Annotated in this window: 35 protein-coding genes and 3 pseudogenes (2 of these 38 cut by a window edge); 17 read left to right on the top strand and 21 right to left on the bottom strand. The window is 61.2% G+C overall.

The features are described 5' to 3' along the window. The 3 genes in view from R1A29_RS11015 to R1A29_RS11005 are tightly spaced (each overlapping or abutting the next) and all read right to left on the bottom strand, a layout consistent with a single transcriptional unit that may run on beyond the window. Nucleotides 1–4076: the start of an amino acid adenylation domain-containing protein gene (locus R1A29_RS11015; RefSeq protein ID WP_438301466.1), read on the bottom strand. It extends 5020 nt beyond the left edge of the window; only the first 4076 of its 9096 coding nucleotides appear in the window; the start codon lies at nt 4074–4076; its stop codon lies beyond the left edge, outside the window. Beyond that, nucleotides 4073–8185 carry an amino acid adenylation domain-containing protein gene (locus R1A29_RS11010; protein ID WP_438301465.1) on the bottom strand — a complete coding sequence of 1371 codons (4113 nt, stop codon included), beginning with the start codon at nt 8183–8185 and terminating at the stop codon, nt 4073–4075. The genes R1A29_RS11015 and R1A29_RS11010 overlap by 4 nt, the downstream gene beginning before the upstream one ends. After that, the gene (locus tag R1A29_RS11005) at nt 8182–17181 is read right to left on the bottom strand and encodes an amino acid adenylation domain-containing protein (RefSeq protein ID WP_438301464.1); all 9000 of its coding nucleotides are present in this window, start codon (nt 17179–17181) and stop codon (nt 8182–8184) included. The genes R1A29_RS11010 and R1A29_RS11005 overlap by 4 nt, the downstream gene beginning before the upstream one ends. An 813-nt stretch (nt 17182–17994) precedes the next feature. Between R1A29_RS11005 and R1A29_RS11000 the strand changes: the two genes are divergently transcribed. From R1A29_RS11000 to R1A29_RS10990, 3 genes are all read left to right on the top strand, one after another. After that, nucleotides 17995–18420 (top strand): hypothetical protein, encoded by a 426-nt coding sequence (locus R1A29_RS11000; protein ID WP_438301463.1) that lies wholly within the window; start codon nt 17995–17997, stop codon nt 18418–18420. A gap of 22 nt (nt 18421–18442) precedes the next feature. Then, entirely contained in the window at nt 18443–18859 is a 417-nt protein-coding gene (locus R1A29_RS10995) for an organic hydroperoxide resistance protein (protein WP_438301462.1), read from the top strand. 152 nt (nt 18860–19011) lie between these two features. Next, on the top strand, nt 19012–20445 hold the full coding sequence (locus R1A29_RS10990; RefSeq protein ID WP_438301461.1) for a catalase: 1434 nt from the start codon (nt 19012–19014) through the stop codon (nt 20443–20445). Between the two features lie 70 nt (nt 20446–20515). Here the strand turns inward: R1A29_RS10990 and R1A29_RS10985 are convergent, their stop codons facing one another. Together R1A29_RS10985 and R1A29_RS10980 are read right to left on the bottom strand one after the other, a co-directional pair. Beyond that, nucleotides 20516–21265, bottom strand: coding sequence for a creatininase family protein (locus R1A29_RS10985; RefSeq protein WP_039771048.1), 750 nt, complete (start codon nt 21263–21265; stop codon nt 20516–20518). 134 nt (nt 21266–21399) lie between these two features. Then, nucleotides 21400–22215 carry an AraC family transcriptional regulator gene (locus R1A29_RS10980; protein ID WP_085708531.1) on the bottom strand — a complete coding sequence of 272 codons (816 nt, stop codon included), beginning with the start codon at nt 22213–22215 and terminating at the stop codon, nt 21400–21402. A gap of 134 nt (nt 22216–22349) precedes the next feature. Between R1A29_RS10980 and R1A29_RS10975 the strand changes: the two genes are divergently transcribed. Beyond that, a complete protein-coding gene (locus tag R1A29_RS10975; RefSeq protein WP_438301460.1) occupies nt 22350–23561 on the top strand; it encodes an MFS transporter in 1212 nt (403 codons plus the stop codon). A 46-nt stretch (nt 23562–23607) separates the two neighbouring features. Here R1A29_RS10975 and R1A29_RS10970 read toward each other — a convergent pair whose 3' ends face one another. The 4 genes and pseudogenes from R1A29_RS10970 to R1A29_RS10955 form a co-directional block, all read right to left on the bottom strand. After that, the gene (locus R1A29_RS10970; RefSeq protein ID WP_438301459.1) at nt 23608–24384 is read right to left on the bottom strand and encodes an alpha/beta fold hydrolase; all 777 of its coding nucleotides are present in this window, start codon (nt 24382–24384) and stop codon (nt 23608–23610) included. Nucleotides 24385–24408: 24 nt separating this feature from the next. After that, complete coding sequence (locus tag R1A29_RS10965; protein WP_438301458.1) at nt 24409–24918, bottom strand: cytochrome P460 family protein; 510 nt, start codon at nt 24916–24918, stop codon at nt 24409–24411. A gap of 24 nt (nt 24919–24942) precedes the next feature. Continuing rightward, a pseudogene (locus R1A29_RS10960) lies at nt 24943–25985 on the bottom strand (alpha/beta fold hydrolase). 99 nt (nt 25986–26084) lie between these two features. Further along, complete coding sequence (locus tag R1A29_RS10955) at nt 26085–27431, bottom strand: epoxide hydrolase family protein (RefSeq protein WP_438301457.1); 1347 nt, start codon at nt 27429–27431, stop codon at nt 26085–26087. 216 nt (nt 27432–27647) lie between these two features. Here R1A29_RS10955 and R1A29_RS10950 point away from each other — a divergent pair, with 216 nt between their 5' ends. After that, nucleotides 27648–28877, top strand: a complete 1230-nt coding sequence (locus R1A29_RS10950) for an MFS transporter (RefSeq protein WP_438301456.1) — start codon at nt 27648–27650, stop codon at nt 28875–28877. Here the strand turns inward: R1A29_RS10950 and R1A29_RS10945 are convergent. Further along, nucleotides 28864–29829: a quinone oxidoreductase family protein gene (locus tag R1A29_RS10945; protein WP_438301455.1), complete on the bottom strand. Its 966-nt coding sequence runs from the start codon at nt 29827–29829 to the stop codon at nt 28864–28866. The two genes, R1A29_RS10950 and R1A29_RS10945, sit on opposite strands and share 14 nt — an antisense overlap. 332 nt (nt 29830–30161) lie before the next feature. Here R1A29_RS10945 and R1A29_RS10940 point away from each other — a divergent pair. The 3 genes and pseudogenes from R1A29_RS10940 (at nt 30162) to R1A29_RS10930 (ending at nt 32822) form a co-directional block, all read left to right on the top strand. Further along, nucleotides 30162–31759, top strand: a pseudogene (locus R1A29_RS10940) (PAS domain-containing sensor histidine kinase). Continuing rightward, nucleotides 31759–32130 carry a response regulator gene (locus R1A29_RS10935; protein WP_438301454.1) on the top strand — a complete coding sequence of 124 codons (372 nt, stop codon included), beginning with the start codon at nt 31759–31761 and terminating at the stop codon, nt 32128–32130. The pseudogene R1A29_RS10940 and the gene R1A29_RS10935 overlap by 1 nt, the downstream one beginning before the upstream one ends. Nucleotides 32131–32207: 77 nt before the next feature. Further along, the gene (locus R1A29_RS10930) at nt 32208–32822 is read left to right on the top strand and encodes a response regulator transcription factor (protein ID WP_248743609.1); all 615 of its coding nucleotides are present in this window, start codon (nt 32208–32210) and stop codon (nt 32820–32822) included. Here R1A29_RS10930 and R1A29_RS10925 read toward each other — a convergent pair. Together R1A29_RS10925 and R1A29_RS10920 are read right to left on the bottom strand one after the other, a co-directional pair. Next, nucleotides 32809–35691 carry an ATP-binding protein gene (locus tag R1A29_RS10925; RefSeq protein ID WP_438301453.1) on the bottom strand — a complete coding sequence of 961 codons (2883 nt, stop codon included), beginning with the start codon at nt 35689–35691 and terminating at the stop codon, nt 32809–32811. The two genes, R1A29_RS10930 and R1A29_RS10925, sit on opposite strands and share 14 nt — an antisense overlap. A 189-nt stretch (nt 35692–35880) precedes the next feature. Further along, the gene (locus R1A29_RS10920; RefSeq protein ID WP_438301452.1) at nt 35881–36675 is read right to left on the bottom strand and encodes an SDR family NAD(P)-dependent oxidoreductase; all 795 of its coding nucleotides are present in this window, start codon (nt 36673–36675) and stop codon (nt 35881–35883) included. A 106-nt stretch (nt 36676–36781) separates the two neighbouring features. Between R1A29_RS10920 and R1A29_RS10915 the strand changes: the two genes are divergently transcribed. Continuing rightward, complete coding sequence (locus tag R1A29_RS10915; protein WP_438301451.1) at nt 36782–37738, top strand: GlxA family transcriptional regulator; 957 nt, start codon at nt 36782–36784, stop codon at nt 37736–37738. Nucleotides 37739–37870: 132 nt separating this feature from the next. Here R1A29_RS10915 and R1A29_RS10910 read toward each other — a convergent pair whose 3' ends face one another. Next, on the bottom strand, nt 37871–38233 hold the full coding sequence (locus R1A29_RS10910; protein ID WP_102621811.1) for a DUF6124 family protein: 363 nt from the start codon (nt 38231–38233) through the stop codon (nt 37871–37873). A gap of 788 nt (nt 38234–39021) precedes the next feature. Between R1A29_RS10910 and R1A29_RS10905 the strand changes: the two genes are divergently transcribed. From R1A29_RS10905 to R1A29_RS10895, 3 genes are all read left to right on the top strand, one after another. After that, nucleotides 39022–41103 carry an ATP-dependent nuclease gene (locus tag R1A29_RS10905; RefSeq protein ID WP_438301450.1) on the top strand — a complete coding sequence of 694 codons (2082 nt, stop codon included), beginning with the start codon at nt 39022–39024 and terminating at the stop codon, nt 41101–41103. Continuing rightward, nucleotides 41100–42833: a UvrD-helicase domain-containing protein gene (locus R1A29_RS10900; RefSeq protein ID WP_438301449.1), complete on the top strand. Its 1734-nt coding sequence runs from the start codon at nt 41100–41102 to the stop codon at nt 42831–42833. Before R1A29_RS10905 ends, R1A29_RS10900 begins: the two co-directional genes overlap by 4 nt. Before the next feature lie 276 nt (nt 42834–43109). Then, nucleotides 43110–43805 (top strand): hypothetical protein, encoded by a 696-nt coding sequence (locus R1A29_RS10895; RefSeq protein WP_438301448.1) that lies wholly within the window; start codon nt 43110–43112, stop codon nt 43803–43805. A 755-nt stretch (nt 43806–44560) separates the two neighbouring features. Here R1A29_RS10895 and R1A29_RS10890 read toward each other — a convergent pair. Together R1A29_RS10890 and tspO are read right to left on the bottom strand one after the other, a co-directional pair. After that, entirely contained in the window at nt 44561–45529 is a 969-nt protein-coding gene (locus tag R1A29_RS10890) for an alpha/beta hydrolase (protein ID WP_438301447.1), read from the bottom strand. Nucleotides 45530–45539: 10 nt separating this feature from the next. Beyond that, complete coding sequence (gene tspO, locus R1A29_RS10885) at nt 45540–45983, bottom strand: tryptophan-rich sensory protein TspO (RefSeq protein WP_119426627.1); 444 nt, start codon at nt 45981–45983, stop codon at nt 45540–45542. Nucleotides 45984–46172: 189 nt separating this feature from the next. Here tspO and R1A29_RS10880 point away from each other — a divergent pair, with 189 nt between their 5' ends. Together R1A29_RS10880 and R1A29_RS10875 are read left to right on the top strand one after the other, a co-directional pair. Next, nucleotides 46173–47006, top strand: a complete 834-nt coding sequence (locus tag R1A29_RS10880; protein ID WP_438301446.1) for an oxidoreductase — start codon at nt 46173–46175, stop codon at nt 47004–47006. A gap of 21 nt (nt 47007–47027) precedes the next feature. Continuing rightward, nucleotides 47028–47966, top strand: coding sequence for an AraC family transcriptional regulator N-terminal domain-containing protein (locus R1A29_RS10875; RefSeq protein WP_438301445.1), 939 nt, complete (start codon nt 47028–47030; stop codon nt 47964–47966). Here R1A29_RS10875 and R1A29_RS10870 read toward each other — a convergent pair. Genes R1A29_RS10870 through R1A29_RS10860 form a run of 3 tightly spaced genes read right to left on the bottom strand, consistent with a single transcriptional unit; the run spans nt 47963 to nt 51300 of the window. After that, nucleotides 47963–49972 carry an FUSC family protein gene (locus R1A29_RS10870; protein WP_438301444.1) on the bottom strand — a complete coding sequence of 670 codons (2010 nt, stop codon included), beginning with the start codon at nt 49970–49972 and terminating at the stop codon, nt 47963–47965. The two genes, R1A29_RS10875 and R1A29_RS10870, sit on opposite strands and share 4 nt — an antisense overlap. Beyond that, the gene (gene mdtN / locus R1A29_RS10865) at nt 49969–51021 is read right to left on the bottom strand and encodes a multidrug transporter subunit MdtN (RefSeq protein WP_248739016.1); all 1053 of its coding nucleotides are present in this window, start codon (nt 51019–51021) and stop codon (nt 49969–49971) included. The genes R1A29_RS10870 and mdtN overlap by 4 nt, the downstream gene beginning before the upstream one ends. Nucleotides 51022–51030: 9 nt before the next feature. Beyond that, nucleotides 51031–51300 (bottom strand): YtcA family lipoprotein, encoded by a 270-nt coding sequence (locus R1A29_RS10860; RefSeq protein WP_438301443.1) that lies wholly within the window; start codon nt 51298–51300, stop codon nt 51031–51033. A gap of 247 nt (nt 51301–51547) precedes the next feature. On the opposite strand from R1A29_RS10860, the gene R1A29_RS10855 reads away from it, so the two are divergent. Continuing rightward, a complete protein-coding gene (locus R1A29_RS10855) occupies nt 51548–52804 on the top strand; it encodes a PucR family transcriptional regulator (RefSeq protein ID WP_438301442.1) in 1257 nt (418 codons plus the stop codon). Nucleotides 52805–52808: 4 nt separating this feature from the next. Here R1A29_RS10855 and R1A29_RS10850 read toward each other — a convergent pair whose 3' ends face one another. Beyond that, complete coding sequence (locus tag R1A29_RS10850; protein ID WP_438301441.1) at nt 52809–53393, bottom strand: TetR/AcrR family transcriptional regulator; 585 nt, start codon at nt 53391–53393, stop codon at nt 52809–52811. A 211-nt stretch (nt 53394–53604) separates the two neighbouring features. On the opposite strand from R1A29_RS10850, the gene R1A29_RS10845 reads away from it, so the two are divergent. Then, the gene (locus tag R1A29_RS10845; protein ID WP_085708558.1) at nt 53605–54282 is read left to right on the top strand and encodes a type 1 glutamine amidotransferase domain-containing protein; all 678 of its coding nucleotides are present in this window, start codon (nt 53605–53607) and stop codon (nt 54280–54282) included. 106 nt (nt 54283–54388) lie between these two features. Then, the gene (locus R1A29_RS10840) at nt 54389–55513 is read left to right on the top strand and encodes an alkene reductase (RefSeq protein ID WP_438301440.1); all 1125 of its coding nucleotides are present in this window, start codon (nt 54389–54391) and stop codon (nt 55511–55513) included. A gap of 64 nt (nt 55514–55577) precedes the next feature. Here R1A29_RS10840 and R1A29_RS10835 read toward each other — a convergent pair. Together R1A29_RS10835 and R1A29_RS10830 are read right to left on the bottom strand one after the other, a co-directional pair. Continuing rightward, nucleotides 55578–57123, bottom strand: a pseudogene (locus tag R1A29_RS10835) (class I SAM-dependent methyltransferase). Nucleotides 57124–57225: 102 nt separating this feature from the next. Further along, nucleotides 57226–57671, bottom strand: the 3' end of a protein-coding gene (locus R1A29_RS10830; RefSeq protein WP_438301439.1) for a threonine dehydratase. It continues 511 nt past the right edge of the window; the window shows 446 of its 957 coding nt (coding positions 512–957); its start codon lies off the right edge, out of view — the gene reads right to left on this strand; its stop codon occupies nt 57226–57228.

The following is a 57671-nucleotide window of genomic DNA, read 5'->3' as shown; positions in this document are numbered from 1 at the left end:
GCAGGCAATCGCAAGCCACTGACCACATGGGTTTCGGTCGGGCCATAGTGATTGAACAACGAAGCCTGCGGCATACCGCCGAACCAGTTGCGCAGCGCATCGGTACAGAGCAATTGCTCCCCGGCGGTGATCACTTCGCGCAATGCCGACGGGTAGATTCCCCGAGCCACAGCGGTTTGCGCCAGATGCTGCAACGCCACGTACGGCAGGAACAACCGCTCGATCCGCGCCCCGACCATGTAATCCAGCAACGCCTCGGCATCCTGACGCCAGCGCGGCGTGATCAGGTGATAGCAGCCGCCCCCGCACAGGGTGCTGAAAATCTCCTGAAAGGACACATCGAACGACAGCATGGAGAACTGCAGGGTTACCGCTTTCGCCGGCAACTGCCCTTCCGTGCGCTGCCATTGCAGCAGGTTGCACAGGGTGCGTTCCGACACTTGCACACCTTTGGGCGTGCCGGTCGAGCCGGAGGTGAACAGCGTGTACAGCGGTCGCTCACCCGCGTGGCGTGGGCGCTCGAACGCTTCGGCACCGACGTGCAAATCAACCCGGTGCACGGCGAATCGTCCGGCATTCAGATCATCGAGCGCGGCCGCCGTCGTGTCGCTGAACAGCACACAATGAGGTTTTGCCTGTTCCAATACCTGACGCTGGATCGCCACCGGATAAGCGGGATCCAGCGGCACGGCGGTCAGGTTGAGTTTGGCCAGGGCCAGCAGGGCGACGATGTGCTCGACCGAGGCATCGAGGAACAGCACCACATGCAGCGGCGCATTCCCAGTCGGCAACGGATGGCGCTCAACCAAGTCAGCAGCCAGAGCGTCAGCCAGCCCATTCAGCTCGCCATAAGTGAGGCGGCGCTGACCTTGAACCAACGCAACCGCATCCGGCGTGCAATGCACCTGATGCTCGAACCAGTCCGCCAGGGTGTTGAACGGCAACTCACCCTTCGGACCTTCACTGGCCGAGGCCAGACCCTGTCGATAAGGCCCCAGCAGACTGTCGAGCGTCGCCGCCGGGCTGTCCAGCAACAGGTCCAGACCACGGCGGAACAACGCATTCACCGTGCTCATCTGTCCGGCATCGAAATAGCTGCACTGATATTCCCACCAGCACTCCAGCTGCGAGCCGCTGCCCACCATCAACAAGGTCAGCGGGCACTTGGCGTGCAGGTGTTCGTTGAACTCAAGGGTCGCGCGCAGGCTGGAGTCAGCCAGCGCCGCGTAATCCGTGTTTTCCAGCACGAACATGAAATCGAACAGCGCAGTATTCGACGACAGCCGCAGGTCTTCGACCAGATCCGCCAGCGCCACATCTTGCAGCGCCAGCACCTCGCGCACGGTGGCGGTCTGTTGATGCAGCTGTTCGCTCAGGGTCACTGTGTGGTTTACGGCGGTGGGAATCAGCACGGTGTTGGCGAACATGCCGACGCTGTCCTCGAACTCAGCCAGGGGCCGGTTGGCCACTGGACTGGCGATCCGGGGTCGCTCGCATCCGGTCAGGGCGTAAAGACTCCAGGCGAAGACACTGAACAGCACTTCGAAACGGGTCAGTCGCTGTTGCGTGCAAAAGCGTTCGAGGGCGGCGCTGCGCACCGCGCCCAGGGGTTCGCGGTACAACCTCGCGTCCGGGCTGACCGGGCGCATCGGCATCAACGCGGGCGATGGCTCTTCCCGATGACGATGCAGCTCGGCCAGGGCTCGCCGCTGGTCACGGTAATGCGGATCGACGCTCCACTGCCGCTGCCACTGGCCAAACTCCAGCGTCGTCAGATGGGCTGCCGATTCAGTACTTTCGCGACCTTGCACAGCGTCGGCATAGAGCTGCTTCAGGTCGTCGAACAGCAGGTTCACCGACCAGCCATCGACGATGATGTGATGCAGATTCAGCAGCAGCCGGCAGTTGCCATCGGCGAACGGCAACAGCCACGCCTGAAACAGGTTCGGCGTACTCAGGTCGAACGGCGTGGCGAACACCAGTTCCGCGAAGGCCTGCCAGTTGTCTTCTGTAAAGTGCCCGACGGCAAATGTGCGACAGGCCGAACCTTGCTCGGCAATCACCTGATCAAGACCATCGCCCCCCGATGCGAATGCCGTGCGCAATCCGGGATGGCGCTTCACCAGACGGTCCACGGCCTCGCCCAGTGCCGCGACCTCGACACCGGCCACCAGATGCAGGATCAGCGGCACGCTGTAAGCGGTCGAGGTCGGCGTACGTTGCTGCAACAGGCACAAACGACGCTGTTCGGCGGTGGCGGGCAAGCGTGCGGCGCGACTGATCCCGGGCGCAGGTGGATAGATCGAATCGCCACGCTCTCCCAGCAGTTGTCCGGCCACTAATGAGAAAGACTCGTTGAGCAACGTGTCGAGGGGGATCTCGCGCTGCCAACGGTTACGAATTGCCGAGCGCAAACGCATGGCCTTGAGCGAATCGCCGCCGCTGCCCAGCCAGTCGTCCTGCGCACTCAGGCCCGGTTGGCCGAGCAGCGAACGGGCCTGATTCAGCAACCAGTCCAGCGTCGGCGAAGCATTGTCGTTTTCCATCGCCGCCGTGACTGGATGCCACGGATTCAGCGGCTGCCCCAGCAAGCTGTCGCGATCAATCTTGCCATTGGCCGTCAGCGGCAAGCGCTCAAGCAAGAACAACTGATGCGGCCGCATATACGGCGCCAGTTGCGCCCGCAGATGGGCTTCGAAGGCGTGATAGTCCAGCTCCCCGCGGGGAACGATGAACGCCAGCAACTGATGATCTTCCGCCGCCTGACGCCGGGTGCAGACATACACCTGCGCCACGCCCGGATGCTCCAGGATCCGTTGCTCCACCTCCCCCGGCTCGATGCGAAAACCACGAATTTTCACCTGACGGTCGACCCGCCCCAGACACTCGATCAAACCATCGGCATTGCAGCGCACCAGATCACCGGTGCGGTAATGGACGTGCGCGCCACCGTCGAGGTCGGGCAACCGCACAAACTGGCGAGCCGTTTCTTCGGGCCGGTTGCGGTAGCCACGGGCGACGCCGCTGCCACTCAGATACAACTCACCCACCTCTCCCGCCGGCACCGGCCGCTGCTGTTCATCCAGCACCTGTACGCCGGTATCCGGCAACGCTCGGCCAATGGGCGCCAGGTCACCGGTAAAGTCGCGGCTGATCGGCCAGCACAGGGCAAACGTGGTGCATTCGGTGGGGCCATAGACGTTATGAATCCGGCACTGGCTTTCAGGATTGGCTCGATACCATGCACGAACCGCCGCAGCACTGATCTGCTCTCCGCCGATCAACACCTGACGAGCGCTGGCAAAGCACGACGGCCATTCGGCAATCAAGGTATTGAACAACGACACCGTCATGAACAGGTTGTCGACCTGCGTCCGCTCCAGCACCTCGGCCAGCCGTCGGGCATCCAGCACGTCTTCGTCGGCGATCATCACGCAGCAACCGCCGTTGAGCAGCGGCGCCCACAGCTCGAAACTGCACGCGTCGAACGCCGGGTTGGACAGGCAGGCAAACCGGTCGGCCGGGCGAATCTCGATATAGCCGTCGGTGTGCGCCAGGCGAAGCAGACCGCGTTCGCCGACTTCCACGGCTTTCGGAATGCCGGTGGTGCCCGAGGTGTAGAACAGGAACATCACCTCGGCGAACTCTGCGGTCAGCGCTTGTGGCGGAGTGTCCGGCTGATCAAGCAAGGCCTCGACACTGGATTGCCACAATGAAAGCGACCACTGAGGTTCTTCGTTCAGGGTAATCAGCCCCACGCACGCCGCATCCGCCAGCATCAACTCCCGACGCTTGAGCGGACTGGCACGGTCCAGCGGCACAACCACGGCGCCGATCTTCAACGCGCCGAGAATCGCCGCCAGCCATTGCCAGCAACGTGGCATGCACAACGCCAGCGACTGGCCGGGCCCGACCCCGCGAGCCTGCAACCCTCGGGCGATGCGCTCGCTGGCGCTGGCCAGTTCGGCGTAAGTCAGGGTTACCGAGCCGTCGATGACGGCCGCAGCTTGCGGATTGCGCCGCACTTGCCCGGCAAAACGCGTGAGCAATGTCAGGTCATTGGACGCACTCATCATTTCGCCTCCTGCGCGGCGAAGCGTTGCAGCTCCTGCCGGATGATCTGCGAGACCCGATGGATTTCCGCGCTTTCGAGCATGTCCCAGTGCCCGCCGCTGACCAGTTTCGCCAGATAGCCGCTACCGGAGCGGCGACGCCAGAAGCCGCGCAGTTCATGCAACTGATGGCGGCTGAAATCTTCCCGCGCCTGGATCAGCACCACACGCCCGGCGCGCGGCGCACATTCATAGGCGGCCATGGCCAGCCGGTTGTGGTTGTAGATGTGGAAATAGCGCTCGACCTGGGCATCTTCAATGCCGGGGTACATGCCGTTGAAACGCACCAGTTTGTCGCGGAACTCGGCCATGTCCACGGTGCCGATCTGCTCGCGGAAACCCGGATCATCGCTTCCCTGGGTGTCGAGCAGCACCACGGTCACCTGACGATGCCCGGCCGCCGTCAGCAACCGAGCCATTTCATAAGCCACCAGACCACCGAACGACAGCCCCGTGAGAATTAACGGTTGATTGGTCAGCGGTTCGATCAGGCGCAAGTAAGCTTCGGCCATCGCCTCGACCGTCGGCTCGGTGCTCTCGCCCTGATTCAGCCCCGGCGATTGCACACCGTAGACGCCAGCCTCGTCCGGCAACACCTTGGCCAGCGACAAGTAGCAGAACGCCGTGCCGCCCGCCGGGTGAATGCACACCACATTGCTCTGCCCCGCGCCGCGCCGGAACTCAATCAGATTGCCCTGCGCCACCGCCGTGTTCGCCCCGACCCGCAGCCAGCCGCCCAGCGCTTCGATGGTCGGGTAACTGAGCACCACGCGCACCGGCATTTCAACCGCGAACACCTGGCTGATTTCATGGGCCATTTTGATCGCGGCGATGGAGGTGCCGCCGACGTTGAAGAAGTTGTCGCGGATGCCGATCTGCGGCACCAGCAGCAGGCGTTTCCAGATCTGGTACAGCGTCAGTTCGATGTGATCGCGCGGGCTGCTCAGGTTGACCTGACGATTGACCATTTCCTCGTCCGCCATTCCTGTCAGCGCGGCACGGTCGACCTTGCCATTGGCGGTCAGGGGCAAGGCGTCGAGCCACAGATAACTGCCGGGGACGACCGCTCGGGGCAGCGTCATTGCCAGATGGGCCTGCACCGCCGCTTCATCCATCGACTCGGCGACCACGCAACACGCCACCAGTCGCTGATCCTGCGCCGCCTCGCCGACCATCAGCACCACAGCGCTGCGGATGCCGGGAAACGCTTCGAGCCGGGTTTCGATCTCGCCCAGTTCCAGACGCACGCCGCGCAACTTGACCTGGAAGTCGTTGCGCCCGAGAAACTCCAGTTGGCCGTCCGGGCGATAACGCGCCAGATCGCCACTGCGATAGAGGCGATCCCCTGCCACGAACGGATTATCGATAAAGCGCTCGGCACTGAGCTGCGCCAGCCCCAGATAACCTCGAGCGACGCCGACGCCGCCAATGTGCAATTGGCCAGTAACACCCACCGGCACCGGCTCGTCGCGGTCATCGAGTACGTAAAAACGGTTGTTGGAAATCGGCCGGCCGATCGGCAGTTGCCGGGCCGGGACTTCGGCGCCGGGCTCAAGGGTCCAGATGCTGTTGATCACCGTGGTTTCGGTCGGGCCGTAGACGTTGTGCAGCCGCGCATGGGGCAGGCGCTCCTTCAAACGCCGGGCCAGGGCGGGCGGCAGTTCACCGCCGCCGCTGAACACATCGGTCAGCGAAGCACACAGGCTGACCTCTTCGACTTCCAGAAACAGCTGCAACATCGCCGGCACGAACACCAGCGCCGTGACCCGCTGCTCGCGAACTTCGCGCGCCAGATACGCTGGTTCGTAATGTCCGCCGGGCTTCGCAATGATCAGACGCCCGCCAGTTGCCAACGGCCAGAACGTCTCCCAGGCCGAGGCATCGAAACCGAACGGGATCTTGTGCAGCATCGCTCCCGCTTCACCGCAGACCTGCAAGCACCACAGCAGCAGATTGCTCAGGCCACGGTGCGCGACCATCGCGCCCTTGGGCAACCCGGTGGTGCCCGAGGTGTAGATCACGTAGGCGAGATGGTCAGGGGTGACGCCGACATGGCGTGGATCGAGATTATCCGCCGGCAACGACGCCCAGCTCGCGGCATCTTTTTCGAGGTCGAGAATCGGCGCTTCCCAGGTCGAACCTTGTACAGCCTGACGCAAAATCCCGTGCGCCGAGCCGAGGGTCAACAGCACCGCCGGCGTGCTGTCGCCGAGCATGTGGCTCAGGCGTCCCAACGGATAATCCGGATCCAGCGGCACATAGGCGCCACCGGCCTTGAGCACCGCCAGCAGCGCCACCGGCAACTCCAGCGAACGTTCTATGCATACCGCCACGCGCACGTCCGGGCCGACGCCCAGCGTGCGCAAGTGCCGCGCCAGTCGGTTGGCCCGGGCATTGAGTTCGGCGTAGCTCAGGGATTCGCCCTCGAACACCACTGCGCAAGCCTGAGGATTGCTCGCGGCCTGAGCCTCGACCAACTGATGCACGCATTGCGCCGGTTGCGTCAGCGGCGCGGTGCGGTTGAAGTCAACCAGCACCCGCTGACGCTCAGCCTCGTTCATCAACGGCATTGCATTGATCGGTTGCTTGGCGTCGGCGGCGATCTGCTCAAGTAGATGACGGTAATGCCCGCTCAGGCGTTCGATAGTCGAGACGTCGTAGAGGTCGGTGTTGTATTCCACCAGCAAGTCCAGCCGCCCTTCCCGCTCGACCCATTCAAACGCCAGGTCAAATTTGGCCGTGGCGCTGCTGGTGCCATATGGCGTCAATTCCAGATCGGGCATCCGTACGCCGCTGCCGGGGGTGTTCTGCAGCACCAGCATCACCTGGAACAGCGGCGAATGCCCCGGATCGCGCTGCGGGTTGACGGCCTCGACCACGCGGTCGAACGGCACGTCCTGATGAGCGTGGACGTCGAGCATCTGGCCACGCACGTCGCGCAGCAGTTCGGCGAAGGTCTGCTGCGGATTCAGGCGCTGACACAGCACCAGCGTGTTGACGAAGTGACCGATCAGCGGCTCGACTTCCGGGCGATTGCGGTTGGCGAACGGCGTGCCGATGCATAGATCCTGCTGACCGCTGTGGCGCCACAACAGCACTGCCAGCGCCCCCAGCAATACGTTGAACAGCGTGCCCTGGGTCTGCCGGGCCAGCGCCGTGAGTTCGCGCAACGTGCCGCCATCGACGGTGGAGCTGAAAGTGGCTCCGACATAACGCTGCACCAACGGTCGCGGCCGATCGGCCGGCAGGGTCGACAGCAGCGGCGCGTCGGCCAGGGTGCGACGCCAGTAATCGAGCTGCGCCTCCAGCGCCGCACCGCCCACCCTCTGGTGCTGCCAGCAGGCGTAGTCGGCGTATTGCACCGGCAACGGCGCAAGCGTCGAGGTTTCGCCACGCCGATAATCGCCGTACAGGGTCGCGACTTCCTGCAGGATCACGCCCATCGACCAGCCGTCGGCGATGATGTGATGCACGCTGTACAGCCACAGGTATTCGTCTTCAGCCACGCGCAGTAACGACGCCCGCAGCAACGGCCCGGTGGCCAGATCGAACGGCGCCCGTGCGTCCTGTTCGACGGCAAATCGCACTTGCTGCTCACGCTCTGCGGCCGGCAACTGGTGCAGATCCGTCACCGACAACGACAGCGGCATCGACGGGTGCACCACCTGACGCGGCTCGCCATCCACACTGCAAAACGTCGTGCGCAGGACTTCGTGACGGGCAACCAGTTCGTTCAGTGCCCGCTCCAGCAGCGCCACGTCCAGCCGCCCCTTCAGCGTCACCGCCGTGGGCACGTTGTAGAACGGGTTGCCGGGTTCCAGTTGATCGAGAAACCACAGCTGCCGTTGCGAGAACGACAACGGCCAGGACGCGTGTGCGCCGGCACGGCGGGGAATCACTGCGTCATCGCCGCCACCCAGCAACGCAATCAGTTCCTGTTTGTGAAGCTTGAGCGCCGCTGTCAGTTCTTCAGTGAGAAAACCGCGCGGCGCCTTGCAGCGCAGCCTGTCACCGTCCACCTCGAGCACCACGCCATAGCGAGCGAACAACGCCAGCAATTGATCGGCATTCATACTTCGAACTCCTCCATGTCTTCGTCGTCCAGGCTTGCGGTCACAGGCTCGATGGCAAATGCCTCGACCGGCGCGCGGTGTTGTTCATCGGCCGTGCGCAGCCCGCCGATCATCGAGTAGATCAACTCGTGGCTTGGCCCGAGATCGAACAGCGCCGTCAATTGCTGTTCCTCGACCGAGCCGATGCCGCACAGGCCCAGGCCCTGTTCGACGGCGGTCATGCTCAGCAACTGGGCCATTGCGCCGCTTTCGATATGGCAGAAGTCACGGCTGCGCTCGCCATACAGCGGGCGGATCGCAGCCATGTCGGCGATGAAAAACAGCGAGAACGCGGCGTTCTCGTACACCGGGCGATTGACGAAATAGTCGTAGGTGTCCGGGTCGAGCAGTCCGCTCTGGAGCGCCATCAAGCGATGCTGGCGAGGATCGTAGTAATACGCGCCGCCGGGCACGCCGATCACGCGATCCGGCTTGATGTAGAGATACGCCTGAATCGGGTACAACCCGCCCGCCGACGGGAACTGATATTTCACCTCACCGTCGAGTTGCCCCTGGGCCAGTGCCGCCAATACATGCGCAAAGGCTTGAGTCGCAATCGGCTGCTCGCCGAACTGGCGCACCGAGCGGTAGTCACTCAAACGCCGGGCGAACGCCGGGTCTTGCGGCAAGTCCAGTGCCACCTCGGGCAAGGCTTGAGCGAAGGCACGGCGACCGCGTTGCTCAGCCTTGAACTGTGCCCGTTGCTGCGGATCTTCGATGATGTCCTGCGGGGTCTCCGGCGTCTGCTGGATGTTGCCGATCAACTCCTGGCGCGCCCGGTTCTGGCGGTACATGCCGAGCAGATGCAGCAACGTCGGCTGGGCCAGCAGTTGCGCCACGTGCGGTCGGAACTGCAAGGCGCCGGACAAGGCGTTGCTGATCCTGACGATATCGATCGAGGTAGCGCCGAGGTTCAGCAGGTTGGCATTGGCAGCGATGGATTCGCGCTTGAGCACGCCCTGCACGATTTCCACCAGCCGCTGTTCCTGCGGGCCCTCGACTTCCAGCGTCGGGCCTTGTTCCTCGATTTGCTCAGGTTCCGGCAGGCGTTTCTTGTCGACCTTGCCGTTGGACGACAACGGCCAGGCTTCGACGAAGGTGAACGACGACGGAATCATGTACGCCGGCAGCTTGTCCGTCAGGTAGTCGGTGAAATCACTGGCCTGCAACGCCGGATCGGCCTTGAGCACATAACCCGCCAGACGCTTCTCGCCCAGCGTGCTGCCAAGAATCCGCACCACCGCGCTCTGCACGCCGGGATGGCGATTGAGCGCGGCTTCGATCTCGCCCAGCTCGATGCGATAGCCCTGGACCTTGACCTGATTGTCTTCGCGACCGAGGAACTCGATATTGCCGTCCGGCAGCAAACGGCCCAGGTCACCAGTGCGATAGAGCCGTTCGCCGGTCAGTGGATGGTTGAAGAAACTGCCGGCACTGAGTTTTTCATCGCGCCAGTAACCTTTCGCAAGACCGATGCCGCCGATGTACAGCTGACCCGCAACCCAGGTCGGGCGCACTTGCAGGGCTTCGTCCAGCACGTAGAAGCGCTGATGGTCGAGAGCCTTGCCATAGGGAATGCTGCGCCAGTCCGGATCGACGTGAGTCACCGGATAATAGATCGACCAGATCGACGCTTCGGTGGCGCCGCCGAGGCTGATCAGTTGCAGCTTCGGCTGCAACGCCCAGGCCCGCTCGGGCAGGGTCAGGGGAATCCAGTCGCCCGACAACATCGCCACCCGCAGGCTGGCAGGCAACGCGCCGCCCTCGCCCTCCACGTACTCGACCAGCATGCCGAGCAGCGCCGGCACCGAATTCCACAGGCTGACCTGATGACGCTTGATCAATGCAAGCCAGTGCGCCGGATCAAGGGTCAGTTGCGGGTCGAGGATGACCACCGCCGCGCCCACCGCCAGCGTGCCAAAGAAGTCATAGACCGACAGATCGAAACTCAGCGAGGAAATCGCCAATACGCGGTCGTTCGGGCCGACGGCAAAACGGCGGTTGATGTCGAGCAAGGTGTTGACCGCACCGCGATGGTCGATCACTACGCCTTTCGGCTGGCCGGTGGAGCCGGAGGTGTAGATCACGTAAGCGAGGTCGTTTTCGTTCACCTGCACCGGTTGCAGTGGCAATGCGTCGTTTGAGACTGCATCGGTCACGGCAATGGGCGTGACTTGCGCCGGCCATTCGACTTTGTCGAGCAGCGCCGGTTGGGTCAGGGCCAGGCTCGCCTCGGCCCGCTCCAGAATATGCCGCAGCCGTTCCGCCGGCTGGGTTGGCTCGATGGGCAGATAAGCGCCGCCGGCATACAGAATCGCCAGGGTCGCCACCACTTGCTCCCAGCCGCGCTCCATCACCACCGCGACCAACCGGTTCGGCAGCACACCCTGCGCTTGCAGGCGGGCGCCGAGTTGCCGGGCCTCAAAGCGAAGCTGGGCGTAAGTCAGCTGCCGCGCGCCGATCACCGCCAGTGCATCCGGTGTGGCGAGGGCCTGACGTTCGAACAGTTCGTGCATCAACGGCAGCGTTTGCTGAATGTCGACCGGTGCCGGCAACTGCGCCTGCGGCAGCAGTTGTGGCGTGTTGGCGCCCCAGGCCGCCGGCTCGCAGAGGCTGTCGAGCAACGCGTTATAGGCGACGAACATCTGCTCGATCATGCCTTGCGGGAACAGTTCGTCGATGCTGTCCCAGTTGAACAGCAGGCGTCCTTCCAGCTCCAGCAAGGTGTGGTCGAGCCACACCTGCGGGGTCTGGGTGATGCTGTGCATGTGTTTGGCATTCAACGCATCGGCCAGGTTGAATTCGGCCAGTTCCGGCGCCGCTTCCGACAGCGTGCTGTTGAACACGATCGGCATCGCCGTCTGCTGCACGCCCCGGGCCTGGGACAACTCACGCAGCACCCGCACACCGCTGACCACCGAATGGTCGATGTCACGCCAAAGCTGCGCCTGCACGGCGCGGGCCTTGTCGGTAAAGTTCTGCGCCCCGTCGATGCCGACTTCCAGCAGCACCAGCGAGGTGAAGTCGCCAATGATTTCGTCGACATCCGGGTGCAGCGGCATACGGTTGAACAGCGGCAGGCTCAGGGTGAAACGCGGGGTGCGACTCCACAGCGCGAGCACTTCGCTGAATGCGGTCAGCAGCATCACTGACGGTGTCACCGCAAACTGTTTGGCCACGGTTTTGAGTTGCGCCCACTGCGCCGCCGACATGTCGCGGTCACGGCGAGTGAAGTGCGGGTTGGCGATGCTTTCGGGTTGGCGCACCAGCGGCAGGTCTGGCGCCGGGGCCAGAGTAGTCACCCGCTCGCGCCAGTAGCCCAGCGCCTGCTCGTAGCGGCGCCCGTTGCGCAGTTGCTGTTCGGCCAATACGTAGTCGCGGAAAGTCAGGCCCGGTTCCGCCAGTTCCAGGGTCGGATCGACGTAGAACGCCATCAATTCCCGGGCGAGAATCTGCGTGCTCGCGGCATCGACGATCAGCGCGTCGAGGCTGATGTGCAGATGGGTAATGCCATCATCGAGCAGCGACAGGCTGAACTCGAACAGCGGCCAGCGACTGGCGTCCAGCACCTGATGGGACTGGCGCTCGCGGGTCGCTTCCAGCGTGCGCTGCGCCTCTTCGGCGGGCAATCCGCGCAGATCGCTGCGGGGCATGCGATAGGTCGGCACCTGCGCCAGCACCTGTTGCGTGCCGTCGCTGAGGAAAATCACGCGCAGCATGTCGTGGCGCAGGATCATGCGGTTCAACGCTTGTTCGAAACGCTCGGCGTCGAACTCGGGAATGCGCAGTTCTTCGTAACCATGGGCGCTGACGCCGCCGAGGCTGACCGTGGCCTCGCGACCGAACCAGTAGGCCTGCTGGATATCGGTCAGCGGGAAGGGTTCATGCCGATTGCCGCGATCCGACTCGATCTGGATGAAAGCCGGCTCGATACTTTGATCATCAGACGAAACCTGCGCCGCCAGATCCCTCAGCACCGGGGTCTGGAATAGGCTGCTCAGGGACAATTGCGCGCCCATGCGCTGGTTGATCGCGTAGATCATCCGCGTCGCCAGCAGCGAATGGCCGCCGAGGTCGAAGAAGTTGTCGTGGATGCCGACCCGCTCGCACTTGAGTACCTCGGTCCAGATCTCGGCCATTTGCCGTTCGATGTCGTTGCGCGGCGCCTCGTAAGTCTCCCCGGCGCTGCGTTCCGGCGCCGGCAGCGCCTGTCGGTCGAGCTTGCCGTTGCGGGTCAGCGGCAATTGCGAAAGCCGGACCCAGGCACTCGGGATCATGTGTTCGGGCAACTGGCGTTGCAGTTCGGCACGCAGGGATTCACTGGTCGCGGAGCCGACCACATACGCCACCAGACGCTTGTCCCCGGCCACGTCTTCACGCAGCAACACGGCAGCTTCCTGCACGCCGGGTTGCTGGTGCAACAGGCTGTCGATCTCGCCGAGTTCGATGCGGAAGCCGCGCAGTTTCACCTGTTGGTCGATGCGTCCCAGATACTGCACGTTGCCGTCGGCCTGGAACTTCGCGAGGTCGCCGCTGCGGTACATCCGCGCGCCCGGCTCGTCGCTGAACGGGTCCGGCAGGAAGCGTTCGGCGGTCAGGTCCGGGCGATTGAGGTAGCCCCGAGCCAGGCAGGCGCCAGCGATGTACAACTCGCCCGCCACGCCGAGCGGCACCGGATTCAGATGCTCGTCCAGCACATAGAGCCGCGCATTGGCGATGGGGCGGCCAATGGGCGGCGCGTCCGGCCAGGAGTCGGCGTCGTTGCAGTCAAGGCTGAACTGGCTGACCACGTGGGTTTCGGTCGGTCCGTACTGGTTGTGCAACTGCGCGCCGCCCAGTCCACGGACAAAACCGCGCAGCTCGTCGTTGATTTGCAGGGCTTCACCGGCGGTGATGATTTCGCAACCGCCGGCCGGGATCGGGGCATCGGCCTCGGTCAGGCCGGCGAGTTGCTGCAACACGGCGAATGGCAGGAAGGCGCGCTGCACGCCTTCGGCCACCAGGGTCGGGCGCAATGCGGCGAGGTCCTTGCGGCTGTCTTCGGTCATCAGCAGCAGGCTGCCACCCTGGCAGAGGGTGCTGCAGATTTCCTGGAAGGATACGTCGAAGTTCAGCGAGGCGAATTGCAGCACGCGCTGCGGTGATGTGGCTTGATCGAGTTGCCAGTTAATCAGGTTGTCCAGCGCACTACGGTTGTGGGCGACGCCTTTAGGTCGCCCGGTTGAGCCGGAGGTGTAGAGCACGTAGCCGAGGTTTTCCGGACTCACATTGACTTGCGGATCATCCTTCGGGTGCTGTGCCCACTGCGATGCGTCAGTGTCCAGGCAGCAGATCTGCGCCTCGTTGGCCGGCAGCCCGGCCATCAGGCTCGATTGCGTCAGCAACATGGTCGGCGCGGCGTCGCTGAACATGAATGCCAGCCGCTCGCTCGGATAAGCCGGATCGAACGGCACGTACGCCGCGCCGGCCTTGAGGATTGCCAGCAGGCCAATGACCATTTTCGGTGAGCGTTCCAGGCACAGGCCGACGCGATGTTCGGGGCCGACGCCTTGCTCGATCAGGTAATGCGCGAGCCGGTTGGCCGCTCGATTCAGTTCGCCGTAACTCAGTTGCTCACGGTCGGCGAGCAGCGCCACGGCTTCGGGTATTTGCCGGGCAAGGCTTTCGAAACGCGTCACGCAACCGGGCAGCGACGCGGTGTCCCGCGCGGGGCGGTTCCAGTCGTGAACGATCTGCTGGTGTTGTTCAGTGCTCAGCAGTTTGATCCCGGCCAGCGACTGCTCACGGTCCTCGACCATCTGCGTCAGCACCCGGCGCAGGTACTCGCCGAACTGCTCGACGGTGCCGCGTTCGAACAGGCCCGAGGCGTATTCCAGACCGCCGACGATCTGCCCGTCGCGCTCATGGAGCGCCAGTTGCAGATCGAACTTGGCCACGTGATGACTGCTCTCGACCGGCGTGACGTCGAGCCCGGTCAGCAGCAGATCGGAATCCTGATCCTGCTCCCAGGCGAACAGCACCTGGAACAGCGGACTGTGGGCCAGACTGCGCGGCGGGTTGAGCAACTCCACCACTTGCTCGAACGGCAGGTCCTGATGTTCCTGAGCCCCCAGCGCGACCCGCCGCGCCTGTTGCAGCCATTGCGCCACCGACGGCGAGCCCGATCGGGTCATGCGCAGGGCCAGGGTGTTGACGAAGAAGCCGATCAACCCTTCCAGTTCCTGCTGCGGACGGTTGGCCGATGGCACGCCGATCACCACATCGTCCTGTCCCGACAGGCGCGACAACAGCAGCGAAAAACCGGCCAGCAAAGTCATGAACAGCGTGGTGCCTTGCTGCATGCCCAGGGCTTTCAGGCGCGTGGTCAAGGCTTCGTCGAAGACCAGCGGGACAAAGCCGCCGAGGTAGTCCTGCACGGGTGGACGCTTGTGATCCGTCGGCAACTCCAGCAGCACCGGCGCGCCGGTAAGGGTTTCGCGCCAATAGCGGTTTTGCTGTTCCAGCACTTCACCGGTCAGCCATTGCTTCTGCCACACGGCGTAATCCACGTACTGCACGGGCAATGCCGGTAGCGGATCGTCGCGATCCTGCAACGCCGCTTCGTAGAGTTGCCCCAGCTCACGAGTGAGCACGCCCATCGACCAGCCATCGGAGATGATGTGGTGCTGGGTCAGCAGCAACACATGGTCGTCCGCCGCCAGTCGCACCAGACTTACGCGCATCAGGGGGCCACGGCTCAGGTCTAACGGCCGGGCGCCCTCCTCGTCGATCAATCGGGTGAGACGCTCTTGAGCATCGGGCCCTTGCAGATCGGTTACGGTCAGTCGAAGGCTGTGCGCGGGCGGTGAAACCTGCTGCCGCCCTTCCCCTTCAACGGCAATGAAAGTGGTACGCAGCGCAGCATGGCGCGCCACCAGTTGATTGAAGCTGCGTTCGAGCGCCGGCACATCCAGCAAACCACGCAAACGCAGGTTCAGCGGCATGTGATACGCCGCGTTGCCGCCCTCCATTTGCGCCAGAAACCACAGGCGTTGCTGGGCAGACGACAACGTTTGCGCGCCCGAGCGTTCAAGGGCCGTAATCGCCGGACGAGCCGCCACCTGACTGGCTTGCAGCCGCTCGGCGAAAAGTTTCAGAACGGGTGCGGCGAACAGCGTCGAAGGCGCAACTTCCAGCCCCAGCGTATGGCGAACCTGCGCCAGCACACGCATCACCAACAGCGAGTGACCACCGAGAGCAAAGAACTGATCTTCACGCCCCACTCGCTCGACGCCGAGCACCTCGGCCCAGATTGCGGCGAGCGCGGTTTCCATCGAACCCTGTGGCGCCTGATATTCCTGCTGATCGAATGCCTCGACGTCCGGCGCAGGCAAACCGGGCCGATCAACCTTGCCGTTGGCGGTCAGCGGCAGCGCGTCGAGGCGCACGAATGCGGTCGGCACCATGTAGTCCGGCAGGCTGATTTGCAGCTGCTCACGCAGAGAACGCGGACTCAGTGTTGTGCCCGGTTTTTCGCAGTAATAAGCGACCAGTCGAGGCTCACCGAGGCGGTCCTGACGCAGCAACACCACGCTTTCACGCACGCCTGCGATGTCCGCCAGCCGGGTTTCGATTTCCCCCAGTTCCAGGCGCAGGCCGCGCAACTTGGCCTGGGAATCGTTGCGACCGAGGAACTCCAGTTGGCCGTCGGCCAGATAACGCGCCAGATCTCCGGTGCGGTACAAGCGTTCACCCGCCACGAACGGGTTGTCGATGAAACGCTCGGCAGTGAGTTGCGGCAGGTTCAGATACCCCCGCGCCACGCCGACGCCACCGATGTACAACTCGCCCGCGACACCCTCGGCAACGGGCGCGCCTTGTTCGTCGAGCAGGTAAATCCGGGAGTTGGGCAATGCCCGGCCGATGGGCAACACCGCGTCGACCTGACTGTTTTCGGTGAATTCGAAACAGGTGCTGTCGATGCTCGCTTCGGTCACGCCATAGGCCTGGACGATCTGCACCCGCTCACCGCAGAGCCTGCGCAATTGTCGGGCGCTGTGAGCAGTCCAGATGTCCGAGCCGCAGACCACGGTGCGCAGGAACGACAAGTCATGGCCGGTCTCTTCGACCCAGGCCAGCAAAGGGTTGAGCAGCGCCGGCACGAAGTCGGCAAAGCCGATCTGCGCATCGCGCATCAAGCGATACAGGGCCGGCGGGTCCATCAAGGTGTCGCGGGGGCACAGCACCAGTGTGCCGCCAAACCCCAGCGCACGAATCAGATCGGCGCTGAACACGTCGAAGGAAAAACCGGCCATTTGCAGGTGATTGAGCGGCTCACCCAAGGCATAAAGTTGCGCCCAGGCAGCGCTCACCGCGATCAGCCCGCGATGCTCGACCATCACGCCTTTCGGGGTGCCGGTCGAGCCGGATGTGTAGATCACGTAGGCCAGGTGTCGGGGTGTAAGGCCTGTCGCATGAGGATCGGGATTGTCCGGTGACTGTGAAGCCCAATGCTTTGAATCGCCCAGATCGAGCACCGTGGTCGATTGTTCGAGCGCAGTCATCAGGACATGCCGCGCCTGACCGTGGGTCAGCACCACCGCTGGCGCGCTGTCGGCCAGCATGTGCGCCAGCCGCGCCTGCGGATACGCCGGGTCCAGCGGCACATAAGCGCCACCGGCCTTGAGCACCGCGAGCACGCCGACCAGCATCTCCAGCGAACGCTCAAGGCAAATCCCGACCCGCACGTCCGGTCCGACGCCAAGGCTGCGCAGATGATGGGCCAGGCGGTTGGCGCGGATATTGAGATCGCGGTAGCTGAGCGCCTCTGCTTGCCAACGGACGGCAATGGCCTCGGGGTTGCGCAGCACCTGCGCTTCGAACAGACCGTGCACACACAGATCGGTGTCGAACGGAATCGAGGATGAAACGTCGGGCTGCGCGGGATTCGTCCCACGCAAGGAAGTGTTGTCGAGCATCGGAGGCTACCGTCCATGACTGCATTATTTTTGTGATCAGGCAGAGACAGCACGCGCCCCGCCAGTCAGGCCCCGGCATCAAGTACCGGTTCGGTCATTCGAATTCAGGAAGATGGCGCGGCACGCGCATGCAGACTCGCGTCGCACGCAGGCACACAGGAAACCGGGAGGAGAAAGGCTGGCGAAGAACACCGCGGCGCGGTCCGCGCAGGCAGCTGGGGAGATGACAGAATCGTTGACGACGCCCGTCGCCCTGCTCATTGCATCGTCGATTGCAAACCGCGTGATCAATTGAAACCTCGACTTCCATTTGAGGGTCAACGACGAGGAACAACCTGCGCGGTGGGTGACAGCGCCAGGGTGGTCCCGATCGGCTGCGACTGCCGGGTCTGTGGACACACGGCAATCTTCTGGCGCCGGGTTTGTGACCCGAAGCGCCGGCGGATAATAACCACGTTTTTTGCTGGAGAGGCAAACAAAATGTAGGAAACTTGCGAAATAAATATCGGGTGTTTCCTACGCCATCGGAATGATGGCCAAGCGACCGGGTTGTCATAAATGCGCCAGCGCAAACCTGGCCGTCCTTCAGGCATCCGCCGCCTTAAAACCACGCAAAGACCCGGGCCTGACAGCCAGCCAGTCGTCACTTCAAACACAGCCTTCAAGCATCGCTAACAAGCGCTAACAACGCATAACTGGCAGTCGATCATGTCCCGGGGGCAGGATTGAAGCTCACCGCTGAGCGTCAGGCAACCTGCAGACATCATGGGTTGTCGCGGTCGGTCGAACGATGGTTTTGCGAGGGATCCGATCATGGCTGAAGGTTATCGCCAACATTGCCTGTGCGAGGCTGACCGACTCGGCAACGACGAACTGTATGCCTTGGTCACGGGCGCCGTCAGGCATGACAGGGCTGAATCCCAGCAACTGTTCGCGACGGTGACACCGTTGCTCATCGCCTATTTCGAAGGCCAGGTGCAGGCCGGAAGGATCAGTCGCGAGGACACCGGCCGCCTCGTCCAGCAAGCCTTCAAGACCCTTTATCTCGAGCAGGCCCGGCATGACCCCGGCTTTCCGTTTCGGGCATGGCTCATCGAGATTGCACGATCAACGTTGCTCGACAACCTGAGCCATCGGGGCATCACAGCGCCGGACCACCCCGGGCCGCTAGCGGGTGCGTCTGCCGCGGAACGTCACGACACCCCACGCTCAGCCTGCATCGATCTTTCGACGCAGTGAAAATCTTCACCAGAGAATGCCCATGATCAACATCGAAAAAACGCTCTACACCGCACAGACCTGCACCACAGGAGGCCGTGAGGGGACCGCACGCAGTCACGATGGTCGACTTGATCTCAGGCTCTCTCCTCCCGGCGCACCGGGGACGGGAACCAATCCCGAGCAGTTGTTCGCGGTGTGCTGGTCGGCTTGTTTTCTCGGTTCCCTGCGCCACGCCTGCAATGCGCGCAGAATCGGTTTCCCGGCAAACGCCGGGGTGGAAGCTCAAGTCGACCTCATGCACGCAGAGCACGGGTTCTTCCTGCAGGCCCGTCTGGCCGTGTCGCTGCCGGAAATCGAGCCGGAAGTGGCGCTCCAGCTGATCGAAGCGGCGCACCAGAATTGCCCCTACTCCAAAGCCACGCGCAGCAACATCAACGTCAGCATCACCCTCGCCTGATCCCTCATCTGCCGCTCCCGAACCGGCCAGCCGCCGACACGCCAGACACGCCTGCCCTGCCCGGTGGCCATGCAGCGACACCATGGTGCAATAGAGGGCTCCCAAGGCTTTTGATGTGATGGCGGCAAACCGACAAAAGCCAGGAGTAGCGCATGAAAAAGCTGACGACCGCCGCCGGCGCACCAGTGGTGGACAACAACAACTCGCAGACCGCCGGCCCGCGAGGCCCGGTGCTGTTGCAAGACGTATGGCTGCTGGAAAAGCTGGCGCATTTCGATCGTGAGGTCATTCCCGAACGGCGCATGCACGCCAAGGGTTCGGGGGCGTTCGGCACCTTCACCGTCACCCGTGACATCAGCCGCTATACCAAGGCCAGACTGTTTTCGAGCGTGGGCAAGACCACCGATATCTTCGTCCGGTTTTCCACCGTGGCCGGCGAGCGTGGCGCCGCCGATGCCGAACGTGACATTCGTGGATTTGCCATCAAGTTCTATACCGAGCAAGGCAACTGGGATCTGGTGGGCAACAACACGCCGGTGTTCTTTTTGCGCGATCCGCTGAAATTCCCCGACCTCAACCATGCGGTCAAACGCGACCCGCGCACCAACATGCGCAGCGCCCGCAACAACTGGGATTTCTGGACGCTGCTGCCCGAGGCGCTGCATCAGGTGACGATCGTCATGAGTGAGCGCGGGTTGCCGCGCACCTACCGCCACATGCATGGTTTCGGCAGCCATACGTTCAGTTTCATCAGCCCAGAAAACGAGCGATTCTGGGTGAAATTCACCTGGAAGACCGGGCAAGGCATCGAGAACCTGACCGATCAGCAAGCCGCGACACTGATCGGCGATGATCGCGAAAGTGCCCAGCGCGACCTGTACACCAGCATCGAGGAAGGCCGCTTCCCGCAATGGAAGCTCTACGTGCAAGTGATGCCGGAGCTGGACGCCGAGACGTACCCGATCAATCCCTTCGACCTGACCAAGGTCTGGCCCCACAAGGATTACCCGTTGATCGAAGTCGGTGTACTTGAACTCAACCGCAACCCCGACAACTACTTCGCCGACGTCGAACAGGCAGCCTTCAACCCGGCCAACGTCGTGCCCGGCATCAGTTTCTCACCGGACAAGATGCTCCAGGCCCGTCTGTTCTCCTACGGCGATGCACAGCGCTATCGCGTGGGCGTCAATCATCATCAGATCCCGGTGAACGCCCCACGCTGCCCGGTCAACAGCTATCACCGGGACGGCCAGATGCGCACCGATGCGAACGCGGGCAGCACCCTCGGCTACGAACCCAACAGCCATGGCCAATGGGCCGAACAACCGGATTTCAGCGAGCCACCGCTGGCCCTCAAAGGCAGCGCCGGGCACTGGGATCACCGGGAGGACGACGACTGTTTTTCGCAACCCGGCGCGCTGTTCCGGGCCATGACCATGGCCCAGAAACAGGCCCTGTTCGATAACACCGCGCGCTCGATTCATGGCGCCAGCGCTGAGTCGAAACAACGACACATCGACCACTGCACCCGGGCAGATCCGGCGTATGGCGCAGGGGTTGCGCACGCCATTGAGGCACTGGGCTAATCTGCAAAGACGCTGGCAGGGAGCCGAAACAACAACGCCCGGATCATCCGGGCGTTGTTGTTTGTACGGGTCAGTCAGGCAATGATTCGCGACTGAAGGCCTGCACCTCCTGCACCAGACCGCGCGCGGCCATTTCCACCAGTTGCCGGCCCTTTTCCGGCGAAGCCTGGGCCGGGTCCGAGCCCATGCGGCCATCGGGGTGACGGGCACGGAAGTCCGCGGCTTCGCGGATCGGGCCCCAGTTGGCGATCTGCGGCGAGTAATCGGCCGACTTGATGGAATCGGGATAGGCCCACTGGGTCACGGCGATTTCCGAAGGCGTTGCATGAATGCCGTGGCCGGTCGGGAACTGGTCACGGGCCAGCTCATTCACGCCTTCCAGATCCCACCAGTTGCACAACTTCAGGGCGAACCCGGCCTTGCGCCGGGCAAAACTCGCCTCGGCGTACAGCTCCGAAAACGCCGCTTCGATCGAGGCGATGTTGCCGCCGTGGCCATTGAGGAAAAAGATCTTTTCAAAGCCGTGGGCGGCCAGCGAACGGGTCCAGTCCGCGATGGCGGCGATGAAGGTCGAGGGCCTGAGCGAAATGGTGCCGGGGAAACCGAGGTGATGCTGCGCCATGCCGATGTTGAAGGTCGGGGCAATCAGGATGTCGGCGTTCTTCTGCGCTTCATGGGCGATGATCTCCGGGCACATCCAGTCGGTGCCCAGCAGGCCGGTCGGCCCGTGCTGTTCGTTGGAGCCGATCGGGATGACGATGGTGCGGCTGCGTTCGAGGAATTGGGCGATTTCGGACCAGGTCGATAGGTATAAAAGCATCAGGATTCTCACTCTTCGAAGGTTCCTCGCGGAACGAGGGTTGGCGTTCAATGCACCTGCAACAGCAGCGTCATTGATAACACCCGCCTCCCTTCGGCGACAGAATACGAAGGTATCGGAATTGGCAGAGCGCCCTAATCGCGAACAAGAAATTCGCGGGGCGATTCGCCCATGACCCGTCTGAACATTGCGCTGAAGGCACTCTGGCTGGCATAGCCCAGGTCCCGGGCAATCACCCCGACGGACTGCCCCTTGTCGAGCCGGTCGATGGCGGTCGCCAGCCGCACCTGCTGCAGCCAGTGGCGGAAATTCAGGCCGGTTTCATTGACGAACAAGCGAATCAGCGTGCGCGAACTGGCGCCAACCCGGTCTGCCCAATAGCCGATCGAATGGTCTTGTCCGGGATCCTGCAGAATCGCCTCGCACACCGTGACCAATCGCCTGTCGACCGGCCACGGCACTTCGATCGGCAACGTCCGCGCCGCCTGCAGTTCACTGAGTATCAACGCCACGATGTGCGCGTTGCGCCCTTCCTGCGGGTATTCGATCGGCTGGTCGGCCAGGGCCAGAATCAGCTCGCGCAGCAGTCCGGGGATCTCCAGCACTTTGCAGTGATCGCCCAGCCCGGCGCAGACCTGCGGCTCGATGTAGATCGAGCGCATCCTGACCGCGCTCAGCATCAACTGATCATGGATCACCCCGGGTGGAATCCATAATGCCCGCTTCGGCGGCAGGATCCACAACCCGCGTTCGGTGGCCACCCGCATCACGCCGTTCGAGGCATACAGCAACTGCCCGTGCCGATGCACGTGCGGTTCGTTGTATTCGCCGGTGGCCTGATCGCGCACCAGCACGGTCATCACCCGCGGCACATCCTGATAGTCGGGATAACGTTCGCTGCGCGGCGCGGACTCACGCCTGGCGACGACCTTGCGCACCTCTTGTTTCATCGCGTGGAGCCTCCTGAAATCAGCCCTTGATCGTCGTAAGGCCAGGATTGTCACTTTGACGACAAATCCTGGCATTTGCCATGGCCGGCCCATTGTTAGCCTTGCGCTCATTGTTGATCAATGAGGCTTTCCCCATGGCAATCACCCGCAATCTCTCCAGCAGCCAGCAGGCCATTACGGCGGTGATCGGCCTGCTGATCCTGTCCATCGCCCTGCGTCCCCCGATCATTTCGGTGGGGCCGATCCTGCTGTTGATCCAGCAGCATTTTCAGTTGAGCTACACCCAGGCCGCGCTGCTGACCTCGATCCCCGACGTCTGCATGGGCGTGTTCGCGCTGGTGGTTCCGAGCCTGGCCAGACGCTTCGGGATCGATCGCAGTGTGGTTGTCGCACTGACGTTGTTGGGTGCCTCGACCTTGCTGCGGGCGCTCTCGCCGAATGCATTTTTCCTGCTCGGCAGTACGTTCTTCGCCAGCGTCGGCATTGCAGTCGCCGGTGCAATGACCGGTGCGTGGATCAAGACTCACTTTGCACAACGACCGGCACTGTTCATGGGCATCTATGCCGGCGGACTGAGCCTGGGCGCGACCCTCGCGGCAGTGCTCAGCGCGCCGCTTGCCGAGCTGGCGCAGGACTGGCGGGTCAGCGCCGGGTTCTGGAGCGTGCTGTGCCTCACCGCCATCGCCAGTTGGGTGTGGATGGCGCGGCGTTTTGCGACATCGGCGCCGGTGGTGAAGTCGTCGCACCAGAGCAAGCGCCTGCCGTGGGGCAATCCCCAGGCGTGGTTGATCGCGTTGAATTTCGGTGCCGGTCAATTCGTGGTCTACGCCCTCTTCGCCTGGATGGCGCCTGCGTCGGTGGAAGCGGCTACGTCGAGTGTGTCTCCGGGCATCCTGCTGGGGATTTTTACGGCGGTGTTCGCCGTTGCCAGCGTGGGTGCGGGGCTGATTCCAGGCAAGGCCCACGACCGGCGCGGCCTGCTCGGACTGTCGGCGTTGCTGGCCCTGCTGGGGCTTGGCGGCATGGCGTTCCTGCCGGCGTACTGGCCGATGCTTTATGTGGTGCTCGCAGCCATCGGACTGGGCATGGGTTTCACCGTGGCCATGACCTTGCCGCTGGATCACGCCAGCACCAGCGAACAGGCCGGATTGTGGACGGTGTTCATGCTGTTCATCGGTTACCTGATCGCCGCGCTCGGGCCGTTGCTGTTCGGTGCCCTGCGCGAATACACCGGACACTATGGCCCGGCGTACACCTTGCTGTTCGCGGTTCTGCTGTTGATGCTCGGCATCACCCCGCTGCTGAGAGTGGCACCGGCAGCATCGCCACAGGTATCTGCTGCCTGAGCGGGAAGTGAAAGACCTGCGACGCGCCTCGGCACGTCGCAGGGTTTCAGTTGGCCGCAGCGGCTTTCTCAATCAAGCGGGCCACCGGTGCCGGGTTCGACACCATCACCACATGAGAGCCGCCCTTGACCACCTCGACCGCCTTGGCATCCGCACGTTTGGCCATGAACGCCATCGCTTGGGGCGGGATGTTCCTGTCCTTGTCGCCGTAGATGTACCACGACGGAATGTGCTTCCAGGCAGGCGTTCCGGCCTGCTCGTTCAGCGCCGCTTCGGTGACCGGGCGTTGGGTTGCGGCCATCAGCGCCGCTTGTGCAGCCGGGACATCGGCGGCGAACTGATCGGGAAACTTGCTCTGCTGGATGTACAAGTCCTTGCCGCCATCGGCCAGTGCGACGGGTGCCGCCAGTGTCGGGCCGAGGGTGCTGCCGGGAAACTTGCCGGCGAGTCCGGCAACGGTTTCGCCGGCCTCGGGCGCAAAGGCGCTGACATACACCAGCGCTTTGACATTGGCATGATCGTTGGCCGCCTCACTGATGACGTTGCCGCCATAGGAGTGACCGACCAGCACCACTGGCGTCTGGATGCTGCTCAGCAACGCCGATACCGCCGCGCCATCGCTCTTGACGCCGCGCAGCGGGTTGGCGGCGGCGATCACCGTGTAGCCATCCTTCTCGAGAATTTTCGCCACGCCATTCCAGCTCGACGCGTCGGCAAAGGCGCCGTGCACGAGTACCACGGTCGGTTTGGCGGATTGGGCGAAGGCACTCACGCCCAGGCACAGGCCGGCAGCGAGGGTCAACGCAGTCAATGTTCTTTTCATGTAACAACTCCTTGTGTGACGGGATCAGGGGGCGTATCGGGTGAAGACGAAGTCATGGTTCTGCACCCGCGCCTGATGGCAGGCGAAACAGGTCTGGTGCTGGGCTTCATCGGCGGGTTTGCCGTTGATGAAGCGGCCGAATCCCCAGCCACCGGTCGAGGCGTATTTGCGCGAGTCCTTGACCATCACCTGAACGGTGGTGGCCGCCCCCGGAATCGAGGCGGGTTCGAACTCCGGGGACTGCACGTGTTTCCACGCCAGCTTGACCAGCACCGTGCCATCGGGAAACGGCAGCGTCTTGCTCTGGTAAGCCTTGATCGCCCGGTCATTGCCCAGCACCGCCCGCAGTTCATCCAGCGGCGCGGCTTCCTGGGCCGGGGCAATCAGCGCCCACTGGCGATAGTTTTTCGGCAGCTTCACGCCGTAGATCGGCGAGGCATCGCCGTCATCGGCCTCGCCCAACGCGACACCGGTGGCGGCCAGCGCGGCGAGTGCAATGGCCGACGGCAACACGGCCCAATGGTTGAGTTTCATCGTCGGATCCCCTCAGGCCGGCTATCAGAGATGATCGGCATCGATCACCGCCTGAGCGAACGCCTGCGGCGCCTCTTGCGGCAGGTTGTGGCCGATGCCACCGCTGATCAGCCGGTATTCGTACTTGCCGGTGAAGCGTTTGGCGTAGGCCTCGGCCGGTGGATGCGGCGCGCCATTGGCGTCGCCTTCAAGGTGATGGTCGGCACGCCGATCGAGGGGAATGCCGCCAGTTTTTTCTCCAGCGGATCGTATTGCGCTTCCCCTTTGATCAGGCCCAGACGCCAGCGGTAGTTGAAGATCGACACGGCGACGTGATCCGGGTTCTGCAACGCGGCGGCGCTGCGGTCGTAGGTCGCATCGTCAAAGTTCCACTTCGGCGACGCCAGTTGCCAGATCAGTTTCGCGAAGTCATGGGTGTTTTTCTCGTAACCCAGACGCCCGCGCTCGGTCGCAAAATAGAACTGATACCACCACTGCAACTCGGCAGCCGGCGGCAACGGGGTCTTGCCGGCGTCCTGGCTGCCGATCAGGTAACCACTCACCGCCACCAGCGCTTTCACCCGTTCCGGCCAGAGCGCGGCGACGATATCGGCGGTGCGAGCACCCCAGTCGTAGCCGCCGAGCACGGCCTGCTTGATGTTCAAGGCGTCCATGAAATCGATCAGATCCTTCGCCAGCGCCGAGGGCTGGCCGTTGCGCACGGTTTTGGCCGACAGAAAGCGCGTATCGCCATAACCGCGCGCATAGGGAATCAGTACCCGATAGCCTTTCTGCGCCAGTGCCGGGGCCACGTCGGTGTAGCTGTGAATGTCGTAGGGCCAGCCGTGCAGCAGGATCACCACCGGCCCGTCGGCGGGGCCGGCTTCCGCGTACGACACGTCCAACAGTCCGGCCTTGACGTGTTTCAGCGCGCCGAAAGAAACGTTGCTGCCGGCGGTGATCGCGTCGATCTTGCCGCCGGGTACTTCGGCGGCGCTGGCGTAGACCGAGGCGATGCCCAGTGCAAGCGCCAGCATCGAAACGGCGAGCACGCGCCGGGATTGAGTTACAGCGTTATGGTCAGTCATGCCGAGTCTCCCTCGAGAACCGCCGGGCGGCGGTTCCGGGCTTTGGTTGAAGGGCTTGCGTTGAAGGGCTTAGCGTTAAAGGAATTGCCGATTGAAGGGCTAGCGCGCGGCCTGAGCCGCAGTTTTCTGCGCAGCCGCGCGCAGTGGCCGGAAGGCTTCGCGCAGTTCTTCGCTGAACAATTGCGGTTGCTCCCATGCCGCGAAGTGACCGCCCTTGCTGACCTCGCTGAAGTAGGCCAATGACGGATAGGCACGTTGCGACCAGACCTTGGGGGCACGGTAGATTTCGTGGGGGAACACGGTGATCGCCACCGGCACTTTGATGTCCGCAGTCTTTTGCGCGGCGGCACTGAAGTTATTGTTGTTGTTCTCCCAGTAGAAACGGGAGGACGAGGCGCCGCTGTCGGTCAGCCAGTACAGGCTGATGTCGTCGAGCATTTCATCGCGGCTCAGCACCTTCTCGGGCTGACCGTCGCTGTCGGTCCAGGCGGCGAATTTTTCATACATCCACGCCGCCGTGCCGGCAGGCGAATCCGCCAGCAGATAACCGATGGTCTGTGGCCGGGTCACCATCATTGCGCCATAGGCCGCGTTGCGCCCGAAGAACTTGCTGAGCGAGTTGAACGCCGTCAGTTCCGGGCCGCTCAGCCCTGCCGGAGCGAGGTCTCCGCCATTGATCGGCTTGACCAGTTCCGGTGGCACCGTGGCTGGCATGTTCAAGTGAATGCCCAGCAAACCGGGCGGTGCCAGACGACCCAGTGCATCAGAGATCACCGAACCGTGGTCGCCCCCCTGAGACACGTAGTGGGTGTAACCCAGGCGTTTCATCAGCACATCCCAGGCCTTCGCCACCCGATCCGGACCCCAGCCGAGTTCGGTCGGCTTGCCGGAAAAACCGTGACCGGGAATCGACGGAATCACCACGTCGAACGAGTCCTCCACCTTGCCGCCATAGGCCACGGGATCGGTCAGCGGGCCGATGGTCTTGAGGAACTCGAATTGAGAACCCGGCCAGCCATGGGTGAGGATCAGCGGCATCGCGTTGGGGTTGCGCGAGCGCACGTGGATGAACTGAATGTCGACGCCATCGATCGTGGTCACGAACTCCGGCAAGGCGTTGAGTTTCGCCTCTGCCTTGCGCCAGTCATAACCGCTGCCCCAGTACTTCACCAGGGCCTCGACCTGCGCCAGTTGCACACCCTGGGACACGTCGTTGACCGTTTCCTTGTCGGGCCAACGAGTGTCGGCAATGCGTTTGCGCAGATCAGTCAATTTCGCTTCATCCACATGAACGTGGTACGGGCGAATGGCTTGCGACTGATCGGTTGTCGGGCTGGTGGCCCAGGCGCCGCTGCTGCCTGCCAGCACGGCAAGGCCCAGGGCCCCTCTTCTGATGGCTGACGCCAGGCAATGGCGCCATGTGGAACCGCACGTAACCGCAACCATGTTGGATCTCCTTGTAGTCATTATTCGAAAGGCATCGCCAATCGGATCAGACCACCCCGCCACCCTCGCAGCGATTACACGATGGTGTCGGTCGATACCTTGGTATGACGCGCAAAATCGCACTCGAATTCAGCAGCGGTTAACGGGCAAAATGCGGCGGGGATACGGCTCGGCGAGCCGGCCCATTCGAATGACCTGGCAGAACAAGGATTGCGGATGCGTGGGGAAACAGCGCTCGAACGCCCGTGCGGCACGTCATCGACCACTTCGCAGTGGTGGGTGATCGGGCTGTGCATGTTGTTCAACGTGATCGACGGTCTGGACGTGATGGCCATGGCCTTCACCGCCAGCCGGGTGTCAGCGGAGTGGACGTTGAACGGCGCGCAAACGGGCCTGTTGTTGAGCGCCAGCCTGGTCGGGATGGCGCTCGGTTCGCTGCTGGCCGCGCCCAGGGCCGACCGCTTCGGGCGCAGGCCTTTGTTGCTCGCCGGCCTGATGCTCGGCGGACTGAGCATGTTGCTGTCGTTCTGGAGCCAGGATCATCACGTATTGATGCTTTTGCGATTGCTGACCGGCATCGGCACGGGGGCGGTGCTGGTGGGGGCGAACGTGCTGACGTTCGAGCACGCCAGCGCGCAGCGGCGCAACCTGGCCATCGCGTTGCAATCCCTCGCCTTCGCCATGGGTGCCAGCCTGGGCGGGGTGCTGGCGCACGTATTGAATGATTTCATGGGCTGGCGGTATGTCTTTCTCGCGGGTGGCTGTATCACGCTGGCGGCGGCGTTGGCGGGCGTCTTCTGGCTGCGAGAGTCACCGTCATTTCTGGCACTTGAACGCCGTGGGCCTGCCACGACAACGTCGCCAGACAATGCCCGCCGACCGTTTTCGCCCGGTCAGTGGCAACAGACCACGTCGCTGGCGCTGGCACTCTTTCTGTTGATGTTCTGCTTTTACTTCGTGATGAGCTGGACCCCGAGTCTTCTGGTTCTTAACGGTTTTACCGATCGGCAAGGCGCCCGGATCGGCGTTCTGTTGGCGTCGGGGGGCATGCTCGGCGCCCTGTTGCTGGGACTGGCGGCCAATCGGTATGGCTGCCGGCGATTGTCGTCGGGTTTCCTGCTGCTCAACGCTGCCCTGCTGCCACTGATGGTGCCGGCCTCGCACGTGCCCGGTCTGGCCGCGCTCGTGGCCGTCACGCTTGGCCTGATGCTCAACGGTGCGGTCGCCGCCCTGTATGTCCTGGCCCCTCAGGCGTTCTGCACATCAGTCCGTACGACCGGCGTCGGCGTGGTGCTGGCGATGGGGCGCCTGGGGGCGATCATTTCGCCGATAGTCGCCGGTTTTCTGCTGGATGCCCGATGGACCGCGCAAGAGCTGTTCACGTTCTTCGCCGGCAGCCAGATGTTGGCAGCGCTGCTGATCTGGCGTGGCACTAAGGAACAATGATCAGCTTGCCCGTCGTATTGCGCGACTCGATATCGCGATGGGCCTGCTGCGCGCCGTCCAGTGAATAACGCTGGCCGATGAAGGTTTTCAGTTTGCCGGTGCTGAACCACGCGAACAGTTGCCGGGACTTTTCCAGCAGGAGCTCGCGGTTACGCACGTAGTGCATGACCGAGGGATACGTCAGCTTGATACTGCGCGGCACGCTGAAGATATCGATCGGCGGGATCGGATTCATGAACGGTCCGTACAAGGCCAGAGTGCCGAAATGGTCCAGCAGGTTCAACGATTCGGCGAAGCCCTCCGCGCCCGTCCCGTCGTACACCACATTCGCTCGCTGCCCTTCCGTCAGGCGCATGACCTGTCCGGCAATGTTGTGCGCGCGCCCGATCACTACGTAGTCAGCCCCGGCCGCGAGCACCGCCTCCACCTTGTCGGCATGAGACACCCGGCCAATGACCTTGCCGCCCCGCAGCTTGATCAACTGAGTCAACATCAGCCCCACGCCCCCCGCCGCCGCGTGCACGAATGCCACATCGCCCGGCTGGATCGCGTGCACCTTGTCCACCAGATTGCTGGCAGTCAGGCCCTGCATCATCAGGCTGGCGGCGGTGGCGAAGTCGATCTCGTCCGGCAATGGCACCAACTGGCTGACCGGGGCGATCACCTGTTCGGCGTAGCTGCCCGGCACGTAATGCCAGGCCACGCGGTCACCGACACCGAACTCCGTCACCTGCGGGCCGGTGGCCAGGACGATGCCGGCACCCTCCGCCCCCGGTGTCAGCGGCAGCTCCCAGGCAGCGCCGAGGCCGCGACGGACACCGGTGTCCATGAAATTGACGCCCGCCGCCATGACCTTGACCAGGACTTGTCCGGGTTCCGGTTCAGCCAGTTGAATGTCTTGCACCGTCAAGACTTCGGGCCCGCCAAAGGCCTGGATCACGACTGCTTTCATTTGTGTTCTGCCCTGCCACAGGGACGACCTGTCCTGCTGCCGAATGGGTGGCAGGAGCGCGGACGTCACGTTGTCTTCATTCAATCGTCGGAAGACGTTGAAACCAGCGCCAAGGGTGGCCGGGTGGTGTATCCGCGCAGTTTCGCGAACAGGCTCATTTGCATGCTTGTGTGGCTTGAGCGGCCGTAGATACAGTGGCTTACAAAAGCCCCGGGCGGTCTGTGATGCGCATCGCAATACGTGACGGCGGCCGATATTCGCGGCAAGCGACACCAAAGTATGATGGGCGAGTGCCATCAGAAGGCGCATCTTTGTTCAACGGTGACTGCACAATGAGAATCGACATGGCGAACGAGCGGGAGCGCGTCATCGAAGACGGTCCGGGCCACGTCAATGACGGGGCCCTGCCAATGTCCGAGGCCGACTCGATCATCGACAGCATTCCGGCCATGGTCGCCTTCATGACACCGTCCGGTGAGCTGGAGCAGGTCAACCGGCAAATCCTGGACTACATCGGCATCCCCCTCGATGAGCTGAAAAACTGGCAGGCCAGCGACACCTTGCACCCGGACGATCTGCCATCGGTCAGCGCAGCGTGGATGCATTCGGTCGGCACTGGCACACCCTACGATATCGAGCATCGCATTCGGCGCGCCGACGGTGTCTATCGCTGGTTTCACGTGCGCGGCCTGCCGGTCAGGAACAGCGAAGGCACCATCACTCGCTGGTGCGTGTTGCAGGTCGATATCGATGAGCGCCGACGGGACAAGGTCTTGATCGCCAAAGCCCTCGCGGAGGTCAGCAGCTCGGAGGAGCGCCTGCGCGGCATCATCGATGCCGTCCCCGGGTTCGTCTGGAGCGCGTCCCCCGAAGGCAGTGTCGGATTCGTCAACCGGCGGTGGTGCGATTACACCGGCATGTCGCTCGAAGAGGCGTGCGGCGATGGCTGGGTGGCATCGATCCATCCCGACGACGCTCCCGGACTGGGCGGTTACTGGCAGGCGCTTCTGCACTCGGGCGATGCCGGTGAGTACGAGGCTCGCCTGAAACGCTTCGACGGCATTTATCGCTGGTTTCTGATTCGCGCCGTGCCCCAGCGCGATGAGGCGGGCCGGATCGTGCGCTGGTATGGCGAAAACACCGACATCGAAGACCGCAAACAGGCGGAAGCCTTTCTGGCCAAGGCCCGTTCCGAACTGACACATCTGGCCAGAGTCGCCAGCCTGGGCGCAGTCACCGCGTCCATTGCCCATGAGGTGAATCAGCCGCTGGCCGGCATCATCACCAACGCCAGCACCTGCCTGCGCATGCTCGGAGCCGATCCGCCGAATGTCGACGGAGCCCTGGAAACCGCGCGCCGCACCATTCGCGACGGCAATCGGGCCGCCGATGTGATCAACCGCTTGCGAGCGTTGTTCTCGAAAAAAGCATCACGATTGAAAACGTCGATCTCAATGACGCCGCACGGGAAGTCATCGCCATGCTGCTGGGCGAGCTGCAACGCAATGGCGTGGTGCTTCATCCTCGATTCGCCGAGGCCCTACCGCCGGTCAGGGGCGACCGGGTCCAGCTTCAACAGGTGATCCTCAACCTGATCATGAACGCCGTCGAGGCCATGAGCAGCATCACCGGTCGCGCCAGAGAATTGATCGTCAGCACCGGCCAGGAGCAAGACCGGAGCGTTTATCTGGCGGTGAAAGACAGCGGCACCGGGGTCGATCCACAGGACATGGAGCGGATTTTCAATGCCTTCTACACCACCAAAAGCTCGGGCATGGGGGTCGGTCTGTCGATCAGTCGCTCCATCATCGAACACCACGACGGGCAACTCCGGGCCTCTGCTCACGACGGCCCGGGTGCGACGTTCGCCTTTTCAATCCCGTATGCCGACAACCGCGAGGCCTGTGATCGCGTCATGGAGAATCACTGATGGGTAAGTACTTGCTCGTATCGGTTGTCGATGATGACGAGTCGGTTCGTGAATCGCTGCCTGACCTGATCAGGGAGTTCGGATTCGCTGTCCAGGCGTTCGCCTCGGCGCAGGCGTTTCTGGCCTCGCCTTATCTCGGCCTGACCGATTGCCTGATTCTCGATGTGGCCATGCCGGGCATGTCCGGCCCGGATCTGCACAAGGAACTGCTGCGTCGCGGCTATCGTATCCCGGTGGTTTTCATCACCGCTCACGCCGACGCCAGCCAACAGACGAAGCTGTTGAACACCGGCGCGGTGGAGTGCCTGTTCAAGCCCTTCAGTGAAGCGCAACTGATCAAGGCCCTGAGCGCTGCCCTGCCCCTCGACTGAACGCGAAGCGGTAAAGAAAAGGAATCGACATGTTGAACTCGAATCACACAGTGTCCCCCGGCCACGGAGCATTGCCGATGAGTGATGTCACGCCTGTGGTGTTCGTTGTGGATGACGACATCTCCGTGCGCGAGTCGCTGGAGCTGATGATCCGATGCGCCGGCTGGCAGCCACGACTCTTCGAATCCGCGCAGGACTTTCTCGCCGAGCCCCGCGCGCGGGTACCCAGTTGTCTGGTACTGGATATCAACCTGCCTGACTTGAACGGTCTGGATCTGCAGACGTCACTGGCTGACGAGCGCTACAACATGCCGATCATCTTCATCACCGGGTACGGAGACATTCCGCGCACGGTGCGGGCCTTGAAAGCCGGTGCGGTGGAGTTTCTGACCAAACCGTTCAACGAAGATGAACTCTTGACTGCCATGGGCGATGCGCTCGAAGGCAGCCGTGCGGCTCTGGAGGGGGAAAAAGCCCTGCGTTCCGTGCTTGAGGCCTACAAGACCCTGACGCCCCGCGAACAGGAAATCATGGCCGCGGTGGTCAGCGGTCGTCTGAACAAACTGATCGCCGCAGACCTCGAAATCAGCGAGATCACGGTGAAGGCCCACCGGGGCAAGGTCATGCGCAAGATGAAAGCCCGCTCGCTAGCAGATCTGGTGAAAATGGCGGCGCTGATCACCCCCGCGTGACGCGAAGGCTTTGCCAGAGGTTTTCCAGCCGGCGCAGGTCAAGGGTGTCGAAGCCCTCGGAAACCTGCTCGCGACACGCGCCGAGCAACGCCTTGGCCTGCTCCGACCTTCCCTGTTCCAGCCAGAGCCTGGCCAGATCCATCGAAGTCCTCAGCTCCCATGCCCAGGCCCCCTGATCGCGGCTCAGCGCGATGGACGCCTCAAGCAGGGTGGTGATGGCCTGGACATTTTCGCCATCGATTTCCTTGAGAATTCCGGCCTTGATCCGCAGCAGTTCCGGCAGCGCGAAGGCGTCGCCGCTCTGACGACAGTGATCGATGGTGCCGTCGACCAGCACCAGCGCCTTCGAGTATTGCCCACCCAGAATCAGGCCCTCGGCCAGCGCGATTTCAAACGATGTCGTGAGCAGTTCGTAGCGCATGCCACGCAGCCGCGCCAGGCTTTCCTCCAGCAGCGACACCGCATCGCCAGGCTGTTCGGCGCGGATCGCAATCGCCGCCCGCAAGCCTTGGGCAGCGGCAATATAAGGGCCCAAAGCATTGGTCTCGGCCACGGCACTGAACCGTTCAAGGCTGGCGGCCGCCTTCTCCAGATCGCCGGTCCAGATGTAGATGCACAGAATCCAGACCATGGCGATGCAGTAGGTCACCGGATGCTGCAGCGCCGACGCTTCGGCTTCTATCAGTTCGGCCCAGTGCCGGGCCTGATCGGGAAAGCCCTGCAGCCACAGCGAACGCGCCAGTGCCAGCCCGGTGCGATTGCGGTGATCGAAGCCGTAATAGATGGTGTGGCTGGGATGGGACGGCAAACTGTTGCGCAGCGAGCGTTCCAGCTCCTGCCGCGCCAGACGCTGATCGCCCAGCAGATGATGGGAGATGCCGGTCAGCGATGAAGCGATTGCGATGGCCGCCGGCTGATTCAGCAGGTTGCCGACCACGGCCGCCTGCTCCGCCCACGCCAGCGACGAAGGGAAATCACCAATGCGTTCGTAGAAAATCTGCAAGCGGCCAAGCAGCCTCAGCTGCGAGCCGTGGTCAGCCAGCGCAACGGCGATGTCCAGCGCCCGGAGCAAGGCCTTCTCGGCCGCTTCGCTGTTGCCCTGAGTGAACATCAGCACCAGCCCGAGCGCCGCCTGCAGTTCCATTTCGGTCGACGTGCCGTAGTACCCCAGTTCAAGCAGTTCCACGGCCCGGGCACACCAGGTCCGGCACTCGACCAGCAAGGAAAAATGCAAAAACAAGGGTGCACTCGCCGCTGCCAGGGGCAACGCCAGGCCCGGATCGCCATGGGGCCCGAAGCTCCACTCCAGCGCACTGCGCACGTTGCCCAACTGGCTGGCAAGGCGCGCAAAGTTGCGGAAAAACTCATCGGGCGAGGTGCCAGGATGCCCCAGCAGATCCATGTAATACGCCGCATGCCTGAAGGCCAGCGAGTTCATTTCGGCGTCACCCCGGGCCGCCAGTTTTTCCCGGGCGTAGGCGCGTGTCATCTCGAGCAGCCGATAGGAGTCCGTCGAATCACTGTGATCGACCGTGACCAGCCCCTTGCACACCAGATCATCGAGGATCGCCGCCACCGCAGGGCCTTCGGACTGGGACTCGGCAACCACCTGGGACGCCGCCTCTTGAGAGAACGGCCCGACAAACACCGACAACCGCTCCAGCGCCAGACGCTCCGGTACCGATAACAGGTCGTAACTCCAGTCGAGCATGGAACGCAGCGTCTGATGCCGCGGGACCGCCGTCCGGCGCCCCGACCAGCCCAGTGAAAACCGCTCGCCGAGCAAGGCATGCGTGGCCTTCAGGCCGTGGCTGGCGACCCGCATCGCCGCCAGTTCGATCGGCAGGGCCATACCCTCCAGGCGCTGGCAAATGTCCGCGATCATTTGCCCGCCACCCGCCTCCAGCAGCAACGCCGCGTTGCTAGACGAAGCGCGTTCGACAAACAGTTTGATCGCTGCGAATGCCAGCAGCTCCTGAGTCGACAGGTGCCGGGACTCGCGAGGAAACTCCAGCGGATTGAGCCAATGCACGTATTCGCCACGCACCCGCAACGGCTCGCGACTGGTTGCCAGAATGCCCACATCGGGCGCGCTGTCGCTGATCTGTTCCAGAAGAGTCGAAACGGCGTCGATCAGGTGTTCGCAATTGTCGATGACCAGCATCAGCCGCTGTTCGCGCAAATGCGCCAGCAACACGAACATCGGATCTTCGGCCTGCACGGCGATTTCCAGCGACCTGGCCAGTGCTGAAGGCACCAGCGTGCTGTCTTCCACCTGGGCCAGGTCGACGAAGCAGACGCGTTCGTAACCCTGGGCCGCGATGCGATGCGCCACCTCGATGGCGAGGCTGGTCTTGCCGACACCGCCGGGACCGACGAGGGTGAACAACCTGGGCTGCTGCAGGTGATCGACGACCAATTGCAGGTCGGTTTCGCGACCGATCAGCTTCGCCCGCGGCGGCAGACTGCAGGCGGCCCGGAGATGCCCGGTCTCCGTGGGCGTCGGCTGAACCCCGGACAGTTGCCTTTCCAGCGGCGCCACGAAGGCATAACCCACACCCACCTGGGTCGCGATATAACGCGCGTGCTCCTCGCCATCCCCGAGAATCCGCCGCAGGCCCGTCATGTGAAAGCGCAGACTGCCTTCGGCGACCACGCTGTCGGGCCACACCTTTTCGATCAGATCGTACTTGGACAGCACCCGCCCCGGCTGCTCGAGCAAGGCAATCAGCAGATCCAGCGCCCGACCGCCGATTTCCACGGCAACCCCGTTTCTGGTCAGCAGCCGTTTACCTGGAACGACGCAAAACGGCCCGAACACGAACCGGGTCATGAGTGATTCATGCAAAGCGTCTGGAATAGACTCCACGAGGGGCGATCTCACTGGGAAACGAAGGGGGCGTCGCCGGTTGCAAGCCACAGGCGCAGGCCCTTTGCATCATAGGAGTTTTGCACGGTCGTTCAAGCCTGACGCGTGCGGAGTGAGAACTTCAGCCGGTAATTTCGGCCCCTATGTTCGTAGCCCCCTTCGTTCGCAAATCAATGCCTGCGTCGAACGTCAGTCGCGATAGCGTGCAGCCGGCTCACTGCGCGACAGATCAGGCATCAGCTTCTGGCGCGCCGCCTCGTAGGCATTCCAGTCGGCGATTTCGGGAAGTGCCGGAATGGTGACGAATTCGCCTTGGTCGAGGCCGGATAGCGCAGCGTCCACCATGTCGTCCGCCCGCATCACAATGGCCTCTGGCAGATGCTCCAGCGGTGTGCCGGCCACGCTCCAGAATTCGGTGGCCGTCGCGCCGGGCAGCACCACCTGAACCCGGACATTTTTGTCCGCCAGTTCGTGACGCAAGGATTGGCTGAACGCCAGAACGAAGGCCTTGGAGCCGCCGTAAACGCCGTTCAACACCTCCGGGGCAATGGCCACGATCGAGGCGATGTTGATCAGCGTGCCGCCGCCACGGGCGGCGAAGCCCGGGACCGCCGCGTACGTCAGACGCATCAGCACGTTCACGTTGAGCGTGAGCAAGTCGTCGAGCTTGTCGACGTCCGACTCCAGCAAAGGATGAGTCGCGCCAACTCCGGCATTGTTCACCAGCAGAGAAATATTGGCGTCTGATCTGAGGCGATCTTCGACCCGTGCCAGATCGGCCCTGTCGGACAGGTCGGCAGCCAGGACTTCAACGTGACGGCCGGTTTCTTCACTCAGGCGCTTGGCCAAGACATTCAGGCGATCGCGATTTCGCGCGACCAGGATCAGGTCATGGCCACGGCGGGCCAGGCGTTCAGCGTAAATGGCACCGATGCCGGACGAAGCGCCGGTAATCAGGGCGGTACCGAGGCGGGATTGAGTCATGTCGAGTCTCCAGGGTTGTGGGAAGTACTGGAGAACAGGATGCGACGGCTTGGCCATATCTCAAATGACGTATATGGTATGGATTCAGGACATCCGAGAAATCATCATGCATCGTATCGGCTACTTGCTCACCGACGGTTTTCAGGTGCTCTCCCTGGCGACCCAAGCCGTTTTCGAGTTCGCCAATCAGATCGCCGAAGCGCCCTTCTACAGCGTCGAGAATTTCTCGCCGGACGGCGGCATGGTGCGCTCCTCGCTGGGGCTGGCCATGGAAACCCGCCCGCTTGAGGCGCCCGGACTGGCCGACACCTGGATCGTTGTCGGGGTCAACGATCCGGAAAAAACCGACACAGCCTCCGCTGTGCTCGACTTCGTGCGCCAGGCCGGCAATCAGGCACGGCGCACCGTCGGCATCTGCACCGGCGGCTTCATCCTCGCCGAAGCCGGCCTGCTGACCGGACGCCGCGCCACAACCCACTGGGCCTACGCGCAGGCCTTGCAGAAGCGCCACCCCGAAATCAGCGTCGACGTCGACCGCATCTATATCGTCGACGGCCCCTTCTGGACTTCCGCGGGCATGACCGCCGGCCTCGACCTCGCCGTCGGCATGGTGGAAAAGGATCTGGGCGCCGAGGTCGCCCGCTCGGTGGCGCACAAACTGGTGATGCACCAGCACCGCTCCGGCGGCCAGTCGCAGCATTCGGAAATGCTCGACCTCGCACCCAAATCCGACCGCATCCAAAGCGCGCTGAACTATGCACGCCAGCATTTGAGCCGACCGCTCAGCGTCGAAGAACTCGCCGACGTGGCGCACCTGAGCCCCCGCCAGTTCACCCGCATATTCAGCGCAGAAACCGGCCAATCCCCCGCCAAAGCCATCGAAGGCCTGCGCCTGGAGGCCGCTCGATTGATGATCGAACAGAGCCGACACTCCCTCGATGTGGTCGCCAGCGAATCCGGTTTTCGTGATCGGCGCCATATGCGTGAAGCGTTTATTCGAGGATTCGGCGTGCCTCCGCAGGCGGTCCGGCGGGATGCGCGGCAAGTGGTGGGGAAAGTGTAGATATCGCGGACTGACTAGGCGTCCCCTTTGTCCGAACGTTGAAAGGTGCAGAAAAAATGGCCGAGGTCGTCAGTTACACCTGACAACTTCGGCCATTTTCTTTCCGGCTATTGAGCGACAGCCATCAGCCGATCACGTCTTCACCTCGACATGATCCAACGCCTGATTCACCGCCAGCCCCGCGACCATTACCACTTGCGCGATGCCCAACGCCGTTTTGCGGTGGCCGGGCTCCAGGATCGCGGCGAAGTTGCTGAGCATTTCGCTGGCGGAATCGAGGGATTCGCTGGCATTGGCCAGGAGGGATTCGCTGTTGTAGGCCGGGTTGGCCAGGAACATGGGATCGTGCTTGGTGTGACTGCCCATGATGCGTTGTTGTGGGGTGAGGTAATGATCGAGAGCGCGTTCGGCGGCTTCGTTGAGGGTTCGGGAATCGGGGAATTGGTAGGGGGAAACCGGGTCGGTTTCGGGTGGGTTGGGTGTTGGTTTGATCATAGATGTAACTCCAGGGTGAGAAAGTGGAGCCATCAACCTCGCTACCAAACGAGGGTGGTGGCCATACGGAGGTTGGTAGACCGGTCACCTGGATACCCGGCGCGTCCAAAGACGCCCTACGCATGGCCACCATAAAACAGAGGACGAAAGAGTCCCTGCAAACTGGTGTTGCGATGCGACAGGTAAACCGGGCTACCAAACCCGATCACTGTTTTTCAGTGACCCGGAAACGATAAAACCCGCGCCCTAGACGCACAAGCCGGCGGATTCTGGCGTAGTCGTAGGCAATGACGCAAGGTTGTGTAGCCTTGAGGAAGTAACGGTAGGTATCTTTTAAACAGGTTTTTTGGGGTGGTTAAACGGGTGGATCAAGAGTGGTCTCACTCTTTGTTTTTGAGCGGCCGCTTTCGGCCAAGAGCGGACGTTCTGAAGCGACCGCTGTGGCCTAGAGCTGCCCTTAATCACAGGCAACGTTCGGCCAAAAGCGCCCCATCAGTGCTCGTCAAAGGACAACTGACCTGCTGCAAAGACGTCAGCTACATGCCACGTTTCTAATTCGATTTGCGCCCCTTCGCCGACCTCACGCTAACATGGATGATTAACAGCAACGCGAACCGCGTAGGCTTGTGGAAAAAAATGAGACAGTAAGGGCTGGCTCGGCTTGAAGTGGTATTTGACGGTAAGGTTTTGTAGCAAGGCGCCACACATACCGTTCACCAAGTAAGAACAAAAAAATACATTTCCGGCGAATAAGAAGCCGCTTAGGACAGCCAATCGGGGGAGCTAGAATGCGAGTCGAGAAGGTTAGAGTCGAGGGATTTCGACTGCTTCAGGATGTTGAGATCATGCTGGAAGAAAATTCCACAGTGATCGTGGGACGCAACAACAGTGGAAAGACATCGTTTACCGACATTTTTGATCGCTTCACTGGCGAGACCGGGGCGAGGTTTCGCCTTGAAGACTTCTCGCCCGCACAGCGCGAGAGATTCTTCGCTGCAAAGATGCTTAGAGAACAAGCGACAAAGCCGGAGGACGTACTCGCGGCACTCCCGACGCTTGCTCTTACGCTCACCTTCCGCTACGACAGCACCGCCCCGAATTTAGGACCTCTTTCGCCTTTCGTCATTGACTTGGATCTAGACTCCACCACTGCCATTGTGCACCTCGAATACCGAGCGACATTGGCAACCCTCCACACCCTGCTCGATCCCCCTCCCGCACCAGACGGTGTCGGACCAAGAACACACTTCTTCCGCTCGTTGCGCGACACGGTGCCCAAGGCATACAGCATCCACGTGTGCGCCATCGACCCCACCGACGATACCAATCGCCGTGATTTTGAGGGCACGGCCGCACTAACGGCTTTGCTGCAGTGTAATTTCGTTCGGGCACAAAGAACTCTCGACCATGCGAAGCATGGCGATGCCGATGTCATTGGGAAATTGCTCAGCACATTATTCAAAACTGCCTCCGCACCAACTGCTGCGGCTGCAGATCAGGAGCTGGCGGCGAAGCTGAAGGCATCCGTCGAAGAAATCGAGCGCAATGTTCAAGGCGACTTCGACGAGATGCTGAAAAAGCTTTTGCCAGCGATGGAGGCACTGGGCTTTCCGAGCCTCAACGATACCGAGCTTCGACCCGAGACTTCATTGAACGTTGAGGCCTTGCTGTCGGACCACACAAAAGTGGTCTACACAGGCACAGACGGGGTACATCTCCCTGAGGGCTATAATGGCCTCGGCACTCGCAACCTGATCTACATGCTGTTGCAGCTCGAGAGTTACCACAAGGCCTACCGAGCCAAGACAACCCGTCCAGCAACTCACCTAATATTCATCGAAGAACCTGAGGCTCACTTGCATCCGCAGATGCAAGAAGTTTTCATCAACCAGCTCAATGCAGCCATTGGAAAACTGTCGACGAGCTACCCTGAAGAGGCTGCGTGGAACGTTCAGTTCGTCATCACGACGCATTCTCCGCATGTGGCAAATACCGCATCGTTTGAAGCAGTGCGGTATTTCCTAAATGAGTCGCCAACCCCGGAAAATGCTCGTCAGACCAAGGTCAAAGACTTCAAGAAGGGCTTGAGCAGCATTTCTCCCGACGACCAAGACTTCCTGCACCAATACATGACGTTAACCAAGTGTGACCTGTACTTTGCGGACAAGGCCATCATGGTTGAGGGAACAACGGAGAGGCTACTGATGCCCCGTCTGTGCGAATTGGTTGATAAGTCGCTCGAGGACAAGCACAAGCTGGCCAGACAGTATGTGACCTGCGTCGAGGTCGGCGGAGCATACGCGCACATCTTTTATCCACTCCTCGACTTCCTCGAACTCAAGACCTTGGTCGTCACCGACCTAGATTCAACCAAGCCGGTGGAAAAGCAGAACAAGCATGGGAAAAAGATTACGACTTGGGACAAGTGCCCCGTGGCTGAGGGAGAGCAGACATCGAATGCAGCAATCAAGGATTGGTTTCGTCCCAACGACGCCGCGGATAAGGATGGCTGGCAGATCACTCCTGCAGAGCTTGTTGCCAAGACTGCCGAAGAGAAGCAAATCGGTTACCGTCGCATTGCCTATCAAATTGCAGAGAAGCCAGGCACTAACATTTGTGCCCGCAGCTATGAAGATGCACTCGTCCTAGCAAACCCCGATCGATTTAAATGGCCTAAGGAACAGGACGAGGCATCTGAGGCATGGGAGATCGCCAAGGGGCTCGCGAAAGCGGATACGGCTCTGCGGTTTGCCATTCGCGAAAAGGAATGGACGGTACCCCGCTACATCCAGGAAGGTCTAGGATGGCTTTCCGCCCCGCCTCCCTCCGCGCAGAACGTGGAAGCACCAGTTAAGGAGGAGGCGGTATGAAGGAGCCTACTGAGAATCCCGCACTCGTTGCTGCACAAGAGGCCCAAAGAAAGATCAATGAGGCCCTTGATGCTGGTTATAGCTTTCGCCTTGAAGCCGGCGCCGGCGCAGGCAAGACGTATTCCCTGGTCGCCGCGCTTAAGCGATTGATTACAGAGCGAGGCCCAGCCTTGGTTCAAGCAGGACAAAAGGTAGCTTGCATCACCTACACCGAGGTTGCCCGTAACGAAATTGCCCGGGAGATTGAGGATCACCCCGCCATATTGGTCAATACCATCCACGGATTTTCCTGGGCGTTCCTACACCAGTTTCAAAAAGCGCTGCGCGACCTCGTGGGTGAAATGGACGATCGAAAAGAAAAGGTCGAACAAGGCGGAGGAATCGGATCAAAGTCTGTGGATTACAACTTAGGATACTTTAGCGTCGATACCGACAGAATCACGCTGAGCCACGACGACATTCCGGAGATGATGGCAAATCTCCTGCAGAAGGAAAAGTTTCGACGTCTCTTGAGCCAACAGTTTCCAGTGATCTTCATCGACGAGTATCAAGATACCCATCCCCAGTTTATGGAGGCAATTACCGAGCACTTCTTGAGGCCCGCCACAGGTCCGCTCATTGGTCTATTTGGAGACCACTGGCAGACTATTTATCGCAGTGAATACGAGCTCGCAGAGTACCCGATAGAAGAAATTCCCAAAGGCTCCAACTTTCGATCGGTGCCTGCAGTTGTCGATGTGCTGAACAAACTGCGCCCTGAACTGAAGCAAGCCGTTCATGAACCCGAGGCGAAGGGCGAGGCTCGGTTCTTTCACACCAACGCCTATAAAGGTCAACGGACCAATGACAGGCACTCCAAAGAGGATCTTCCACCCGACCTAGCGCGACGCACTCGAGAAGACTTGATGCAGCGACTGCAAGCCGAAGGCTGGGATCTGAGCAAGACGAAGGTACTGATGCTCACCCACAACGTCCTGGCCGCTGAACAGGGTTATCCCAACATTGCTGAGGTGTTCAGCGGTCGTACCGAACAATTCGTAAAAAAGGAAGACCCGGCGATCAAGTTCTTTGTAGAGGTAGTCGAACCCATGTGTGCGGCCTATGGCGCATCTCGCTTCGGCGATATGTTCAGGGTGTTCGGCTCCGGTCCTACGATCACCAAGCATGAAGACAAAACCCGTTGGCGTCGCGACATGGATACCCTCCAGATGTTGCGTGCAAATGGCACGATTGGACAGGTCATTGATCACTTAAAAGCAACGAAACGCCCATCGCCACCGGATCGTCTGCGCCGGCGCGACGAAGAACTCAGAGCCCTAAATGGCGACCCCATACCTGACGATGCTTCCGCACTTCAGCGGTACAGCAAGCTGCGGGAAATACCTTACAGAGAGGTTATCGAGGTGGTCAAATTCATTGAGAAACAGACCTCCTTTGCCACACAGCATAGCGTCAAGGGCGCCGAGTTTGAGAACGTTTTGGTAGTGCTGGGAGGGGGCTGGAATCATTACAACTGGCCTCAACTACTAGAGCTTGTTAAGACAAAAGCGCTGAATAGCAAGAACTCGAAGGGCTTTTATCGTGCCCGCAACCTCTTCTATGTTTCTATATCCCGACCCATGACTCGGCTCGCAGTGCTTGCCACGCAAACCATGCCGGGAACCGCCCTCGAAGCGATAAACAACCTGTTTGGAAGCGACAATGTCGAAGAGCTTGCTATCGCAATGTGAAAAAACATAAACCAGGCGAACCGGGTGATTAAAACCGGGGAGCCCCCCAGCTACATACGTCCACTTGTGGCCGGCAGGAGCCTTTCGTGACAGGCGCCTACCGGCCAAAAGCAGCCGGTTGATCCTAAAAATAAATGCGTCCTCTTTTCTAATTTTGATTAGCACTAGGGCCTCACCGCGATGGACTACTTTGAGTTAGGTAAAATTGATATGCTTGACAACGGAAAGCATATCAATATTTAGCATCGAGCGTATGGCATCAAGGAGTCTCTAATCATGGAAAAAATTAATCTTGAAGCGATTGATCCAAAAGTCGAACCAATTGATGAGAAGCTACACCGCATTGGAAGAGTTGCCATAGGAGCAGTACCCGTTATTGGAAGTCCGTTGTTGGAGATTTTTAATTCTTTACTTGAGGCCCCTTTAAATAAGCGCCGCACAGAAACAATGCTTGCGATTGGAGCAGCTTTAAACGACCTCATAGATCAAGGAGTTGTGACGGAAGCAGGACTAAAGGAAAATGAAGCATTCATAAGTACGATTGCAGAAGTTTGCAATATCTCACTAAGGAACCATCAGACAGAAAAGCTTGAAGCATTACGAAATGCCGTAATAAACTCTGCGCTACCTACATGCCCAAGTGATGATTACCGACAGATTTTCCTTAATTTTGTAGACGTGTGCACAGTTTCACACACTAGGCTCCTAAAGCTTTTCGAGGATCCTGAGCGGTGGTTTACAGAGAATAATCGTGTTAAACCATACCAAACCTCAGTATCTCTATCTCAAATTATTGCAAGCGCTATGCCCGAACTAATTGCAAATCATGAAATCCTTGACAGCATATGGAGTGACCTTTACCAAAAGGGGTTGGTTGAGGTAAAGCAGCTTGAAATGATTCTAAGTGCGGATAGTTGCCTATCAAAACAGAACACAAAATTCGGAAGCAAGCTCGTGGCTTTTTTGAGTTGACTGCTTAGAGAGTGAGATTATCTTGTGAAGCAAATTTTTTATGCTGGCAATGATCGTCAACCGTGCGCAGCAGAATATGCAGTAGTCGTTGATAGTTCTGGCTCGATTCAACGAGCCCACATTGTGGTAGTGCAGTCGTCACAAAAAGGTATATGGACCAGCTTATACAATACCGACGAAGGAAGAAATAACGTACTGAATAGAATTTTGGTGCAGGATCTTTTAGGAGTTAGAGTAGAGTTTTTGACATTTAATATCATTTTAGATCTGTCCACTAGAATGGAAGGTTTTCGCCTTCCGATTAGGCTAAATTGGGATGACTATCTGCGCAAGGGTAACCCTTACAGAGCTAAGTTTTCTCTTACATCTGACTTTAAACGTTTCTTTCTTCAATTATTTCGCAGAGAAAGTAGAGAGGTCTCAATCTGGAGCGGTCATGTAGTCGGCGGTTGCGCAGAGTTCTACACCGATCTAATGGATCCAGATAGGTACTCACTCGACATTCACGAGGCTAGTAAACTTTTAGAACAAGCCGGATACAGTCGTCCTAAACGTCGCTGCTAACTCAAAACCAGTGGGTTTACAGATATGGAGTGGAGCGGCCACGTGTCGGGGCGCAATGCGAATTAGAAAAAATGGAACAGCCGCAATCGGCTCCGTCGACTGATATTGGCCGTAATCGGTAACTCCCGAGCGTCCGCTTTTGGCCGAAAGCGGACATTCGTGGAGGCTGAAATCGGCCTTCCATAAAACACTCACCCCTCACCAACCCGCCCAGCAACCCACTCCCGACTATACCCAACCACCCTCCCCGCCAACCCCAACGGAAAATGAATCACCCCATGCGCCGTTTCCGGCAACAGATGCACCTCCACGTCCGCCGCCCGACTCCAACGCTCAGCCAACCCAAGCGTGTCATCCCTGAGCGGATCCAGCTCCGCAGCAAACATCAACGCCGGCGGAAACCCGGTGAAGTCGCCGTACAACGGAGACAACGGCGCCCACCGCCGTTCTTCATCGCTCAATCCCGGCGTGAGCATTTGCAGCGCTTCAACCATGCCCGGTCCATCCAGCAGCAAGGTCTCAGGCCCGGCGTTGCGTACGCTGGGGGTTCCGGTCAGGTCGTAGACGCCGTAGTACAGCAGCGCCCCGCGCACCCGTTTGAGCAAGTCCGGCCATTGTTTGAGTTGCAGCAGGGTTGCGACGGCGAGGTGGCCGCCGGCGGATTCGCCCACGACGATGACGGGGAGGTTCGCAAATTCATGGCAGTCATCGCTCAGCAGCCAGCGGGCCGCCGTGAGGCAGTCCTGCATGACGCCTTCGATCGGCGTCGAGACCACCAGCCGATAATCGACTGAGACCACGGCCACGTCGCAGGCTTTCACCATGCCGATGTTGAGGTGATCGTTCATCTGTGCGTTGCCGATGACCCAGCCACCGCCATGAAAATCCAGCACCACGCCTTTGGCTTTTGTCTTTGGCCGGATGATCCGCACTGGCACTGAAGCGCCGTCAACGCCAACGACTTTGCGTTCGGCCTCGAGCCCGTGCTTGAGCAACTTTCTCGCGCCGCCCAATTGGCTGAGGCGCAGCAGCAACTGAATCACTCGCGGCGTGATGCGATTGCGGATGCGAAAGCGCGGCAGCCGGGCAAGTTTCTTGTTGAAGGTGCGTAATTGCGCCAGCTCGTTTTCGTCGGCGGGCCAGTCCATTGATGTCTTCATTTCGTCCTATTTATTCGCGGTTGTTGCGCAGAATGGAGAAGTTCAACGCCGCCGCGACACACAGCCATGCCAGGTAAGGGAACAGGATCAATCCGGTAATCACGTCCAGGCGCAAGGCCAACACCACCATCGCCGCGACCACCAGCCACAGCAGCGTGATGATCAGCATGCCGGCGAAGAGTCGATGCGCGCCGAAGAATACCGGTGTCCACAAGGTGTTCAATGCAATTTGCGCTGCCCACAAAGCGAGTACCGTTTCGCTGCCGGGTGTCAGAGTCAGGCGATAGCCGACCCACGCGAGCAACAGGTAGATCGTTGTCCAGGCAACGGGAAACACCCAGTTGGGCGGTGTGAAGCGCGGTTTGACCAGCGATTGGTACCATGGGCCAGGCTGGAAAATCATACCGGTGCTCGCTGCCGCACCGCAGGCCAACAGGAAAATTAGAAAAGTCATCGTCTGTCCTTGGCTGATATCAGCGCGTTGGGTCTGTTCCTGCTTGGATGCCCGGAGCCATGCAAAAAGTTCATCGGGCGTTATCTCGCATCGCTGATAGGAATAGGCAATGCTCAAAGACAAACCGACATAGGTGGGCGTTTCTTCGATGGATACCATGAGCTGAAACCCCAATCACCGGAGCCCGTCATGACCACCACCAAGACCCTTTTCATCACCGGCGTCAGCAGCGGCTTCGGCCATGCGCTGGCCAGGGAAGCGCTCGCGGCCGGCCATCGCGTCATTGGCACCGTGCGCAAAGAGGCCGACTTGCACGCCTTTCAAGCGCTGTCCATGGATAACGCTTACGGGGTGATGCTGGATGTCACGGACTTCGACCGGATCGACGGCGTCATTGCCGAAGTTGAGGCGACTCATGGCCCGGTCGATGTGTTGATCAACAACGCCGGTTACGGTCACGAAGGCATCTTCGAAGAGTCGCCGCTGGAAGAGATGCGCCGCCAGTTCGACGTGAACGTGTTCGGTGCGGTTGCCGTGATCAAGGCGTTTCTGCCCTTCTTTCGCCAGCGCCGTGCCGGCCACATCATCAATATCACTTCGATGGGCGGCACGATCACGATGCCGGGCATCGCGTACTACTGCGGCAGCAAATTTGCGCTCGAAGGCATCTCCGATACGCTGAGCAAGGAACTGGCGCCCTTCAATATCTTTGTGACTGCCGTCGCGCCGGGTTCATTTCGAACCGACTGGGCCGGTCGCTCGATGCAGCGCACGCCGCGCAGCATTGCCGACTACGACGCCAGTTTCGATCCGGTACGCAAGGCGCGCGAAGACAAGAGCGGCAAGCAGCTCGGCGATCCGCAAAAAGCAGCTCAAGCGATGTTGCAGATCATCGCCAGCCTGACACCACCGGCGCACGTGCTCCTGGGCAGTGACGCGTTGCGCCTGGTGCGTGAAAAGCTCGAACACGCTGCCGGCGAGATCGATCAGTGGGAAGCGTTGACTCGCTCCACCGACCATTGAATGGCCAACCGAGAGAACGCAATGAAGCAGGCCGACGCAGGCACCTCGCGCATGGTGCAGCTTATGGAGACCCTCGCACCGGTCGAGGGTTACAACCTAAGTGCGCTTGAAGGCGTGCGTTTCCTGCGCTCGAACCGGCCGCTGACCCGCACGCCGGTGCTGTACGACCCGGGCATCGTGATTCTCTGTCAGGGGCAGAAACGCGGTTATCTGGGCGACGACGTCTACGTCTACGACGCCCAGCATTATCTGGTGGTGTCCGTGCCCATCCCCTTCACCATGGAAACCGATGCCACCGAGGCCGAGCCGATGCTCGCGATCTACATGCACCTCGACTTCCAGTTGGCCAGCGAGTTGATGCAGCAAGTGGATGACCTGCACGGCCCGAGCGATGCGCAACCCAAGGGGATGTACGCTTCGCCGATGGACGACAAACTCCGCACTTCGACGTTGCGTTTTCTCGAAGCGATGAGCATTCCGGGGGACGCGCAGATTCTGGGGCCATCGCTGCTGCGGGAAATTTACTACCGCATTCTGACGGGCGAACAAGGCGGATCGATGCGTGCCGCGCTCCATCGACAGGGGCATTTCGGCAAGGTGACCCGGGCGATCCGCAAGATCCACAGTTGCTATCAGGAGCGCCTCGACGTCGAGCAACTCGCCCACGAAGCCAGTATGAGCGTGCCGAATTTTCACCTGCACTTTCGCGGCGTGACGGACACCTCACCCATGCAGTATCTGAAGTCGACACGCTTGCATCAGGCGCGGCTGTTGATGCTGCGCAACGCCATGACCGCTTCGGCAGCGGCGTTCAACGTGGGTTATGAAAGCGCCTCGCAATTCAGTCGCGAGTTCAAACGCTTTTTTGGCAGGACACCGCAGGCGGAGATCGAGTGGATGAAGGCGACGTACGCGTTGCCTGCGCCGACTACGCCCTCGGAGTATGTTTCGTCGCATTAACGGGCGGGCAGGTTTTCCACGCTCGCCAGCAACTGAAGAAAACGCGCTTTTAGTACATCATCCGCCAGCCTTGCGCTGGCGTATTCCCGCAAGCGCTCCAGCTCCCCGCTCGCGACCGCAAAGCCCTGCTGACCTTTCAGTTGTTGCGCGTAGTCACCAAGCACGGCGGACGTTGCGTTGCACAGTTCAAGGGATGCCAGCCAGGCCTCGCCTTGGGACTGACCGTGAGTCAGCTCCACTTGTAATGCATCGATTGCCATGGCGATGGTTCTGAGTCGCACCAGCAATTCCTGCATGCGGAAGACCAACACTTCCTGATGACTCTCGGCGACTTGCCACCCTGGCTCCAGCGCCACTCGGGCCACCATCGCCTGGCAATCGGCCAACTCGCTCCACACCCGCAAATCACGGGGCGAATCGTCGGCTGCTCGTCTGGTTTTGAGCGAATCCGCGAGCCGGCCAACCAGCGTCGCCAATCGCTGGCGCAGCGTTTCACCTTCCGCCTCGGGCCATAGAAAGGTGTGAATCAACAGGGAAATCCCGACACCGAGCAGCACACCGATGATGCGATCACGAATCTCGGTGAGATTGGTGCTGGGCTCGAACTGCTCCAGTAACGCCAACGCAAAGGTGAATACGATCTGCACACCGGCGTAGCTGATGCGCTCGGAGCCGGCGGCGATCCAGGAACCGAGCGCGATCACGGGTAATGACATGAACAACAGGCCGACGATTCCGTCGATGTGCGGAACCACCAGAATCACCATCGCCAATGCCAAAGCGCTGCCCACCAGCGCACCACCTACGCGCAACGTTGCACGCATCCCCGTGGCGCCGAGGCTGGGCTGAGCGACGATCAGGCAGGTCAGCATGATGGTGTGGATGCCTTGCCAGTCCGTGCCCATGTAGAACAGGTAGCAAAGCGATGCCGCCAGCAGCGTCTTGACGGCAAACTGCGTGTACACCGGGTTTTCAAAGGCATCCGGCACCCACATCGGCGGCCCCTTCGCCTTGGTTTCCGGGGCGCTGTCAGCTACCTGCACATTGAGAAAAGACAACAACTCCAGGCGCATTTCCTCGTACACGCCGGGCAGGCCGGTCGTATCGATCTGATCCAGAGCGGACAATCCTTCAGGCACCTGGCCCGTCTCCAGAGAGGCCTCCAGATCAAGCACGGCCTGACGCAACAACTCGATGGCCCGGGCATTGGCTGTTGGCGGTGGCAGTTGAGCCGCCAGCGTCAACAGCCGGGAAATACTGCTGATGCGTGCCAGATGCGCGGCCTGCTGACTGCGAAAGTCAGCGTCGCGCATGCAAGCGAACCGCAACAGTTGTTGCGAGGCCAACACGCTACGCTGAATTGTGGCGGCACCCAGCGCCGCCCCGCTCTGCTCGCCGCTCAGACACCGGGCAACCGTGAGCAACTGGGAGCGCAAATGATTCTGCAATTGCCGGACAGGCTCCGCCGGCAACAGCAACGTATTGACCAACAGCGTCAGGCCGATGGCGTAACTGACCGCCACCCACACCCAGAGCACCAGACGCAAAACGGCCTCGGCCTGATCGGTCAGGTCGACGAAGGTCTGGGCATAGATCACCACAATGCCGACCACGAAAAACACCACGCCGATCCGCGTGACCCGAATCAGATACGCACTGCAGAAAAACAGCACGCTCGCGCCGAGAATTCTCAGGAGCGGGTATCCGTAGGTGAATTTCAGAAGCAGGATGGTCAAGCCGATGGCCAGCGTTGCGCCGACCAGGAACAGCATCCCGACCATGCGGGTCAGCACCACGTTGGTCTGCGTCACGTAGAAGACCACGATCAGCGAAAGCGCCAGCAACGGCACCTGCAAAGTCATCGAAATGATGATCACCAGCGCACTGCCCAGCAGCGTGCGCAACAGCAGGTTCATACGACCGGGATAGGGCTGAAGTTCATCGACCAGAAACCGGTACAGGCGCTCCAGGCCGCCCCGGTTCCAGTCTTCCGCCGAGTGTTTCATTGGCCGGTCTTGGCCGGTTCGTCAGGGCGCAGCACCGCGACGGCCGAGGCACCGATGCGGAACAGTTCCGGGTCGGGATCCTGCACAGAAATCTTCACCGGAAAACGTTGCGAAACCCGGACCCAGTTAATAGTGCGCTGGACACGCGGCAGGCCTTCGATGACAGTTCCGCCGTCATCCGGCAACACACCGAAACTGAGCGAATCGACCCGCCCCTGAAAGCGCTTGCCGGTGTCGCCCAACAGATAAAGCGTGGCGGACGTGCCGGCCTTGATGCCTTTCAGATCGGTCTCGCGAAAGTTCGCCACCACGTACCAGTGGCGCGTATCGATCAGTGTGAAGATCGGTTTGTAGGCCGAGGCGAACTGGCCGACGGTGGTGCGCAAGGAGGCGATTCGCCCGTCGAAAGGCGCGCGCACTTCGGTGAATTCCAGACTCAGTTCGGCCAGAGAAATCTGCGCCTCGACCTCGGCCCGCTGCGCCACCAGCGCATCCACGCCACTGACCGCAGCCCCGGCCCGTTGCGCCTGCAATCGGGAGGCGTTGAGTTCGGCAGCCGTCGAACGCTGGGCCGTTCGCGCCTGATCCACCGCTTCCACGGACACGTAGCCCTTGGCGAGCAACTTCTCCAGCCGCTGCAGGGTGTCGTTGGACTGCGTGGCCTGCGCCCTCGCCCGCTCGACCGATGCCACGGCCGATGCGGCCTCGTATTGCTGGGCGTTCACGCTGCGTTGGGTCAAGCCGATCTGATGATTGAGGGTCACCAGCCGCGCCTTGGCCTGATCCAGTGCGTCCTGATACGGACGCGCGTCAATGCGGATCAACAGATCGCCCTGCTTGACCAACTGGTTGTCGCGCACCGGCATTTCGACGATCCGGCCGTTCACTTCCGGAACGACATCGATGGTGTCGGCGTACACGTAGGCATCATCGGTACTCGGCCGGGTTTCGGTTTGCCAGAGCACATAACCCAGCAGCAGAAACGCCGCCAGAACGATCAGCAGCGCCGGCACACGGCTTGAATGCGGTTTTGCGGTGGGGTTATTCATGGCGGGCATTCATCCGTGGAAGACGACGAGCCACAACAGCATCGCCAGGAGTCCGGTCAGCGCCGGGTAAGTCAGTGCCAGAGGAGAAATGCGTTCACGCAGCGAATATTTGCCCAGGATCACGTGGATCGCCGTGGTGACCAGAACGCCGCCGACAATGCAGAACAGCCAGTCGGGAAAAGCCGCACCGAACAGTACAAGCGAGGGGGAAGTGGAGCATCCACTGAGCAGGAGAACGACAGGTATCAGTGCCAGCCTGACGGGATCGAATGAAGGCATGTCTACCTCCGCGAGTGACGACTGACGCAAACTGGAACCTCTGGGCAAGGAATTGACCTGCGCACCTTACCGATCCGGTCACCGTCCCGATATTGAAAAAAACATAACTTCGTTGTGACAGTAAACAACCGCAAAACCGGGCTGAAAGCGCTGTTGAACTGGCTTGGTGAACGTAAGAGTATAGAGCGCGCACAGACACTCGCCGGCGAGTGAAACCGACACTTCCAGGCGCAAAAAGGTGAACGCGATGACGCCCATTCCCACCCTCAGCGCTCGACTTGCAACGATCACCCGCGAGTTTGCGAACACCCCTTCCCTGCTCACCGCGAAGATCAACAGCCAGCTCAACGGGATGGCAGGCTACAAGGACCTCACGCCCGAAGCCCGCAGGGATCTGGAAAACTCCCTGAGCTACACCGCGCGCCTGTGGTGCGAAACGCTGCTGACCGGCGAGGGCTTGTCGCAGGACACTCGCCGAACGCTGAAGGAGATCGGTTGCCGGCGCGTCCATCAGGGCGTGCCCCTGCAATCACTGATGCGCGGGTTCAGTCTGGGAGTGCGTGAAATCTGGAGCGGCTATCTGGAACTTGCCAGAGACGACGATGCGTTGAGCAAAGAGTTGTTGTTGCAGATTTCCGGCTACATGTTCGACTTCTTCGACGACATTGCCGAAGAAGTGGTCCAGGCCTATCTGGAAGAACAGATTCAGAAAGTCCGCTGGCGGGAACATCTGCACCAGCGGCTTTATCACTTCCTGCTGCACTCGCCGCAGGATACCGAGGGCTTCGAAGACACCCTGTCGGCGCTCGGCCTGGACGCCAGCACGCCCCGGGTGGCACTTGCACTGGAACTGCCCTTGCGCCCGGTCCAGCCGTTGCAGCGCGAGGACGAATTCGACCGTATGACCCTGCAGGTTGCCCGGCACCTGAAGATTCCCGTCAAGGAACTGATCCGCGTCTGGTATCGGGACAGACTGGTGATCTGGCTGCCGGGCATCAAAGGCGAAACCCTCACGCAATGCGACCAGCGCATGAGCGACAGCGCCGCGTCACTGCCGGCGTTGCTGCCGTCGTTGCGTGGCATTGGCATCGGTCTGCTGAATCAGGGGATCGCCGGCTGGATCGGCACGGCGGAAGAAGCGATCAAGGCCATCGACCTGTTCCCTTTCGACGGCGCTGAAGCACGTGTCAGACGCTACTCCAGCGTGCTGATCGAAGACAGCGTGCGCAGCCACGACAACACTCTCAGATACCTGATGTCGCTCATCGAGCAACTCAGCCATGAACCCGACCTGCTGCTGACACTGGAAGCGTTTTTCTCGAGTGGCCGTCACCGCGCCCAGACCGCCAAGACCCTCGGCATTCACCCCAACACCCTCAATTACCGGACAGGACGCATCGAAAATCTGTTGGGCGCGGATCTGAATGACATCAACTGGGTGAGCCGGCTCGACACGGCCCTGAAACTTCGCCGGCATTCGATCAGCAAGGGACAGGAGCGCTAAAAGTTCAGGCGCTCAAGAGTCGCTTGGTGGTCGCCATCGCCGTGTCCAGCGACTGCCCGGTCCGTTGCAACTTGTTCAACAGACTCGCCCCCAGCCACAGCTGATAGAGGGTTTCCGCCAGTTGCCGGGCATCGCCGTCGGGCAGGCATTGATCGGCCTGGCCCTGTTCGATGCAAATGGTGATGCGAGCCACCACGCGCTCGGCGCCATCGCGCAAGGTCAGGCGCATGGCTTCGGACAGATCGGCCACCTCGGCACTGAGCTTCACCACCAGACACTCGTCGCCGTGCCCTTCCAGCGTGCAGCGATCCTGCCAGCCCTGCCAGTAGTCCATCAGTCGCTCGCGGGCATTCAGGTCGGGCAGCGTCAAGCGTCGTTCCATGTCGGCCAGGTAGCAGACAAAGTAATCCTCAAGCAGCGCCTGGCCGTACAGCTCCTTGGATTTGAAGTAGTGATAGAACGAGCCTTTGGGCACGCCGGCGGTTTGCAGGATCTCGTTCAGGCCGACACTGGTGAAGCCCTTTTCGGCCATCATCCGGTGGCCGGTGTCGAGTAGGTGTTGGCGGGTGTCGTCGTAGGTCGGTTTCATCGGGGCGCAGATTACCAGGCAATAGACCAGTCGTTTAACTCGAAGGAACGGGAGTTTGCCACACCGGTCCATGAAAAACATGCGGATAAAAAATTACTAGACGACTGGTCTAATTGGAATCTATGCTGCGCCCCGACAAACCTTTTCCCCGGTGTCGATCGTGTGCGAATCCCTCGCACAGCCACGACACCCGACCCAACCAAGGTGCTCTATGAAAATCTTGATGGTTCTGACTTCCCACGATCAGCTCGGCAACACCGGCAAAAAAACCGGTTTCTGGCTCGAAGAATTCGCCGCGCCCTACTACGCCTTCAAGGACGCCGGCGCCGATATCACGCTGGTCTCGCCCGCCGGCGGCCAGCCACCGCTTGATCCGAAAAGCGACGAACCTGACGCCCAGACCGCCGAAACCGACCGCTTCCGCAAGGATTCGGCGGCGCAGCAGGCGCTGGCAAACACCGGGCGCCTGGCCGATGTCAGTGCCGAGGATTTCGATGCCGTGTTTTATCCAGGTGGCCACGGCCCGCTCTGGGATCTGGCCGAGGACAAGCATTCCATCGCCCTGATCGAGGCCTTCGCCCGCAGCAACAAGCCTCATGGTTTCGTCTGCCACGCCCCCGGTGTGCTGCGGCATGTACTCGGCGCTGACGGCAAAGCCTTGGTCAAGGATCGTGACGTCACCGGCTTCACCAACTCTGAAGAAGCGGCGGTCGGTCTGACGGATGTGGTGCCGTTCCTGGTCGAAGACGAGTTCCAGCGCCTCGGCGCCCGTTACTCCAAAGTCGCCGATTGGCAGGTGCACGTGGTGACTGACGGGAAACTGGTCACCGGCCAGAACCCGGCCAGCTCCGCCGCTGTCGCCGAGAAACTGTTGAAGCTGCTCGGCTGACTTTTCAGCCGTCATCCACCCGGACGCCGTGCGCGCGTTGCACGGCGTCTTTTTTTGGCCCGATCACTAGTCGACTGGTCTAATAAAACCCAATCAAGGTACATCCATGAATCACAGCAGTTTCTTCAAACCCGGCACTTTGGGCCGTCACACCCTGAAAAACCGCATCGTGCTGCCGCCCCTCACCCGCCAGCGCAGCACGCAACCGGGCAATATCGCCAATGCATTGATGGCCGAGTATTACCAGCAACGCGCCGGCGCCGGTCTGCTGGTGACGGAAGGCACGCAGATCGAGCCGCGCGGCCAGGGTTATGCGTGGACGCCGGGCATTCATACTCCGGAGCAGATCGCCGGATGGCGCAAGGTCACCGAGGCAGTCCATGCGCGGGACGGCGTGATCTTCGCTCAGCTCTGGCATGTGGGGCGCGTGTCCCATACGGCTCTGCAACCTGACGGTGCCGCGCCGGTCTCGGCCTCTGCGGTGGCCACTGACCGGGTCAGCGTGTTCATCGAAACCGCGCCCGGCGCCGGCGCCCTGGTACCGCCGTCCGCCCCGCGTGCCCTGACCACCGATGAAGTGCAGGAACTGGTTCAGCTGTATATCCAGGCCGCACGCAATGCCATGGAGGCAGGCTTCGACGGGATCGAACTGCACTGCGCCAACGGCTATCTGGTAAACCAGTTCATCTCGGCCCACAGCAATCTGCGCACCGACCAATACGGCGGCTCGCTGCACAATCGCCTGCGCTTTTTGCGTGAAGTGGTGGCCGGTGTTGCCGAGTGCATCGGGCGTGAAAAAGTCGGTGTGCGTTTCGCCCCGCTGTTCACCACCACCGATGAAGCACGTACCTACCTGGGCATGGTCGAGGAAGATCCGCACACCACTTACACCGAAGCGATCAAGGTGCTGCAGGACGTGGGTATCGCCTATCTGTCCATCGCCGAAGCCGACTGGGACGATGCGCCGGCGATGCCACTCACGTTCCGCCAGGCAGTGCGCGACACCTTCAGCGGCGCGATCATTTACGCCGGACGCTACACCGCAGAAACCGGTGCGCAGTTGCTGGATTCCGGGCTGGCGGATTTCGTGGCTTTCGGTCGTCCGTTCATGGCCAACCCGGACCTGCCGGCGCGCATCGCCAATGACTGGCCGCTGAATTCACTGAATCCGGCCACGGTCTACGGTGGCCATGCCGAAGGGTATGTGGATTACCCGGCCTACGGCGGATAACCCGAGATGCGGTAATGCGGGACGGCGGCAGGTCGAAACCTGCCCCGTCCTGCACCTTTCACCTTCAAACGATTTTCAGGGCCTTGAGAATGACCAGCGAACGCTCGGCAAATGCCTCGGCCTGCTCGGTCAGTTCGGCAATGTTTTCTTCAGCGGTGGTCAGTGCCTTGCCGTCCTTGAGCAAGCCCTCTCCCCTGACCGCCGATGATGCCCCATGCCAGCAGTGCCCACTCGGCCGGACGGGTCTTGCCTTGCTTGATCGAAATCAGGAACAACTGCTGGAAGCGGCTGACCGTCACACCGCCACCGGTGACCGGACTGGCCAGCACCTGGATCTTGTGGTCGAACAACGAGCGTCTGCACAGTTGCAGGTTGAGGGTTGTGCAGCGGGCCTGCACCTGCTTCTCGGCCGCTTCGCTCTGGCACGGTGCCACGGCGCCCATCCCGATCAACACGTTCAGGGCCTGCTCCACATCGCCATAACCCAATAAAGGCGAAGCTTCCAGCAAGTGACGCAGGGTTTTCGGTACGTAGGCATCATCCGCCAATGCATCCAGCACCGGGCCGTAAATCTCGGCCTGCAACGTGGCCGAGCCTGCTGGACCGGTGACGCTGCCCGCAACACTGTCCGCCAGTTGCATCAAAACGAATCGGGTACTGAGCATACGCTCGCGGTGTTCGGAGGCGGACAACCGGTTGGCGCCACGCACGTAAAGGTCTCGTCGGAAGTTCTGATTGACGAAGTAATCACGGGCCTGCTCGCGCATGACCGGATGCTCGATGCCTTCCAGAAAGTCCATGCCTTCGGCGCTCAGGTTGAGCGGGTCCACCGTATCCAGAGGCACGGCAGTCGTGGCGTAGTCGAGCTTGGCCGGGGCCATGGCTTCGACCACGTCGGTGAAGTACATGCAATTCCAGTCGCGGTTGAAGTATTCGTGGGCGACGTACTGACGATTCTGGCCCTTGATGCTCTGCACCTTCGCGTCCAGCCCCGGCACCGAATTGGCGTAATTGGGATTGGCCGCCAGCAGCGCCTCGGAGAATTGCAGCGCGGCGTCGATCCGCTGGTCCGGGCGTGCCGAAGTCTGTGTGGCAAAGCGGTCATGCAGGCTGAACAACTGGCGCAACGGCGCCATGGGCGACCAGCCCGGGAAGCAGTTGTAGCTGATGTACACATGACCGCCCGGCTTCAGATGACGACGGACGAACTCGACGATCAGTTGGTGATTGTCACGGCTGACCCAGGTCCAGATGCCGTGCAGGCTGATACTGTCGAACGGCGGCAGGTCATGGCGGGCCAACAGTTGCTCGAAGCTGTCGTCATACAGCCGCGCATCGCTGCCCCAATCGTTCGCCAGCCCGATGGCATGGGCGGCCTGGCCCGGATGGAAATCCGTACCGACATAGGTCCCCGGATTACCCGCCGCATGGATATTGATCGAAACGCCCTGGCCAAAACCCAGCTCGCAGTGATAGCCGTCGGTGCCCTCCAGCGTGGCGAAACCACGCAACAACAAACAATAGCGCTGGAAAACCGGATTGATCTCCCGGCTATACCCGTAGGTGTAGCCTTCGTCCGTGAAATAACCTTCGTTCCAGGCATTGCTCATGCGTGACACCCTTTTATATCGAAAGTGAAAGTCGATCTTATAAGGGGTAGGCAGGACGAATCACAAGCGGAAAAGCGATGCCCCGCAGCCAGCCGTCATCTATCAGCCAATCACCCGCGCATACACCGCCCGGTCGATATTGCCTCCGGACAGAATCACCCCCACCCTTTTGCCCTGCATCCTTTCCCGTTCCTGAATGAGTGCAGCCAGCGCGGCGGCGCCGGCGCCTTCGGCGAGGTTGTGGGTGTCGGTGTAATACACGCGCATGGCTTCGGCGATTTCGTCCTCGCTGACGGACACGATTCGTGCAGCGCCGGCCCCATAGACATCGAACGCTTCGGCAATCGGTTTGCGCACGGCCAGGCCATCGGCAAAGGTATTGGCGGAGGCAGTCTCGCAGATTGTTTTCGCCTCGAAGGACAGTTTGGCGGCGGCCGCTTCGGTAGAGACCACACCTACGACCTGAGTATCCAGACCCAGCGCATCACGAGCAGCGATCACGCCACAAATGCCCGAGCCGCATCCGATGGGCACGTAGACGGTGTGCA

Source organism: Pseudomonas sp. NMS19W, from assembly GCF_051554255.1.
Classification (GTDB): Bacteria; Pseudomonadota; Gammaproteobacteria; order Pseudomonadales; family Pseudomonadaceae; genus Aquipseudomonas; species Aquipseudomonas kribbensis.
The sequence above is the reverse complement of the archived record's forward strand: the minus strand, read 5'-3'. Positions and strand labels throughout refer to the sequence as shown.

Coding starts and splice junctions, on each gene's coding strand:
- R1A29_RS10975 (WP_438301460.1), top strand. CDS start 22,350: ATGGCAATCACCCGCAATCTCTCCAGCAGCCAGCAGGCCATTACGGCG.
- R1A29_RS10845 (WP_085708558.1), top strand. CDS start 53,605: ATGAAAATCTTGATGGTTCTGACTTCCCACGATCAGCTCGGCAACACC.
- R1A29_RS10955 (WP_438301457.1), bottom strand. CDS start 27,431: ATGGTTGCGGTTACGTGCGGTTCCACATGGCGCCATTGCCTGGCGTCA.
- R1A29_RS10915 (WP_438301451.1), top strand. CDS start 36,782: ATGCATCGTATCGGCTACTTGCTCACCGACGGTTTTCAGGTGCTCTCC.
- R1A29_RS10910 (WP_102621811.1), bottom strand. CDS start 38,233: ATGATCAAACCAACACCCAACCCACCCGAAACCGACCCGGTTTCCCCC.
- R1A29_RS10990 (WP_438301461.1), top strand. CDS start 19,012: ATGAAAAAGCTGACGACCGCCGCCGGCGCACCAGTGGTGGACAACAAC.
- R1A29_RS10935 (WP_438301454.1), top strand. CDS start 31,759: ATGGGTAAGTACTTGCTCGTATCGGTTGTCGATGATGACGAGTCGGTT.
- R1A29_RS10970 (WP_438301459.1), bottom strand. CDS start 24,384: ATGAAAAGAACATTGACTGCGTTGACCCTCGCTGCCGGCCTGTGCCTG.
- R1A29_RS10965 (WP_438301458.1), bottom strand. CDS start 24,918: ATGAAACTCAACCATTGGGCCGTGTTGCCGTCGGCCATTGCACTCGCC.
- tspO (WP_119426627.1), bottom strand. CDS start 45,983: ATGACTTTTCTAATTTTCCTGTTGGCCTGCGGTGCGGCAGCGAGCACC.
- R1A29_RS10980 (WP_085708531.1), bottom strand. CDS start 22,215: ATGAAACAAGAGGTGCGCAAGGTCGTCGCCAGGCGTGAGTCCGCGCCG.
- R1A29_RS10875 (WP_438301445.1), top strand. CDS start 47,028: ATGAAGCAGGCCGACGCAGGCACCTCGCGCATGGTGCAGCTTATGGAG.
- R1A29_RS11005 (WP_438301464.1), bottom strand. CDS start 17,181: ATGCTCGACAACACTTCCTTGCGTGGGACGAATCCCGCGCAGCCCGAC.
- R1A29_RS10890 (WP_438301447.1), bottom strand. CDS start 45,529: ATGAAGACATCAATGGACTGGCCCGCCGACGAAAACGAGCTGGCGCAA.
- R1A29_RS10860 (WP_438301443.1), bottom strand. CDS start 51,300: ATGCCTTCATTCGATCCCGTCAGGCTGGCACTGATACCTGTCGTTCTC.
- R1A29_RS11000 (WP_438301463.1), top strand. CDS start 17,995: ATGGCTGAAGGTTATCGCCAACATTGCCTGTGCGAGGCTGACCGACTC.
- R1A29_RS10850 (WP_438301441.1), bottom strand. CDS start 53,393: ATGAAACCGACCTACGACGACACCCGCCAACACCTACTCGACACCGGC.
- R1A29_RS10905 (WP_438301450.1), top strand. CDS start 39,022: ATGCGAGTCGAGAAGGTTAGAGTCGAGGGATTTCGACTGCTTCAGGAT.
- R1A29_RS10900 (WP_438301449.1), top strand. CDS start 41,100: ATGAAGGAGCCTACTGAGAATCCCGCACTCGTTGCTGCACAAGAGGCC.
- R1A29_RS10855 (WP_438301442.1), top strand. CDS start 51,548: ATGACGCCCATTCCCACCCTCAGCGCTCGACTTGCAACGATCACCCGC.
- R1A29_RS10950 (WP_438301456.1), top strand. CDS start 27,648: ATGCGTGGGGAAACAGCGCTCGAACGCCCGTGCGGCACGTCATCGACC.
- R1A29_RS10840 (WP_438301440.1), top strand. CDS start 54,389: ATGAATCACAGCAGTTTCTTCAAACCCGGCACTTTGGGCCGTCACACC.
- R1A29_RS10930 (WP_248743609.1), top strand. CDS start 32,208: ATGAGTGATGTCACGCCTGTGGTGTTCGTTGTGGATGACGACATCTCC.
- R1A29_RS10920 (WP_438301452.1), bottom strand. CDS start 36,675: ATGACTCAATCCCGCCTCGGTACCGCCCTGATTACCGGCGCTTCGTCC.
- R1A29_RS11010 (WP_438301465.1), bottom strand. CDS start 8,185: ATGAATGCCGATCAATTGCTGGCGTTGTTCGCTCGCTATGGCGTGGTG.
- R1A29_RS10880 (WP_438301446.1), top strand. CDS start 46,173: ATGACCACCACCAAGACCCTTTTCATCACCGGCGTCAGCAGCGGCTTC.
- R1A29_RS10895 (WP_438301448.1), top strand. CDS start 43,110: ATGGAAAAAATTAATCTTGAAGCGATTGATCCAAAAGTCGAACCAATT.
- R1A29_RS10995 (WP_438301462.1), top strand. CDS start 18,443: ATGATCAACATCGAAAAAACGCTCTACACCGCACAGACCTGCACCACA.
- R1A29_RS10945 (WP_438301455.1), bottom strand. CDS start 29,829: ATGAAAGCAGTCGTGATCCAGGCCTTTGGCGGGCCCGAAGTCTTGACG.
- mdtN (WP_248739016.1), bottom strand. CDS start 51,021: ATGAATAACCCCACCGCAAAACCGCATTCAAGCCGTGTGCCGGCGCTG.
- R1A29_RS10870 (WP_438301444.1), bottom strand. CDS start 49,972: ATGAAACACTCGGCGGAAGACTGGAACCGGGGCGGCCTGGAGCGCCTG.
- R1A29_RS10985 (WP_039771048.1), bottom strand. CDS start 21,265: ATGCTTTTATACCTATCGACCTGGTCCGAAATCGCCCAATTCCTCGAA.